The 57671-nt window shown below is 36.0% G+C and carries 50 protein-coding genes, 1 tRNA gene and 1 pseudogene (2 of these 52 cut by a window edge); 28 read left to right on the forward strand and 24 right to left on the reverse strand.

Going from position 1 to position 57671, the window contains the following annotated elements:
* The 3 genes and pseudogenes from recJ to lipA all read right to left on the reverse strand — a co-directional run.
* Nucleotides 1-705, reverse strand: the 5' portion of a protein-coding gene (recJ, locus tag QUH73_RS04630) for a single-stranded-DNA-specific exonuclease RecJ (protein ID WP_289529293.1). The gene continues 1005 nt to the left of window position 1, outside the view; 705 of the gene's 1710 nt are visible here — the first part of the coding sequence; the start codon lies at nt 703-705; its stop codon lies beyond the left edge, outside the window.
* A 23-nt stretch (nt 706-728) separates the two neighbouring features.
* Nucleotides 729-1433, reverse strand: coding sequence for a lipoyl(octanoyl) transferase LipB (lipB, locus tag QUH73_RS04635; protein ID WP_289529294.1), 705 nt, complete (start codon nt 1431-1433; stop codon nt 729-731).
* Nucleotides 1426-2313: pseudogene (lipA, locus tag QUH73_RS04640) on the reverse strand (lipoyl synthase); the annotation flags it as partial. The gene lipB and the pseudogene lipA, both read right to left, overlap by 8 nt.
* 509 nt (nt 2314-2822) lie before the next feature.
* Between lipA and lysS the strand changes: the two are divergent.
* The 3 genes from lysS to QUH73_RS04655 all read left to right on the forward strand — a co-directional run bounded on the left by lysS (nt 2823) and on the right by QUH73_RS04655 (nt 7223).
* A complete protein-coding gene (gene lysS, locus QUH73_RS04645; protein WP_289529295.1) occupies nt 2823-4544 on the forward strand; it encodes a lysine--tRNA ligase in 1722 nt (573 codons plus the stop codon).
* A 126-nt stretch (nt 4545-4670) separates the two neighbouring features.
* Nucleotides 4671-5666 (forward strand): NAD(P)H-dependent glycerol-3-phosphate dehydrogenase, encoded by a 996-nt coding sequence (locus QUH73_RS04650; RefSeq protein ID WP_289529296.1) that lies wholly within the window; start codon nt 4671-4673, stop codon nt 5664-5666.
* 216 nt (nt 5667-5882) lie between these two features.
* Nucleotides 5883-7223 carry a glucose-6-phosphate isomerase gene (locus QUH73_RS04655; RefSeq protein WP_289529297.1) on the forward strand — a complete coding sequence of 447 codons (1341 nt, stop codon included), beginning with the start codon at nt 5883-5885 and terminating at the stop codon, nt 7221-7223.
* Nucleotides 7224-7261: 38 nt separating this feature from the next.
* On the opposite strand, the gene QUH73_RS04660 is transcribed toward QUH73_RS04655, so the two are convergent.
* On the reverse strand, nt 7262-7567 hold the full coding sequence (locus tag QUH73_RS04660) for a hypothetical protein (protein WP_289529298.1): 306 nt from the start codon (nt 7565-7567) through the stop codon (nt 7262-7264).
* Nucleotides 7568-7668: 101 nt separating this feature from the next.
* On the opposite strand from QUH73_RS04660, the gene QUH73_RS04665 reads away from it, so the two are divergent.
* On the forward strand, nt 7669-8571 hold the full coding sequence (locus QUH73_RS04665; RefSeq protein WP_289529299.1) for a DMT family transporter: 903 nt from the start codon (nt 7669-7671) through the stop codon (nt 8569-8571).
* On the opposite strand, the gene QUH73_RS04670 is transcribed toward QUH73_RS04665, so the two are convergent.
* Both QUH73_RS04670 and QUH73_RS04675 read right to left on the reverse strand, forming a co-directional pair.
* The gene (locus QUH73_RS04670; protein WP_289529300.1) at nt 8568-11057 is read right to left on the reverse strand and encodes a PAS domain S-box protein; all 2490 of its coding nucleotides are present in this window, start codon (nt 11055-11057) and stop codon (nt 8568-8570) included. The two genes, QUH73_RS04665 and QUH73_RS04670, sit on opposite strands and share 4 nt — an antisense overlap.
* Nucleotides 11058-11239: 182 nt before the next feature.
* Entirely contained in the window at nt 11240-12592 is a 1353-nt protein-coding gene (locus tag QUH73_RS04675) for a cyclic 2,3-diphosphoglycerate synthase (protein ID WP_289529301.1), read from the reverse strand.
* Between the two features lie 300 nt (nt 12593-12892).
* Between QUH73_RS04675 and QUH73_RS04680 the strand changes: the two genes are divergently transcribed.
* Nucleotides 12893-13531, forward strand: a complete 639-nt coding sequence (locus QUH73_RS04680) for an acyl carrier protein phosphodiesterase (protein WP_289529302.1) — start codon at nt 12893-12895, stop codon at nt 13529-13531.
* Here the strand turns inward: QUH73_RS04680 and rodA are convergent.
* The 8 genes from rodA to rsmA form a co-directional block, all read right to left on the reverse strand.
* Nucleotides 13470-14894, reverse strand: a complete 1425-nt coding sequence (gene rodA, locus QUH73_RS04685) for a rod shape-determining protein RodA (RefSeq protein WP_289529303.1) — start codon at nt 14892-14894, stop codon at nt 13470-13472. The two genes, QUH73_RS04680 and rodA, sit on opposite strands and share 62 nt — an antisense overlap.
* Nucleotides 14895-14909: 15 nt before the next feature.
* The gene (mrdA, locus tag QUH73_RS04690) at nt 14910-16766 is read right to left on the reverse strand and encodes a penicillin-binding protein 2 (protein ID WP_289529304.1); all 1857 of its coding nucleotides are present in this window, start codon (nt 16764-16766) and stop codon (nt 14910-14912) included.
* 18 nt (nt 16767-16784) lie between these two features.
* Complete coding sequence (gene mreD, locus QUH73_RS04695) at nt 16785-17288, reverse strand: rod shape-determining protein MreD (RefSeq protein ID WP_289529305.1); 504 nt, start codon at nt 17286-17288, stop codon at nt 16785-16787.
* Nucleotides 17285-18112: a rod shape-determining protein MreC gene (gene mreC, locus QUH73_RS04700; RefSeq protein WP_289529306.1), complete on the reverse strand. Its 828-nt coding sequence runs from the start codon at nt 18110-18112 to the stop codon at nt 17285-17287. Before mreC ends, mreD begins: the two co-directional genes overlap by 4 nt.
* A 46-nt stretch (nt 18113-18158) precedes the next feature.
* Nucleotides 18159-19181, reverse strand: a complete 1023-nt coding sequence (locus QUH73_RS04705; RefSeq protein WP_124992577.1) for a rod shape-determining protein — start codon at nt 19179-19181, stop codon at nt 18159-18161.
* A gap of 29 nt (nt 19182-19210) precedes the next feature.
* Entirely contained in the window at nt 19211-20743 is a 1533-nt protein-coding gene (gene purH, locus QUH73_RS04710) for a bifunctional phosphoribosylaminoimidazolecarboxamide formyltransferase/IMP cyclohydrolase (RefSeq protein ID WP_289529307.1), read from the reverse strand.
* A 267-nt stretch (nt 20744-21010) separates the two neighbouring features.
* The gene (mgtE, locus tag QUH73_RS04715) at nt 21011-22372 is read right to left on the reverse strand and encodes a magnesium transporter (protein ID WP_289529308.1); all 1362 of its coding nucleotides are present in this window, start codon (nt 22370-22372) and stop codon (nt 21011-21013) included.
* Between the two features lie 23 nt (nt 22373-22395).
* A complete protein-coding gene (gene rsmA, locus QUH73_RS04720) occupies nt 22396-23187 on the reverse strand; it encodes a 16S rRNA (adenine(1518)-N(6)/adenine(1519)-N(6))-dimethyltransferase RsmA (RefSeq protein ID WP_289529309.1) in 792 nt (263 codons plus the stop codon).
* A gap of 192 nt (nt 23188-23379) precedes the next feature.
* On the opposite strand from rsmA, the gene QUH73_RS04725 reads away from it, so the two are divergent.
* Both QUH73_RS04725 and QUH73_RS04730 read left to right on the forward strand, forming a co-directional pair.
* Nucleotides 23380-24423 (forward strand): lysylphosphatidylglycerol synthase transmembrane domain-containing protein, encoded by a 1044-nt coding sequence (locus QUH73_RS04725; RefSeq protein ID WP_289529310.1) that lies wholly within the window; start codon nt 23380-23382, stop codon nt 24421-24423.
* Nucleotide 24424: 1 nt separating this feature from the next.
* Nucleotides 24425-25606, forward strand: a complete 1182-nt coding sequence (locus QUH73_RS04730; protein ID WP_289529311.1) for a hypothetical protein — start codon at nt 24425-24427, stop codon at nt 25604-25606.
* A gap of 48 nt (nt 25607-25654) precedes the next feature.
* Here QUH73_RS04730 and recQ read toward each other — a convergent pair whose 3' ends face one another.
* Nucleotides 25655-27832, reverse strand: coding sequence for a DNA helicase RecQ (gene recQ, locus QUH73_RS04735; RefSeq protein ID WP_289529312.1), 2178 nt, complete (start codon nt 27830-27832; stop codon nt 25655-25657).
* Nucleotides 27833-28098: 266 nt separating this feature from the next.
* Here recQ and QUH73_RS04740 point away from each other — a divergent pair, with 266 nt between their 5' ends.
* From QUH73_RS04740 to clpX, 8 genes are all read left to right on the forward strand, one after another.
* Nucleotides 28099-29067 carry a KpsF/GutQ family sugar-phosphate isomerase gene (locus tag QUH73_RS04740; protein ID WP_289529313.1) on the forward strand — a complete coding sequence of 323 codons (969 nt, stop codon included), beginning with the start codon at nt 28099-28101 and terminating at the stop codon, nt 29065-29067.
* 27 nt (nt 29068-29094) lie between these two features.
* Nucleotides 29095-29919, forward strand: a complete 825-nt coding sequence (tatC, locus tag QUH73_RS04745) for a twin-arginine translocase subunit TatC (RefSeq protein ID WP_289529314.1) — start codon at nt 29095-29097, stop codon at nt 29917-29919.
* A gap of 81 nt (nt 29920-30000) precedes the next feature.
* Nucleotides 30001-32517, forward strand: coding sequence for a DUF5686 and carboxypeptidase-like regulatory domain-containing protein (locus QUH73_RS04750; RefSeq protein ID WP_289529315.1), 2517 nt, complete (start codon nt 30001-30003; stop codon nt 32515-32517).
* A 107-nt stretch (nt 32518-32624) separates the two neighbouring features.
* Nucleotides 32625-33359: an LPS export ABC transporter ATP-binding protein gene (gene lptB / locus QUH73_RS04755; RefSeq protein WP_289529316.1), complete on the forward strand. Its 735-nt coding sequence runs from the start codon at nt 32625-32627 to the stop codon at nt 33357-33359.
* A gap of 141 nt (nt 33360-33500) precedes the next feature.
* Nucleotides 33501-33582, forward strand: a tRNA-Leu gene (locus QUH73_RS04760).
* A gap of 107 nt (nt 33583-33689) precedes the next feature.
* The gene (tig, locus tag QUH73_RS04765; RefSeq protein WP_289529317.1) at nt 33690-35039 is read left to right on the forward strand and encodes a trigger factor; all 1350 of its coding nucleotides are present in this window, start codon (nt 33690-33692) and stop codon (nt 35037-35039) included.
* A 149-nt stretch (nt 35040-35188) separates the two neighbouring features.
* Nucleotides 35189-35863, forward strand: coding sequence for an ATP-dependent Clp endopeptidase proteolytic subunit ClpP (gene clpP / locus QUH73_RS04770; protein WP_289529318.1), 675 nt, complete (start codon nt 35189-35191; stop codon nt 35861-35863).
* Nucleotides 35864-35951: 88 nt separating this feature from the next.
* A complete protein-coding gene (gene clpX / locus QUH73_RS04775; protein WP_289529319.1) occupies nt 35952-37166 on the forward strand; it encodes an ATP-dependent Clp protease ATP-binding subunit ClpX in 1215 nt (404 codons plus the stop codon).
* 41 nt (nt 37167-37207) lie between these two features.
* Here the strand turns inward: clpX and QUH73_RS04780 are convergent, their stop codons facing one another.
* The 4 genes from QUH73_RS04780 to QUH73_RS04795 are packed head-to-tail and all read right to left on the reverse strand — an operon-like array spanning nt 37208 to nt 40350.
* A complete protein-coding gene (locus tag QUH73_RS04780) occupies nt 37208-38056 on the reverse strand; it encodes a hypothetical protein (RefSeq protein ID WP_289529320.1) in 849 nt (282 codons plus the stop codon).
* 8 nt (nt 38057-38064) lie between these two features.
* Nucleotides 38065-38550, reverse strand: a complete 486-nt coding sequence (locus tag QUH73_RS04785; RefSeq protein WP_289529321.1) for a dihydrofolate reductase — start codon at nt 38548-38550, stop codon at nt 38065-38067.
* A gap of 11 nt (nt 38551-38561) precedes the next feature.
* Nucleotides 38562-39356, reverse strand: a complete 795-nt coding sequence (locus QUH73_RS04790) for a thymidylate synthase (protein ID WP_289529322.1) — start codon at nt 39354-39356, stop codon at nt 38562-38564.
* 16 nt (nt 39357-39372) lie between these two features.
* On the reverse strand, nt 39373-40350 hold the full coding sequence (locus tag QUH73_RS04795) for a nucleoside recognition domain-containing protein (protein WP_289529323.1): 978 nt from the start codon (nt 40348-40350) through the stop codon (nt 39373-39375).
* Between the two features lie 328 nt (nt 40351-40678).
* Here QUH73_RS04795 and QUH73_RS04800 point away from each other — a divergent pair, with 328 nt between their 5' ends.
* On the forward strand, nt 40679-41932 hold the full coding sequence (locus QUH73_RS04800; RefSeq protein WP_289529324.1) for a nucleoside permease: 1254 nt from the start codon (nt 40679-40681) through the stop codon (nt 41930-41932).
* 76 nt (nt 41933-42008) lie between these two features.
* Here the strand turns inward: QUH73_RS04800 and QUH73_RS04805 are convergent, their stop codons facing one another.
* On the reverse strand, nt 42009-42614 hold the full coding sequence (locus tag QUH73_RS04805; RefSeq protein ID WP_289529325.1) for a bifunctional nuclease family protein: 606 nt from the start codon (nt 42612-42614) through the stop codon (nt 42009-42011).
* A 483-nt stretch (nt 42615-43097) separates the two neighbouring features.
* Between QUH73_RS04805 and rplU the strand changes: the two genes are divergently transcribed.
* From rplU to ruvC, 7 genes are all read left to right on the forward strand, one after another.
* Entirely contained in the window at nt 43098-43409 is a 312-nt protein-coding gene (gene rplU / locus QUH73_RS04810; RefSeq protein WP_101310776.1) for a 50S ribosomal protein L21, read from the forward strand.
* A 19-nt stretch (nt 43410-43428) separates the two neighbouring features.
* A complete protein-coding gene (gene rpmA / locus QUH73_RS04815; protein ID WP_289529326.1) occupies nt 43429-43689 on the forward strand; it encodes a 50S ribosomal protein L27 in 261 nt (86 codons plus the stop codon).
* Nucleotides 43690-43802: 113 nt separating this feature from the next.
* On the forward strand, nt 43803-45077 hold the full coding sequence (gene serS, locus QUH73_RS04820; protein WP_289529327.1) for a serine--tRNA ligase: 1275 nt from the start codon (nt 43803-43805) through the stop codon (nt 45075-45077).
* An 89-nt stretch (nt 45078-45166) separates the two neighbouring features.
* Nucleotides 45167-46984 carry a tetratricopeptide repeat protein gene (locus QUH73_RS04825; protein WP_289529328.1) on the forward strand — a complete coding sequence of 606 codons (1818 nt, stop codon included), beginning with the start codon at nt 45167-45169 and terminating at the stop codon, nt 46982-46984.
* Between the two features lie 38 nt (nt 46985-47022).
* A complete protein-coding gene (locus QUH73_RS04830; RefSeq protein WP_289529329.1) occupies nt 47023-47325 on the forward strand; it encodes a DUF4286 family protein in 303 nt (100 codons plus the stop codon).
* A gap of 11 nt (nt 47326-47336) precedes the next feature.
* Nucleotides 47337-48230: a DMT family transporter gene (locus QUH73_RS04835; RefSeq protein ID WP_289529330.1), complete on the forward strand. Its 894-nt coding sequence runs from the start codon at nt 47337-47339 to the stop codon at nt 48228-48230.
* Nucleotides 48223-48774, forward strand: coding sequence for a crossover junction endodeoxyribonuclease RuvC (ruvC, locus tag QUH73_RS04840; RefSeq protein ID WP_289529331.1), 552 nt, complete (start codon nt 48223-48225; stop codon nt 48772-48774). Before QUH73_RS04835 ends, ruvC begins: the two co-directional genes overlap by 8 nt.
* Nucleotides 48775-48842: 68 nt before the next feature.
* On the opposite strand, the gene QUH73_RS04845 is transcribed toward ruvC, so the two are convergent.
* From QUH73_RS04845 to QUH73_RS04855, 3 genes are all read right to left on the reverse strand, one after another.
* On the reverse strand, nt 48843-49238 hold the full coding sequence (locus QUH73_RS04845; protein ID WP_289529332.1) for an HIT family protein: 396 nt from the start codon (nt 49236-49238) through the stop codon (nt 48843-48845).
* A gap of 33 nt (nt 49239-49271) precedes the next feature.
* On the reverse strand, nt 49272-49745 hold the full coding sequence (gene greA, locus QUH73_RS04850; RefSeq protein ID WP_289529333.1) for a transcription elongation factor GreA: 474 nt from the start codon (nt 49743-49745) through the stop codon (nt 49272-49274).
* Nucleotides 49746-49923: 178 nt separating this feature from the next.
* A complete protein-coding gene (locus QUH73_RS04855) occupies nt 49924-50364 on the reverse strand; it encodes a hypothetical protein (protein WP_289529334.1) in 441 nt (146 codons plus the stop codon).
* A 90-nt stretch (nt 50365-50454) separates the two neighbouring features.
* On the opposite strand from QUH73_RS04855, the gene QUH73_RS04860 reads away from it, so the two are divergent.
* Entirely contained in the window at nt 50455-50916 is a 462-nt protein-coding gene (locus QUH73_RS04860; protein ID WP_289529335.1) for a hypothetical protein, read from the forward strand.
* Nucleotides 50917-51106: 190 nt separating this feature from the next.
* Nucleotides 51107-53593 (forward strand): sodium-translocating pyrophosphatase, encoded by a 2487-nt coding sequence (locus QUH73_RS04865; protein WP_289529336.1) that lies wholly within the window; start codon nt 51107-51109, stop codon nt 53591-53593.
* Between the two features lie 110 nt (nt 53594-53703).
* On the opposite strand, the gene QUH73_RS04870 is transcribed toward QUH73_RS04865, so the two are convergent.
* Nucleotides 53704-54633, reverse strand: a complete 930-nt coding sequence (locus QUH73_RS04870) for a bifunctional riboflavin kinase/FAD synthetase (RefSeq protein ID WP_289529337.1) — start codon at nt 54631-54633, stop codon at nt 53704-53706.
* Between the two features lie 532 nt (nt 54634-55165).
* Between QUH73_RS04870 and QUH73_RS04875 the strand changes: the two genes are divergently transcribed.
* From QUH73_RS04875 to rmuC, 3 genes are all read left to right on the forward strand, one after another.
* On the forward strand, nt 55166-56320 hold the full coding sequence (locus tag QUH73_RS04875; RefSeq protein ID WP_289529338.1) for a TlpA disulfide reductase family protein: 1155 nt from the start codon (nt 55166-55168) through the stop codon (nt 56318-56320).
* Nucleotides 56321-56412: 92 nt separating this feature from the next.
* A complete protein-coding gene (locus tag QUH73_RS04880; protein ID WP_289529339.1) occupies nt 56413-57183 on the forward strand; it encodes a UDP-2,3-diacylglucosamine diphosphatase in 771 nt (256 codons plus the stop codon).
* 186 nt (nt 57184-57369) lie between these two features.
* On the forward strand, nt 57370-57671 hold the 5' end (the start) of the coding sequence (gene rmuC, locus QUH73_RS04885; protein ID WP_289529340.1) for a DNA recombination protein RmuC. 1072 nt of this gene lie beyond the right edge of the window; 302 of the gene's 1374 nt are visible here — the first part of the coding sequence; it begins with the start codon at nt 57370-57372; the stop codon falls past the right edge of the window.

Genomic DNA, 57671 nt, shown 5'->3' on the forward strand with positions numbered 1-57671 from the left:
GACAATATCCGAAGCTATACTAACAGCCAATAAATCAAGTAATGGGATTAACTCCTCAAATGGCCATTCCTTTTTCTGAGCCAACCCCTGCATTAGCTTAAAGCCAACTCCACAACCTGATAATGCATCACAAGGATAATCGCAATCCAATCTTTTAGGATCGAGAACTGCAACCGCCTCAGGCAAAATATCGCCTGGTGTATGATGATCACAAACTATAAAATCGATGCCTTTTTCTTTCGCGTATGCAATTTTACCAACAGCCTTAATACCACAGTCCAATGAAATTATCAATCTGAAGTTGTTCTCCGCAGCGTAATCAATCCCTGCTGTCGACACGCCGTAACCTTCAGAGTAACGATCAGGAATATAATAATCTATAAAATCGAAGTGTTTTTTAAGATAAGTGTAAACAAGAGAAACAGATGTGGTTCCATCAACGTCATAATCACCATAGATCATAACTCTTTCTTGTTTCTGAATTGCTGTCTCGATTCTTTCAACAGCTTTATCCATGTCTTTCATTAGGAAAGGATCGTGCAGATCATCAAGGCTGGGACGAAAAAATTTCTTTGCCATTTCGAATGTAGTAATCCCACGTTGAACCAGCAGGTCAGCAACTAAACGATCAACACCAAGTGATTCCATAAGTGTTATAACCGTTCCTTCATCTCCCGGCTCATTGATTACCCATCTCTTTTCCATATTCTAGAATTTGGCTAGCTAAATTAGTCAATTTCAAGCGTCATATCAAACAGTTTAGTGATATGGCTCTTCAAATTATGTTTTACTTCTTCAATATCAAGCTCTTTGCCCAATTCTTTTTTTAATGATGTTACTCCTTTATCAACAAATCCACATGGATTGATGTACTCAAAATATTTAAGATCGGTATTTACATTAAAAGCAAAACCATGCATGCTTACCCATCTGCTGATTCGCACACCAATAGCACAAATCTTTCGAACAGTAGGTTTTTCAACATCCAACCAAACTCCTGTTGCTCCTTCTAATCGCGTTCCAACAATTCCATAATCGGCAATACAGTTAATAACAGCTTGCTCCAGAGTTTCAATGTATTTTTTAATTCCCATATCGTAGGTTTCCAAATTTAAAATTGGATAACCAACAATCTGACCTGGTCCATGATAGGTAATATCACCTCCGCGATTAATTTTATGAAAAGTTGCCTCTTTTGCCTGCAGTTGCAGCAAATCAAGAAGCATATTTTGTTCTTTCCCGCTTTTCCCCAGTGTATACACGTGTGGATGTTCACAGAATAACAAATAATTGTTTGATAATTTTTTCTGATCGGCCGGAAGATCAGCATTAGCCTGCTTGGATGTCAGGACTTCATTAAACAGGTTCTCCTGATAGTCCCATGCTTCTTTATAATCAATCGATCCCAGATCGCGAAATACAGTCTTAATCATCTTTTAAACTCCGTTTTAAGTTTAACGCATTCACATGACGTTCTGCATGATACGAAGAACGCACCAAAGGCGTACTTTCTACAAATGCAAAACCTTTTTCCAAACCAACAGTTTCATATTTTTTGAACACCTCAGGAGTAATGTATTCCTGAACTTCCAAATGGTTTTTTGTTGGCTGTAAATACTGACCAATAGTCATGACTCTAACTCCCACCTCAAGCAAGTCATCCATTACCTGATAAATCTCTTCTTCTTTCTCGCCTAAACCAAGCATTATTCCCGATTTAGCAACGATCCCCGAATCTGCAATTTGCTTTAACACCTTTAAGCTAAGGTCGTATTTTGCTTTGCTTCGAACTTCACGGGTTAATCTTCGAACCGTTTCCAGATTATGGGAGATCACCTCCGGATTCATATCAATCACTCTTTGAATGTCCTCCTCTTTCCCATTAAAATCGGGGATTAAAACCTCAAGTGTGGTTTCCGGAGTAGTTTCTTTAATACACTTAATAGTTTCAGCCCAAATTCCAGAACCTCCGTCTTCCAAATCATCCCGGTCAACAGAAGTTATTACGGCATGTTTTAAGCTCATCAACTTAATAGAACGAGCCAACCTCTTAGGTTCTTTCCAATCTGCCTCAAGTGGCTTTCCTGTTGGAACGTTACAAAATTTGCAGGCACGCGTACAGATATTTCCTAAAATCATAAAGGTAGCAGTTCCATTCCCCCAACATTCACCAACATTCGGACATTTCCCGCTCGAACAAATAGTATGCAATCCATTCTCCTTTACTATTCCATTCACGTATGCATAATCGTCACCCTTTGGCAACTGTATTTTCAACCAATCTGGTTTTCTTCTTGTCTTCATTTTACTACTGCTTAATTTTTCCTGATGATTAAAAACTCTTTAGGCTTTTTCATCAACAATTTATAACCGATCAAAAAGCCACAAATAATCAATTGATTTTCAGCAACAAACACAACGTCAAAATTTTATTTTTAAATAAAAACAAATCCACGCAAAGGTATTCGAAACATTTTAACTTTTCATAAAATACCTCATGTTTTTGCCTCATTCGTGAACATTTCACTATGTTTATTCAATCTAAATACTATTAATTTCATGCAATATTACCAATTATATTTGGCTTTGCAATGGGATCTGAAACAACACATTTTTCGATTAAGAAAAAGAACAATTTTCTGGCAAAGAAAATAAGTTCCCTTTTTGAACCTTTAGTAAACTCCCTAAGTTAGCAGACACAATCAATTATCATACTTTTATCAGCGCAATTCACATTAAATCCAATAAGTAAAGCTATTGAAATTAATTATTTGGACAGATTATATTATCTTTGCACCCGAATAAACTTTATTGAGATTAAGATGAATGCGTTAGAACTTAGTGAACAAGAAATCATTAGAAGGAATTCCCTTAAAGAAATGCAGTCTATGGGTATCAACCCATTTCCTGCGGCACAATATCATGTAAACAGCTTTTCTTCAGATATTCTGAAAGATTTCGATCCTGAAAAGAACAACCTTCAAGAGGTTTGTATCGCGGGTAGAATCATGAACAGAAGAATTATGGGTAAAGCTTCCTTTCTTGAACTTCAGGATTCGAAGGGAAGAATACAGATTTACATTACCAGAGATGATATTTGCCCGGGCGAAGATAAAACTCTATACAATACTGTATTCAAAAAACTGACTGATATTGGTGATTTTATTGGAATTAAAGGATACGTATTTGTTACTCGTGCAGGCGAAACTTCGGTTCATGCAACTGAAATGACAATCCTTTCAAAATCTATTCGTCCGCTTCCTGTTGTTAAGGAAAAAGACGGAAAAATATACGATGCTTTCAGCGATCCTGAGATGCGTTACCGTCAGCGATATGTTGATTTAGTAGTAAACCCGGCTGTTAAAGATGTTTTTTTGAAAAGAACAAAGATCATCAACTCGATGCGTGAGCTTTTCAACAGCAAAGATTACTTAGAGGTAGAAACTCCAATCTTACAAGCTATTCCCGGCGGTGCATCTGCCCGTCCGTTCGAAACACATCACAATGCATTGGATATTCCTTTGTATATGCGTATCGCCAACGAACTATATTTGAAAAGATTGATCGTTGGTGGATTCGATGGAGTTTATGAGTTTGCGAAAGATTTCCGTAACGAGGGAATGGATCGTACTCACAACCCTGAATTTACAGTCATGGAAATCTATGTTGCCTATAAGGATTACAACTGGATGATGGACTTTACCGAAGAAATGATTGAAAAAATTGCAATGGATCTTCATGGCAAAACCAAATTAATGGTTGGTGACAAGGAGATTGATTTCAAGCGTCCTTTCAAGCGTATCTCTATGCTTGATTCTATTCTTGAGTTTACAGGAATCGACATCAATGGAATGGATGACGTTCAACTTCGGGAAGTTTGTAAAAAACTGAATATCGAAGCGGATGAAACCATGGGGAAAGGAAAATTAATCGATGAAATTTTTGGTGAGAAATGTGAAGGGAATTACATTCAGCCAACTTTCATTACCGATTATCCTGTTGAGATGTCTCCTCTTTGTAAAAAACACAGAGACAATCCGGAATTAACCGAGCGTTTCGAGTTAATGGTGAATGGAAAAGAGCTTTGTAATGCATATTCGGAGCTAAATGATCCTATTGATCAGTTAGAGCGTTTCCAGGATCAGAACAAACTGAGCGAAAAAGGGGATGATGAAGCTATGTTTATTGATATGGACTTTGTTCGTGCTCTTGAATATGGTATGCCACCTACATCAGGTATGGGAATTGGTATTGATCGGTTAACCATGTTGATGACCAACTCTCAGTCGATTCAGGACGTATTGTTCTTCCCTCAAATGAGACCTGAGAAGAAAGCTGCAGTTGACAGTGATGATAAATTTATTGCTTTGGGAATTGCTCCTGAATGGATGCCAATAATTCGTAAAGCAGGATTCCAAACTGTCAGCGCTTTAAAAGATGAGAAGTCAACAAAACTTCACCAAGATATTTGTGGCTGGAATAAAAAACTAAAAATGGGATTAAAAAACCCAAGTCAAGAAGAAGTAGCAGAGTGGTTGTCTTAATCCTTTCTTAAAAATATTTTCATATCGGAGGTCGGGAATTTCTCCCTTCCTCCGATATTTAGTAAATTAGAGATCTGATCGTTACAAAAATAATTCTCTAATTGTACCTGACTTATCAATAAATTCATGAACAAATCATCAAAAATTGCCATAATTGGTGGTGGTAGCTGGGCTACAGCTATTGCAAAAATCTTTATGGAAAATGTAGCAGAAATTAACTGGTACATGCGTAATCCGGATACCATTGACCAGTTCAAGGAATTAGGTCATAACCCACGCTACATTACCAGCGCAGAATTTGATATCGACAAAATCAATTTTTCGCATAATATTGATGAAATCGTAACAAATTCAGACATCATTATATTTGCAATACCATCCGCATTCTTAAAAAATGCGCTTAAAAATCTTACAGTAAGCCTTAAAGATAAATTTGTTGTATCTGCAATTAAAGGTATTGTTCCCGATGAAAACATGATTATTGGTGAATTCTTTAATGAAAAATACAATGTGCCAATTGATAACATCGGAGTAATTTCCGGTCCTTGCCATGCGGAAGAAGTTGCATTGGAAAGATTGTCATATTTAACTATTGCCTCTCAAAATACCAAGAACGCAAGAGTTTTGGCTTTGAAAATGGAATGTGCTTATATTAAAACAACCATTTCTGATGATATTTATGGAACTGAATATTCTGCCGTTCTAAAAAATGTTATTGCCATTGCTTCCGGTATTTGCCACGGACTTCGTTATGGTGATAATTTTCAAGCTGTGTTGATCTCGAACGCTATTCAAGAAATTAAACGTTTTGTAGATACGGTTCATCCCATTACAAGAGATATTAAAAGCTCAGCTTATTTAGGCGATTTATTGGTTACCTGTTATTCTCAATTTAGTAGAAACAGAACTTTTGGAACCATGATTGGGAAAGGATATTCTGTGAAATTTGCTCAGTTAGAAATGCACATGATTGCCGAAGGATATTATGCGGTTAGTTGTATCAAGGAAATTAATGATAAATACAAGGTTCACATGCCAATTACCATGGCTGTTTATAATATTCTGTACGAAAAAATATCTCCAGCTATGGAAATTAAATTATTAACAGAAGATTTACGTTAAAGTTATTTTTCAATTGTAAATTTACCTTTTGAAATTTTATCTTTTTCAAAACGTAAAAGGAACTTCTTTGCATGAATGCAGATCCGCAAAGCATTCATCAATCATTTTAGTTTGAATAAATATTATTAATTATACACATTAAACCCATTTCTGTCTTTCGCTCTGAGGGGGTATCGGTTCTGACAGATCTGGATTTTACATCTTAATTTGAAAATAATGGAACACATCAAGTTGAGCTTTGAAAAATCTTTAAACTTCGTAAGTAAGGAAGAGATTTTCAAATTTAAAGAAGAGAGTCAAAAACATTTAACTGCTCTTCGAGAAGGAACCGGTAAGGGAAATGATTTTGTTGGTTGGGTAGATTTACCTTCTCAGATTACTGAAGAAGAGCTAAATGATATCGAAGCAACTGCTTTGTCTTTGAAAGATAAAGTAGAAGTACTTGTGGTTATTGGTATAGGAGGATCATACCTGGGTGCAAAAGCTGTTAACGATGCTTTGGCTCATAGTTTCGATCAACTGAATATCGGTAATGAAAATCCACTTGTATTGTATGCCGGACAAAACATTAGCGAAGATTATCTGTTTGAATTAATGGATATTTTAAAAGATCTTGAATTTGGTATTTGTGTAATCTCTAAATCGGGAACAACTACCGAACCTGCTATTGCCTTCCGTTTGTTAAAAGAACTTTTGGAAGAAAATGTTGGCAAAGAAGAAGCCCGCGAAAGAATAATCGCTATTACCGATGCATCGAAAGGCGCTCTTAGAACTCTTGCTGTTCAGGAAGGATACAAAACTTTTGTAATTCCTGATGATGTAGGCGGTCGGTTCTCTGTGTTAACTCCGGTTGGCTTGCTTCCTATCGCAGTAGCGGGTCACGATATCAAGGAATTGGTAAAAGGGGCTAAATCGATGCAGGAATATTCAATGGCAACTGCATTCGAAGAAAATCCAGCATTACTATACGCTGCCAGCAGAAATGCTCTTTACGCAAAAGGCAAGGGAATTGAAATTTTGGCCAATTACAATCCTAAACTGCACAATGTAGCCGAATGGTGGAAGCAGCTTTACGGAGAAAGTGAAGGAAAAGAAAACAAAGGTATTTTTCCGGCCAGTGTTGATTTCACAAGTGATTTACACTCAATGGGACAATACATTCAGGAAGGACAGCGTAACATTTTCGAAACTGTTATTTCAATTGCTAAACCCAACCATACTGTAGTTATTCCTGAAGATAAAGACAATCTTGACGGTTTGAACTTTTTGGCTGGAAGACGTATTGATGCGGTGAATAAAATGGCCGAATTGGGAACTCAGTTGGCTCACGTTGATGGTGGTGTTCCAAATCTAAGAATTGAAATGCCTCAGTTGAATGAATTCTACTTGGGAGAATTAATATACTTCTTTGAAATTGCCTGTGGTGTTAGTGGTTATATTTTGGATGTAAACCCATTTGACCAACCAGGTGTTGAAGCATACAAAAGCAACATGTTTGCTTTGCTTGAAAAACCAGGTTTCGAAGAGGAAACTAAAAAAATCAAAGAGAAATTGTAGTCTCAATTTCAATACAATACTATAAATAAAAGATCAACTCAAAGTTGATCTTTTTTTATTTCCTCGGTTTGCAGTTCTTCTGCTAAACTCTTTTTTGCATCCCTTCTAATCCGTATTTTTTTCCCGGCAAACTGTCCCAAAAAGAAAGCACTCACCATAATTGGATAGGTGTATAACTGAAAACCCAAACCGAATAAATGCCGAAACAGGATTACAAATGGAATGGGTACATGAATACAGACAAACCACATTACTGAGAACTTTTTAAATCCTTGCCTGATAAATCCAAAAGGCACATTCAAAATAAAAGTCGAGAGAGCTGCAAAAAGTAAATTTAGTTCCATGCAAACGAATATATTAATAATATCTAATAAAACGGGGCGTAATCTCCTTAATAAAAACAAACTAATATTTACATTTACTGCAATTAAAAATACCTTAAACGATGCAGTACTCATCTAAACTAAAAGGAAGCTTGTTGGCGCTATTGGCAACCATCAGCTTTTCGAACATATACATTTTCAGTAAACTGGCGATGAAAGATGTCAGTCTTGCCTCTTTTGGGTTGTTGTGGTTTGCCTTTGCTCTGCTATACAATTACCTGTACTATTATTTTTTTACTGACAGAAAAAAACTAAGCTCATTATCTAATAAATCAAAATTCATTTTAATTCTAATCGGATGTTCAGAGGTAATATCAATGTCTGCTTTCTTTCTCTCAATAAAACTGACTGAAAATCCGGCAATCGTTTCATTCCTAGCAAATACCAGTCCCATATTTGTAATTTTCATTGGATATGTTTTTCTGAAAATAAGATACAATTTACCGGCTGTAATCGGAATTGCAGTTACTCTTAGCGGCGTTGTTTTAATCAATTATAACAACACCGTTTCCGATTTGGGAAGTTTTATAACGCCGGCAAGTATTGCCACGCTTGTTTTTGCATTATTCTATGGAATAAGCCTGGTGCTTGCACGATCTGAAATTAAAACAATTCCTTCTACGATGATTACGGTTTGCCGATCATTGTTTTTATTTCTGGGATTTGCATTGTACAGCCTCTTTATTTTTGAAGTGCCTCACTACACGGCAGACTCACTGCTTTGCATCAGTGTTGGATCCATTTTTGGGCCGTTTTTGGGTGTAACCCTTACGTTTGCCTCCTTAAAATTTGTCGATGCATCAATCACTACCTTAATTTGCACATCAAGAAGTTTCTTTATTGTTTTAGGAGCCTTTATTTTTATGGATCTTTTGCCGAGCAACAATCAGTTATTAGGTGGAATTTTTATTATTTTTGGAATTGTGCTAATCACCATTGGCGATATCCAAAAGAAATCGAACTAATTCAGAACCCTTCTTACCTCTGTTAAAAAATCATTTTTAGTAATTGGCATTGTAATATAGCCATGACATCCTGCATCAATATATCGCTCTTCTTCCCCTTTTATAGCATAAGCTGTCTGAGCAATCACTTTTGTATCCTGATTCCTGTTTTTTATTAAAGACAAACAATCTATCGTTGATTTACTATGAATGTTCATATCAAGAATAAGCAAATCAGGCGTTAATTCATTCAACATGTTTATCATGATATTCTCATTTGAAGCATGAGAAATAATAACATCTTCTCCATCAAATAATTTTTGCAAATAAAGAAATGAGTTATAATCTTCCTCTGCAATTAATACATATTTTCGACCAATAGACTCCGTCCGCTTTACAACTTGTGCATCATCAGCACCAATCATTTCGTTTTTAGAATAAGGTAGTGTAAAATAAAAAGTACTGCCTTTTCCAACTACCGATTCGAACCTGATTTCACCTCCCAAAAGCTCAACAAGTCCTTTTGAAATACTTAAACCTAATCCTGTTCCATCAGTAAACTGCTCTTCATCTCCTTGTCTGAAACGTTCAAAAATGATATCATGTCTGTTTTTAGGTATTCCGCAACCTTCATCTTTCACATATACTTCAATTACTGTCTGCGACAAATATTCCTTAAAACTATATCCAACTTCAACCTTACCCACTTCTGAAAATTTGATTGCATTATTAAGCAAATTATCAAGAATCTGATGAAACCGATTAGAATCTGTAAAAACAGAAAGTCTTTCATACTCTTCCGGCAAATTCAAAACCAACTCGATATTAGGTTTACTTTCTAATAACACTCCCCTTTTTACAACCTCTATACTGCTTACAAATAATTCGTGCAAATTGGTTTCTACTCTATGAACCGCCACCTGATCCAATTCCAATTTAGAGATATCGACAATATCATCAATAAGCTGCAACAGTCTATTCCCTGAATTTTGAATAATATTTATGTACTGAGATTTTTCAGCATCATCCAATTCTGAATCAACAAGTAATTCTGAAAATCCCATAATTGCATTCATTGGAGTACGTATCTCATGACTCATATTGGCGAGAAAAATCGATTTCAACTTATCACTTTCCTCAGCCTTTTCTTTTGCCTTTAACAGCTCTCTTTCAGCCAGCTTTATATCCGTAATATCTCTTGAAACACCTAGTACTCCGAGTAACTTTCCCTCAACATCGTGCATTGGAGTTTTAATCGTCTCAGTTAAAAGTCTGTTTCCAGTGGTAGCGGAAACAGCCCAATTGGTAAAGCGAACGCTTTTTGCGCTATTTAAAACCTCCAAATCTTTTTCCCAATAAAAATCAGCAATCTCACGTGGATAAAAATCATAATCTGATTTGCCAATAAGCGCATTTCCTTGTAAGCCATTAAATTTTTCGAAGTTCCGATTACACGACAGATATATTCCCTTTGGATCTTTTAACCAAATCATTTCAGGCACAGTTTCTATCAGTATTTTTAAATGAGCTCTTTCATTTTCAACCAACGCCATGGCATTCTTACGCAAAGAAATATCACGAACCATAACCCAAAATCCTTTGGGCTTATCTTTTTCTTCCTTCAACAAATAGATACGCAGTTCAACAGGAATCAAACTTCCATCTTTTCGTGTACACTCCTTTTCATATACTCTGGAACTTCCGGATACGAGAACCTCTTCTTCCATTATTTTCTGCTCAAATTCAAGCCATTTTAAAGGGGTTAAATCATGACAATTCATGTGCAGCAATTCATCAGAGGAGTAACCAAGCATTTCTTTGAATGCTGTGTTAAATTCGATCACATTGGCATCCATATCCAAAACAACAAATGCATCGTTCATGCTTTCATACAAACGCGAATATTTTTCCTCTGTTCTACTTAATGCGATTTTATTAGCTCTGTTTTGCAATTGTCGGTTCATGAATAATCCCAGCAACATATTGCCCAGTGGATAAATCGTTAACAGGGGCCAGGAAATTTGCAGCAAAGTCGGCATGGTTTTTTCCGAAGGCAAAAATACAGAGCAACTAATCATCGCCAAATGAACGGCAACTCCTAAAAGTAAATATTTTAACCAATAAGATTTCACACCGATTTTTTTCCATAAAATACCTATCACACCGGAACTGATTATAACGGCAATTCCCATAAACATTCCTTCTCCGCCCAAAATAAAACGATAGGTACCTGTAATTAGAATTGCAATAATAGTAGGAATTGCACCAAAAAATAACCCAGAAATGGAAAGGATAACTGAACGCGTATCAAAAACAACTCCAGTTGCCATTTCCCAGGAAGAAAGCATAAGAACAACACCAATAGCACCTACAATTCCACCTGCCAATAATTGATCCCATATGGATTTAAGACCAGTTCTTCTCACCCACAAATAATCATACAACATACTAAATGACAGCAATATTGCAGTGTTCTGTATTAAACTTAGAAACATGGAATTATTCATAAATAAAGTAGTAGTAATTTCCTATTGTGGTTATAGTCAATATTAAGAGTGTTTTATCTCTTACTTTACAAAAAATGTATACTTCATTTTCTAAATAAAGTTTTGTTTTCATTCATCTTTTAGAATAAAAAAGAGCAGATTAAATCTACTCTTTTACAATAAAAATAAGATTACTTCTCTATTTAAGCCATTTCCTTATTCAAATGATGTTTTTCAGTAAACTTATTTATTACATGAGATAATTTTGGATACCCAATCTCTTCCAAATCATAATAAACGCGGGTTGTAGGTTTTTTAATATTGATAATTCTATTTAAATCTATTGGAGTGCCAATAATAACAGAATCGCAATCGCTGCTGTTAATTGTAGTTTCCAAATCCTTAAGCTGTTGATCTGAATAACCCATTGCAGGTAAAATATTACCAATATTTGGATAAATTTCGTAGGTTTCTTTCAATTTTCCTACAAGATAAGGTCGGGCATCAATTTCTTCTATGGCGCCAAATTTGCGTGCCGCAATTGTACCTGCGCCAATCTTCATTTCACCATGAGTTAAAGTTGGCCCATCTTCAACTATTAAAACACGCTTGCCACGAATCAACTCAGGATGATCAACAGTGATTGGTGAAGCTCCATCAATTACGATAGCCTTTGGATTTGCCAATGCAATATTTTCGCGGACTGTTTGAATTCCTTCCGGAGTTGCTGAATCCATTTTATTAATAACAACAACATCAGCCAACCGGAGATTAACTTCTCCCGGATAGTAATTCATTTCGGCTCCCGCACGATGAGGATCTGCAACTGTAATTGTTAAATCTGGTTTGTAAAAGGAGAAATCATTATTGCCGCCATCCCATAAAATAACATCGCATCCATCGGGATCTTCCTCTGCAGCACGAACAATTGCCTCATAATCAACTCCGGCGTAAATTATATTACCACGGGTAACATGTGGTTCATATTCCTCCATTTCCTCTATGGTACATTTATGCTTTTTTAAATCTTCTACTGTTGCAAAACGTTGTACTTTTTGAGCAACCAAATCACCGTAAGGCATAGGGTGACGTATTGCAATCACCTTTAATCCTTTATCCATTAATTCTTCAATAACCTTTCTCGATGTTTGGGATTTACCACAACCAGTTCTTGTCGCAACAACAGCAATCACAGGCTTATGGCTTTTTATCATTGTATCACCAGGCCCCAACAATTTAAAGTTAGATCCGGCAGCGTTAACAATCGCACTCACGTTCATTACTTTTTTATACGGAACATCCGAATAAGAAAAAACACAATCATCTACACAATGTTCTTTAATCAATTTAACCAAATCCTCTTCTGCATAAATCGGAATCCCCGCAGGATATAATACCCCAGCCAATTCAGCAGGATATTTTCTTCCATCAATATCAGGAATTTGAGCGGCAGTAAATGCAACAACATTGTACTCTGAGTTGTCTCTAAAGTAAGTGTTGAAATTGTGAAAATCACGACCTGCAGCACCAATAATAATGACATTCTTTTTAGCCATAACTTCTGTTTCTTAAGTTAAAATTAGTATTAGGTATGAATACTTAAAATTAAAACTTTAAAGGAATTTTTCTAATTTTAACGACTTTAAGTTATAGATTTTGAGTCTGTTGCTTAACACGAGCCGAAAAATTGACTTTGTCATGAAACTGTCATAACTTATTTAGTTTTTCCGTTGTTATAAAACTTTTAAACTTCCCTATTGCCAATACCCAAACACTTCCCCGTAAAAAAAGAAAATACAAAATTGAATTGAAATTATTATTTATTGCTTATTTTCGGGAAACAACACTGGTGAAACATGAATTTTTTAGCACACCAATACCTTTCAGGTGATTCGGAAAAAGTGAAGATTGGAAATTTTATTGGTGATTACATTAAAGGCAATAAATACAAGGATTATCATCCTGAAATCCAAAAAGGCATTCTCCTGCATCGAAATATTGATTACTTCACTGATCATCATCCAATTGTTTTGCAAAGCTCAAACAGACTTAAAAATGGATATAAAAGATACTCAGGAGTTGTTGTCGATATGATCTACGACCATTTTTTAGCTAAAAAATGGAATCAATATCATACTCAGCCCATTTCAAGCTTTGTCAACAAATCACATGAAATATTAGTGAAGAACTATTTGATTCTTCCTCAAAAAGTAAAACTGTTTCTTCCCTTCTTAATTCAAAGCAGAAGATTAGAAAGCTATTCAACAATTGATGGTTTACAAACTGCGTTAAAAATCATGTCCCGCAGAACCAGTTTGCCTGATCAGACCGATTATGCAATAAAAACGCTCCTCGATCAATATAAGGAAATTGAAAATGAATTTGACTGCTTCATGAGTGATCTCATAAGCTATGTGAGCAATGAACATCAAATTATCGCAACAATTCCAAACGATTGGCATCTAAACGAAGGAATACGAACAACAGAATGGTAAAGGCCCACAAGGAAGATCCACCATAGCTGAAAAATGGCAAAGGAATTCCTATAACCGGAGCAAGGCCAATTGTCATACCAACATTTATTGCCACATGGAAAAACAAGATACAAGCTACTCCGTATCCATATATCCGACTAAAAGGAGATCGTTGCCTTTCGGCCAAAAACGACAAACGAATTATTAAAAGTAGTAGAAGGGATAAAACTATAGTAGAACCAATAAATCCCCATTCTTCACCTACGGTACAAAAAATAAAATCGGTACTTTGTTCAGGAACAAATTTGAATTTCGTTTGTGTTCCATTCAAAAATCCTTTTCCTGTAAATCCGCCGGATCCAATTGCAATTTTTGATTGAGCCACATTGTATCCGGCACCGGAAGGATCTGACTCAATTCCTAACAAGTCGTTTATACGTTCTTGTTGATGAGATTCCAAAACATTTTCAAACAAATAACTCACCGAAAATGTGAAAAACAAACTACCAACAGCAATCAGCAAAACCCAAATAACATTCTTAAGTCGTTCTCTATAAATATAATATAAGAAGGGTATGATATTTAAACTTATTGATATTATTAATATCACGTAGGTGGAAACATTCAATTGCAAAGCCTTAATTACTCCCCAAACCAAACCAAAACAGATAAATACCGCAGACAGACCAATTATTATTTGCTTGAACCGAAGCCCCATAAATTTCAGGCATATAAAAGAAAATCCTAAAATAATAAGAAGCACATTTAGCTTGGGCAAAAGAAGTGTTATTATAAATAATACCGCGGATAAAAAGCCAACAAATAAAACAACACCTGAAAGTCCTTCCCTGTATAACACCAATATGAAAACGACATATACCAAAGCCGATCCGGCATCTCGCTGCAGAAGTATTAAAACAGCCGGGGTAAATAAAATTACTCCTGCTATAACCAAGGACTTAAATTTGTGTATCTTAAAATTAAACTGACTTATGTATCGTGAAATGGCCAGACAAGTTGCAAATTTAGCAAACTCTGCAGGCTGTAAACGAATTCCTCCAATCTCAAACCATGATCGGGCACCGTTGACCTCCCTGCCAAATATCAGTACTGCAACGAGGAGAAAAATCATAAACAGATAGGTGGGATAAGCGAACGCAGAGAAAAATTTACCTTCTATTATCAGAATAACGATTGCGAGAAAAAAAGCCGCTCCGATCCACATCAATTGTTTTCCGTATCTCTGACTGATATCAAAAATACTTTGATGTTCCTCGTTGTAAACTGCGGCGTAAATATTTATCCATCCAAGAAAAACAAGCAGAACATATAAAAAAATTGTCCACCAATCCAGATTCTTTATTGAACTTACCTTTCTAGTCATTCCAACTTTATTATTTTATTCAATAACTCCAGTACTGGAAGCTGCTGCCTGATTAATTAAATCAGCCTCAAGCATCCTCTTTTCTATCCATTTTTTATTTTCAGCAATCTCTCCATTTAGATATTTCTCGATCATCAACCCAGAAATTGGTGCTGCATATCTACTTCCCCACACTCCATTTTCAACATAAACAACGATAGCAATCTTCGGATTTTCTCTTGGTGCAAATGCAACAAAAACAGAATGATCTGCTTCGTCGGAATTCTGAACTGTTCCCGTTTTTCCACACACACGAATATCTTTAATTGCTGCCAATGCTCCAGTACTCCCCTCACCTCCAGTAATTACCATTTCCATACCATCAATTACAGGTATGAAATTAGAAGAGTCTATACTGGTATAATGTTTTTCCAAATACTTTTTTTCCAAAACCCCATCCTCTCCAACAGCCTTTACGATATGAGGAATAAAATAATAACCTCTATTGGCAATTGCAGCTACCATATTTGCCATCTGCATTGGTGTTATCTGCAATTCGCCCTGTCCTATGGCAAGGGAAATTGCATTTAAAGCCCTCCAATTCTTACGATACTTAGTCTGATAATATTCGTTTGTAGGAATAGAACCTGTTTTTTCATTCGGTAAATCAATGCCAAGTTCACTTCCAAAACCAAAAGAAGTGACATCCTTTCTCCATGCAGTGTACCCATCCTGAACAGAACCAAACTTAGGACTTTCCAAAATATAACGAAATACATTTGCAAAATAAGCATTACAGGATTGCTGAATAGCATGACGCAGATCCAAAGGAGAAGCATGAGAATGACATCCCATCGTAAAATTGCCAACATGATAACCGCTGTGGCATTCAAATCTTGTCGCAGGGCTAATTACATTTTCCTGAAGAGCCACCAATGCATTTACCAATTTAAAAATTGACCCTGGAGGATACAGCGCTTGCATTGTTCGATCGAACAAAGGCTTTAATGAGTCATTTTGAACCATCATCTGATAATTCTTATTCATTGCCCGCCCAACAAACATTTCAGGATCATATCCCGGACTGGATACTTTTGCTAATATTTCACCAGTGTGAGGTTCAATCGCAACGATTCCTCCTTTTTTATTTTGCATCAACAACTCTCCATATTGCTGCAAATCGATATCTAGACTCGAGTGCAAATTTTTACCCGAGATAGCTTTTTCATCGAATTTCCCATTCCGAAATGATCCTTTTATTCTATTAAAAACATCAACCCAATAAATCTTTACTCCCTTTTCTCCTCGAAGCTCCTTTTCATATGTCCGTTCTATACCACTTTTCCCGATATAGTCTCCTTGTCTAAAATACGGATCACTCTTAATCTCCTGATTGGTTACCTCTCTAAGATATCCTAATGCATGGGCAGCACTTTTTAATGGATATTTCCGCAATGTTCTCGTCTGAACAAAGAAACCGGGAAATTTATATAACTTCTCCTGCAAGACAGCATATCTTTCAGACGACAACTGTTTTAAAAAAATAGATGCCTTTCGATAAGAATAATGCTTTGCCTTAGCAATTCCTTCAATTAATTCTAATTTTTCAATTCCCAATAATTGGCAAAAATCAGTGGTGTCAAAAACTTCCAATTGCCTGGGAATCAACATTAGATCGTAAGCTGCCTGGTTATACACCAACAATTTTCCATTCCTATCATAAATCAATCCCCTTGCCGGATATTGCGTTACCTGCCTTTGAGAATTATTCTCAGCAGATAATTTATAGGTGTCATCAATTATTTGAAGGTTAAATAAACGGATAATGAAAATTAGAACAACCAGAATGAATATTCCGCCAATAATGTATTTTCGGTTTGAGAAATTATTCATTTTATATTAATAATTGATCTATTTTTTAAACAGTAAGAATTGAGATGTAATGAGTAAGCTTAAAGTAAAGAATGTACTAAGAATGATCCTGGTAATGGTTTCACTTAAATTGGAAAATGAAAATACTTCTATAAAAAACAAAAAGCTATGATGAGCGATGACTAATATCAGGCAATACTTAAAGAACCATCCAAATCCATAATGAAGAATACTTGGCGTTGTTCCTTGTTCATAACCATCTCTTACAGACAAATAATTTAATATATATGGACGTAAGTACGCCATAAAAACACTAGCGGATGCATGCATTCCCAGAGTATTGGAAAAAATATCTACACTCAATCCCAAAAAGAACGACAGAACCAACAAAAGCCAGTTTGGGGTCTCAAATGGAAGCAATAAAATGAATAAGATATACATATAAGGATTTAAAAAACCACTTATTTGAATATTATTTAAAATGGCAACCTGAATAAATACAAGAACCACAAATCTTATTATATTTTTTACGATCTGATTCATTCTACCACCTCCTTCTCAAGTTGCAGGCGTTCTGTTTTCATCAGATCACCAATAACTTTCACGTATGACAGACTTTTAAAATCATTGGAAAAGGCGATTATCAATTCATGAAAATTGCCTCCTGAGCTTGGCAAAATTTCCTGTACTGTACCCAGCAATATTCCCTCTGGAAAAATTGATGAATAACCACTGGTAACAATTGTATCTCCTGTCTGAATTAACACATGTATCGGAACTTCGTACAAACGTGCTGATTTATAATCTCTTCCATCCCAGGAAAGGGAACCAAAGTAATTGTTCTTCTTAATTTTAGCCGAAACACTTATTCGGCTGTTCAATAAAGAAATTACGGTTGAAAAATTATTTGAAACACTTTTTACAACCCCAACAACACCATGATCTGTAACTACAGCCATCTCCGGCTGAATGCCATTTAACTTGCCTTTATTCAAAGTAATATAATTCAGTTGTTTATTAACGGAATTATTAATGATTTTGGCGGTTCGATAAAGGTATTGTTGCTGATATAAGGAATCATTATAAAGAATAGAAGAATCGACTGACATCTTGTATGATTCCGCCAGGATATTCTTCAATCGGGTATTTTCTTTATTTAATTCTTCGTTTGTTTCAGCCAAAGCCAAATAATCGGTAGTGGATGAAACTTTCTCATAAATACTTCCTGTAAGGGCATTACTCGAATTCAGGTACTCTGTCTTTTGATAGTTATTGTAGCTGACTAACAATAACATGCAAAAAATTTCAATTACAACAAAAATGATCGTAAAATGAAATCTTACGATAAAATGTAATAAATTCTTCATTCAAAAAATCAAATCCCTGTTAAACCAAAATAAGTTTCACTCCTGATTATCTCATCAGGAATGAAAACTTATCTACATTCTTTAATGCAATTCCAGTACCACGTGCAACAGCCCTTAATGGATCTTCCGCAATGTGAAATGGAATATTTATTTTATCTGTTAACCGCTTATCTAATCCACGAAGCAACGCACCACCACCGGCAAGGTAAATTCCTCTATTTACGATATCGGCGTATAATTCCGGAGGTGTTTGCTCCAATGCACTTAAAATTGCGATTTCAATTTTCGAGATTGATTTCTCCAAACAATGAGCAATTTCCTGATAAGATACAGGTACTTCAATAGGAAGTGCTGTCATCTGATTTGGTCCTTGCACTCTGAAATCATTTGGTGGCTCCTCCAACTCAGATAATGCTGATCCAACTTGAATTTTTATTTCCTCAGCAGTTCTTTCACCAATTTTGATATTATGCTGATGACGCATATATTCCTGTATATCAGAAGTTAAATCATCACCCGCAATACGAATCGATTTATTAGTTACTATTCCACCCAAAGAAATCACTGCAATCTCAGTTGTTCCTCCACCTATATCTACTACCATATTTCCTTCAGGAGCTTCAACATCAATACCGATTCCAATAGCTGCCGCCATAGGCTCATAAATCATGTATACATCACGTCCTCCGGCATGCTCAGAAGAATCACGAACCGCTCTCATTTCAACTTCTGTACTTCCCGAAGGAATACAAATCACCATGCGTAATGATGGTGGAAACAGACGAGGTTTTTTGTTGATCATCTTGATCATCCCACGAATCATCTGCTCCGCAGCATTAAAGTCAGCAATTACGCCATCTCTAAGCGGACGAATCGTTCTTAGGTTCCCGTGGGTTTTGCCCTGCATCTGGCGAGCCTTTTCGCCAATCGCAACCATTTTTTCGGTGCGACGATCAATAGCTACGATTGATGGTTCATCAACTACAATCTTATCATTACAGATAATAATTGTATTTGCTGTCCCCAAGTCAATCGCGATCTCCTGAGTTAAAAATGAAAAAAATCCCATATGGTAGTATAAATCTCTGTTATCTTATTTTAATGCTTAAAATGTCTCATTCCTGTAAATACCATAGCAATTCCAAATTTGTTAGCTGCCTCAATAGAATCCTTATCTCTTATCGAACCTCCTGGTTGAATAATAGCAGTAATTCCTGCTGCATGAGCTGCTTCTACACAATCTGAGAATGGGAAAAATGCATCAGAAGCTAAAACACTTCCTGCAATTCTATCCCCTCCCTGACGAATGGCATTTTCCAAGGCCCAAATACGACTTACCTGTCCCGGACCAACACCACATGTAGTTTTATTTTTTGCTATGGCAATTCCATTTGATTTTGCATGTTTCACTGTTTTCCATGCAAACATCAAATCTTCCATTTCACTTTCTGATGGCTCTCTTTCGGTAACCACTTCTAATTTTTCACCAATTAATTCCTTATCCATTTCCTGAATTAAAAAACCTCCTAAAACAGTTTTTCCTTTAAATGAGGAATAATCTGTTTTCAAAATTTCAGGCAATTCCAATAATCTTAAATTCTTCTTCGCTGTTAATACCTCTAAAGCTTCTTTGCTAAAAGATGGTGCAACAATTACTTCCAGAAAAATTCCACTCATAATTTCGGCCGTTGCCTTATCAATTTCACGATTTGAAGCCACTATTCCTCCAAAAATTGAAACCGGATCAGCATCATAAGCTTTCTTAAAAGCTTCTGAAATTGTTTTGGCACTGCCAATTCCACATGGATTAGCATGCTTAGCGGCAACAATTGTAGGTTCTTCAAACTCTTTTAAGGTTTCCAAAGCTCCGTCTGTATCACCAATATTGTTGTAAGATAGTTCTTTACCATGGATTTTCTTAGCCGCAGTTAAAGTTCCTTCAGTTTCCTGAATTTGACTGTAAAAAGTTGCATTCTGATGAGGGTTCTCTCCATAACGAAGATCTTGCTTCTTTTCGTATGTAATCGTTAATGTTTTAGGAGATGTAATTTTCAGTCTTTTATTAAAATACCCGGAAATTAAGGCATCGTAATGAGCAGTATGTTCAAACACCTTTGCTGTTAGATATTCTTTTGTTTCAAGACTCGTATCATTACCTGATTTTAATTCTTCAATTACTTTTGAATAATCATCAGGATCGGTAATAACAGTAACAAATTTGTAATTCTTTGCAGCCGCTCTCAACATTGTCGGACCACCTATATCAATATTTTCAATAATTTCCTCGTGACCAGCCTCAGGATTTAAAATTGTTTCTTTAAACGGATACAAATTACAAACAACGATATCAATAGGCTCAATTCCTAACTCATTCATTTGAGCTATGTGCGCTTCGTTATCCCGAATTGCTAAAATTCCACCTTCAACATTTGGATGCAGCGTTTTTACGCGTCCATCAAAACATTCAGGAAATTTAGTAAGATCTGAAATGTCCATTACAGGAATTCCTTCGGCCTTAAATTTAGCGGAAGTTCCGCCTGTAGAGATGATTTCCCATCCTAAACCTGTTAATTCTCTAGCAAATTCAACAACATTTGTTTTATCAAACACACTGATCAGCGCTCTCTTCATAATTCTCTTATTTGGGTAATTTTATAAAATGGCGTAAATTTCATTTTCTCTCGAAAAACAAAAGCAACTCAAACAAGACTGTAAATACTTTAATAATAGGCACTTATCCAGCCTCCTAAAAGCTCATGCAAAGTTAAGAAAAACCTAAAAAAAACACCGTCTAAAAAAAGTTTTTTATTGAACTTTTTCATTGAATCATAATATTGAGAAACTATTTTTTTATACTTGAAATTTCCATTCTAATAAAATTACTCCCCAAAAAATGAACTAAACAAAGCTTAAAAAATAGGCTCCAATTGATAAGTAAATAAAAAGACCCACGATATCATTCAAGGTAGTTACAAAGGGACCTGTTGCCAAAGCAGGATCAATTTTCATTTTATGCAGAGTTAATGGAATTAGGGTGCCAAATATTGATGCAAAAATAATAACTGAGAATAACGCAACCGATACACTTATTGTTAAGCTAAAGGAGTGCCCAACCAGAAATAAGTTAACAAAGAAAACCAAGCCTGAACAAATTATACCATTTACAAATGCACCCATCAGCTCTCTTAACAATCGACTAATTGTACTTTCAAAACCCAATGAATTACTTGCCAAGGCCTGTACAATAATCGCCGCCGATTGAACACCCACATTTCCTCCCATTGCTGTAATCAGCGGAATAAAAAACGCCATAGCTGTATAATTCCCCAAATCACCTTCATGCCTTGATATTACAAAAGCACTTATAAGTCCCCCCATTAAACCAATTAACAGCCATGGAAGACGTGCTCTTGTTTGAATCCAAACCGAGTCACTTGACTCTACATCTTCAGTAAGACCAGATGCCATTTGGTAATCTTTCTCAGCCTCATCACGAATTACATCTACAACATCATCAATGGTGATGCGTCCCATTAATCGTCCAATGCTATCAATAACCGGTATTGCAACAAGGTCATACTTCTCCATGATTCGGGCTACTTCCTCATCCGGCTCATCAGTATGCACCGACATCACATCCGGCTGATATATATTACTGATTTTTGCCGATGTAGGACTCAAAATCATGATCTTCAAGGAAAGAGTTCCCTTTAAAATATTATCATCATCAACAACATATACATAGTAAATCTCATCGATATCCTCAGCCTGGCGACTTAATTCTCTCAAGCAGGTTAAAACAGTCCAATTCTCATTAACCATCACCAACTCTTTCGCCATCAATCCACCGGCTGTATCTTCATCGTAATGAAGTAAATCTACAATATCGCCAGCTCGTTCAACATCTCTTATATGGGAAAGAATCTCCTCTCGTTGTTCATCCGACATACCACCAATCACATCGGCAGCATCATCAGAATCCATTCTGTGAATAAACTGTTTTGCAATAATTTCAACAGGCAAAACCTTTAAAAAACGATCCCGATCATCCTCTTCCAATTCAGCCAAGACATCCGCCGCAGTATCAATATCAAGAAGTAAATACAGAAACTTAGCCTCCTCTGTATTAAGTTCATCATATATTTCAGCAATATCAGCAGGATGCAATCCATCCATCATACCAATTGCTCCGACCTCATCCTTCTCTTCGATAATTCTTTTTAACTGATCGATGTATTCGCGAGTCAATTCAAATTGCATATCAATGTATTTTATGTGTGATTTTATTCTCTTAATTCCGTATTTATTAATTCTTCAATTTTATTGGTCAAATAAACAAACTGATCTACAGACAATTGCTCTGGCCTCTGCGCCATAAGTTCATCATCAAGCTTGTAATCACCCAATACTGATTTTAAAGAATTCCGTAAGGTTTTCCGGCGTTGATTAAATCCGGATTTAACGACTCGGAAAAATAGTTTTTCATCACAAGCCAATCTAACGGTAGTATTCCTTTCCATACGTATTACTGCAGATTTAACTTTTGGAGGTGGGGAGAATACCGTTTCGCTAACAGTAAACAAATATTCTATATTATAAAAAGCCTGCATAAGCACACTTAAAATACCATACGTTTTATTTCCAGGAACAGCAGCCATTCTTTCAGCAACCTCTTTCTGAATCATTCCTACAACTTCAGGAATTTGATCTCTATAATCCAAAACTTTAAAGAATATTTGAGAGGATATATTGTAAGGAAAGTTCCCAATTACGGCAAAAGGCTCCGAAAATAATCTCGACAAATCATATTTCAGAAAATCCTCTCCAATTATTCGTCCTGATAATTCCGGAAAATTTTCATTCAAATAAGATACAGATTCTCTATCTATCTCAACAACATGCGTTTCAAACCCATTTTCCTTAAGTAAATATTGTGTTAACACTCCCATCCCCGGACCAATCTCAAGCACTTTCGAAACACAATCAGCCTTCATACTTGCCACAATTTTTTTGGCAATATTCAAATCTTTTAAGAAATGCTGCCCTAAACTCTTTTTTGCCCTAACGTACCCCATATCCATCCATTTAATCCCTTTTATTTCAGCATCTCAAATTAACAAAAATTAAAAACAGCAGCTTTTCAAAGGAGATTTCAAACATTTACTTATTTTTGTAGCTGATTTATCGCCCGGCAAATTTAGGACTTAATAATAGAAACACAGCTTATACTTGCTTAAAATTTAATCTCAGTTAGTTTTTTCTATAAAATGCTAACTCTAAAATTATCAATTTTGAAGAAAAATCTCATACATATCATAAAATTTCTAATCTTCTTTTCTATTAGTTCTTTCTTATTTTGGTACGTCTATCGAGGTCTAAATACTTCTGAGCTAATTTTCACATTAAAAAATGAAGTCAATTATTACTGGATTCTTCTTTCTCTGTTTTTTGGTCTGCTAAGTCACATCAGCAGAACAATCCGCTGGAACATGCTCATTGAATCCTTAGGAAAAAAACCCAGAACGATCAATACTTTTCTTGCAGTTATGGTTGGTTACTTTGCAAATCTTGCACTTCCGAGAATGGGCGAAATTTCAAGATGTGGCTTAATTAGCAAGTATGAGAATATTTCATTTTCCAAATTAATTGGCACAGTTGTTCTTGAAAGAGTGCTGGATATAATCATGCTGATCATTTTTTTACTAATCGCATTATCAACACAATTTTCGGTTATCTCTCATTTCTTCTCAAATAATCCTGAAGTCAGCAACAAGCTCTCGAATGTATTTGCATCTGCAAACACCATATATGTAATCGCTGCAGTATCAATTCTAATCTGGATTTTAAGAAAAAAATTTAAAAATACAGCCCTTTTTAAGAAGATTGATCAAACTCTTTCAAATTTTATGGCAGGCTTTCGTGCCATTAAGAAACTGGATAATAAATGGTCATTTGTCTTTCACACTGTCTTTATTTGGATCATGTATTATTTAATGACGTATATCTGTTTCTTCAGTTTCGGATTTACATCAAATCTTCCCGCTATTGCCGGACTAACCGTTTTTGTAATGGGAAGCTTTGGAATGGTTGCTCCTGTTCAGGGCGGAATCGGTGCCTGGCATTTTATGGTGATCGGAACTCTTCTGGTTTACCTTCCTGAAGTTGCCAACATCGAAACTATGTCGAAAAGCTTTGCTCTTGTAGTTCACGGTGCACAAACAGCTATGATTATCATACTCGGTTCAGCTTCAGTAATTGCTCTCCCAATAGCAAACCGAAAGCAAGTGAAATTAATAAAGCCTAAAATTTGAGATGAGAATCGATTTTACCATTATTGAAGTTAACGATCTTCATTCAGAAAGAGAATTTATTGAACTTCCGGTACGACTTTATCAGAAAATGAAAAACTGGATTCGACCTTTGGATTCTGACATTGAGAAAGTTTTTGATCCGAAACAAAACAAAATGTTTGCTCATGGGGAGTGTATCCGATGGATTCTTCAAGATCAAAATAAGCAAACCATAGGCAGGGTTGCTGCATTTATAGACCACAAAGCAAAAGATTTAAACGAGCAACCAACTGGAGGCCTGGGGTTTTTCGAATGTATTAACAACAAAGAGGCCGCCTTCATTCTATTTGACACTTGCAAAAATTGGCTGAAAGACAAGCAAATTGAAGCCATGGATGGACCAATTAATTTTGGGGAAAGGCATCAATGGTGGGGACTTCATGTTGACGGAGATCACAAACCTGTTTATTGTATGCCTTACCATTTTAAATACTATCAGGGTTTTTTCGACTCTTACGGATTCCAAATCTACTTTAAACAATATACTTACCGAACGAAGTTTTCGATCGAAAGCTTAAGTGAAATTATAAAGTGGAAAGCGCAAAGGCTTTTAAATAACAGCGAATATAAAGTAATCCATTTGGACAGGAAAAACTCAGACAAACTGATAAAGGATTTTGTATATGTCTATAATGAAGCCTGGGTGAAAGAAATACCAGGTATCGAAGGCATTTCCGAACAACAAACGCAAGACCTGTTCGAGACATTAAAACCAATCATGCATGAAAAACTGATGTGGTTTGCCTATCACAATGAAGAACCCATTGGCTTTTTTATAATGGTTCCAGACTTAAATGAACTTCTGCAACATATAAATGGTAAAATGAACCTTTATGCAAAGCTTCGTTTTATCTATTACAAGCACCTGCAAAAAAACAAAAATGCACTAGGTCTAATATTCGGAGTGGTTCCTGAGTTTCAAAAGCGTGGTATTGAAGCCGCAATGATTTATGAATTCTCCAGATCAGGTTTTGATTCAAGCTTTCCATTTTTAAATTTGGAAATGAATTGGATCGGTGATTTCAATCCAAGAATGAGTCATTTGATGGAGCACATTGGTGCAAAAATCTACAAAACTCATCATACTTACCGAAAATTGTTCGATGAAACAAAAGAATTTAAACGTTCCTTAATTATAAAATAAAAAGGCTGCTCAAATTCGAGCACCCTTTGCTGTATTTTTTCTGATAATTTACAATCCATTTTCAGAATGATACAATATCCGCATTAAGCGAATATCATCTTCCGAAAAATCTTCTTCTCCTAACTCTTCAAGAGCAGCTTCAATACTGTCAGTCTCGGCCTCATCAAAATACTCCAAGATTTCCTCCTGACGATCTTCATCAATCGTCTCATCCACATAATAATTCAGACTCAGTTTCGTTCCTGAATAAACAATAGCCTCCATCTCTCGAAGCAGATCAGAAAATGCCATTCCCTTGGCTTCTGCAATATCTTCCAAATCCATTTTCCGGTCTACACTCTGAATAATATAAACCTTAAATTTAGATTTATCAACTACAGAGCGAACAACCATATCTTGCGGTCTTTCTATATTATTCTCCTCAACATGCTTGCCTATCAAACCGACAAACTCCTTTCCAAATCGCTTTGCCTTACCAGCTCCCACCCCTTGTATATGAGACAACTCCTCAATATTTATTGGATAATTAATGGCCATTTCTTCTAGAGAAGGATCCTGAAAAACCACATATGGAGGCACCTCTTTTTTCTTAGCAACCTGCCTTCTTAAATCTTTCAACATTGATAACAGCTCAGTATCAACAGTTGCCGTACTGGCCACTTTTGTTGCTTCCAAATCCACACCTTCAAAATCATGATCATCAGTAAGCATAAAAGGCACCGGATTTTTCAAGAATTTACGTCCTTCGGTTTTAAGTTTAATCACCCCATACTGCTCAATATCCTTTTCAATTAAAGAATGAACCAACGCTCTTCGAAAAACCATGTTCCAAAAATGCTGATCCCGATCCTTACCGCAACCAAACATCTCCAATTCATCATGCTTATATGATTTAATCGAAGAATTCATTTCACCGGTAAGTATATTAACCAAATGATCGATTTTAAAACGCTCCTTAACCAGCTTAACCAGTTTCAATGCTTTAATAACAAATTCTTCTCCCTGAAATTCTTTCTTAGGATGCAAACAGTTATCACAACTGCCACAATTTGCATCAATATAATTCTCCCCAAAATAATGAAGTAAAATTGTTCGGCGACAAATAGCCGATTCTGCAAACGAAACTGTTTCCAACAAAAGCTGCCTGCCTATCTCCTGCTCTGCCACAGGCTTTCCCTGCATGAATTTCTCAAGCTTTTGAATATCCTTATAGCTATAAAAAGTCAGGCATCGTCCTTCTCCACCATCCCGACCGGCTCTTCCTGTTTCCTGATAATAGCCTTCTAAACTCTTTGGTATATCGTAATGAATTACAAATCGCACGTCCGGCTTGTCAATGCCCATTCCAAAAGCAATTGTTGCAACCACAACATCCACATCCTCCATTAAAAATTTATCCTGATTTCCGGAACGAGTTGAAGAATCCATTCCTGCATGATAGGGAACAGCTTTAATTCCATTAACCAGAAGCGTTTCGGCTAATTCCTCAACCTTCTTTCGACTCAAACAATATATAATTCCTGATTTCCCCGCATTTGCCCGGATAAACTTAATGATCTCTTTAGTCGCATTTACCTTTGGAAGAACTTCATAATATAAATTAGGCCGGTTAAACGATGATTTAAAAACCAAAGCATCCAACATCCCCAAATTCTTTTGAATATCATGCTGCACTTTAGGTGTTGCTGTTGCAGTAAGTGCAATTATCGGAGCTGAACCAATTTCATTAACTATTGAACGAATCTTCCTGTATTCAGGCCTGAAATCATGCCCCCACTCTGAAATACAATGCGCCTCATCAACAGCGTAAAAAGAAATTTTCACCTGTTTAAGAAACTCAATATTACTTTCTTTTGTTAACGATTCCGGCGCTACATATAAAAGCTTAGTTCTGCCTTCCAGAACATCTTCCTTTACTTTTAAGGTGGCTGATTTGGAGAGAGACGAATTCAAAAAATGAGCTACGCCATCATCTTCACCAAAATTTCTCATTGCATCAACCTGATTTTTCATCAGAGCGATCAATGGGGATATAACAATTGCTGTACCCTCCAACATTAGTGAGGGCAATTGATAACACAATGACTTTCCCCCACCTGTGGGCATCAACACAAATGTGTCGTTACCACTTAAGATATTTTGAATTACCGGTTCTTGATTTCCCTTAAAATTCTCGAATCCAAAATACTTCTTTAAATTAGTTGATAATTCAAAGTTCTTTCCCATGTTTCCTATTGATATGCTTTTTTCCCAAAAATATATGCGGTCGGCTAAATTAACATTTTACTTAGCAACCTAAAATTTTTAAATGGTAATTTTTTACATCACCATTCATTCCCGTATTACAAATTTCGATACTTTTGTATTTTAAATTTAGATAAACACTTGTACAATTCAAAACAAAAACTGCAATTAACAGATTTTAACTGATTCTTAAAGTTTCATTTATCTGAGTTTAATTAGCTTTGTACACAAAATAAAAACAAGAAGATTTGAAGCCTACATACGATATTAAGCAAATTGCAATAAAAACAATTGCAGAAGAAGAAAAAACCATTGGTCAGCTAAAAGAGTACATTGATGGAGATTTTGTTAATACTGTTGAATTGATTTTAAAAAGTAAAGGCCGGGTTGTAATTACTGGAATTGGCAAAAGTGCCAACATTGCCAACAAAATTGTGGCAACCCTTAATTCAACAGGTACCCCAGCTTTATTTATGCATGCAGCCGACGCTATTCATGGGGATCTGGGAATGATCCTTCCTGATGACATTATTATTTGCATTTCGAAAAGTGGGAGCACACCCGAAATCAAAGTTTTAGTGCCACTCATCAAAAACATGGGAAATGCATTAATTGGAATGGTTTCCGGACTGGATTCTTTTCTTGCAAAAGAATCGGACTATGTTCTAAAAGCCGTTGTCGAAAAAGAAGCCGATCCAAACAATTTAGCCCCAACAAATTCGACTACCGCCCAACTTGTAATTGGAGATGCTTTAGCAGTTTCCTTATTGGAATGCAGACAATTCACCAGTCAGGATTTTGCCAAATATCACCCGGGAGGAGCTCTGGGGAAAAAATTATATTTGCGGGTTAGTGATCTTTACAAAAACGATCTTGCCCCAAAAGTATCAGAAGAAGAAAGCATTCGTCCTATTATCCTTGAAATTTCTTCAAAAAGAATGGGGGCTACTGCCGTTGTTGATAAAGACGATAAACTAATTGGAATAATCACTGATGGTGACCTTCGTAGAATGCTTGAACAAAACGAAGATGTAAGCAAATTAACTGCTCGTGATATCATGTCTGCAAAACCTAAGGCGATCGATCCCGATTCACTTGCCATTAATGCTTTTCAATTAATGGAAGACAACAACATTACTCAGCTGGCAGTTGTTGAAAATGAAAAATATGTAGGAATGGTTCATCTGCATGATATCTTAAAAGAAGGAATTGTATAACTTGGCGCAATTAGTAAATCAATACAAATGTCGGATAAAGAAGCAACAAAAGAAGAAAACCAAATGAGTTTTCTTGAACATCTCGAAGAACTAAGATGGCACTTAATGAGATCAGTTATTGCCGTTATGGTTTTTGCAATAGTTGCTTTTATCTTTTATGATTTCGTATTTAATGTTTTGATTCTTGCACCTAAAAATCCGGAATTCTTTACAAACAGAATGTTTTTCAAACTATCTGAATATACAGGAGTTGCTTCTCTGAAAATTAACATTCATCCATTTCAGGTTATAAATATTAACATGGCCGGACAATTTGCAACACATATAAGTGTTTCCTTAGTGATCGGAATAATTGCCAGTTTCCCATATATATTTTACGAATTCTGGAGCTTTTTAAAACCAGCTTTGTACGATAATGAGAAGAAACATGCGAGAGGATCTATTTTTTACACCTCATTTTTATTTGCACTTGGAGTTCTTTTCGGCTACTATCTTATAACCCCACTATCAGTTCATTTTCTTGGATCTTACAGTGTAAGTGATCAGGTTCTGAATCAAATAAACCTAACATCCTACATCTCATCTATTACTTCAATTGTTTTGGCAAGTGGAGTCATATTTGAACTGCCTGTTCTTATTTTCTTTTTAAGCAAAATAGGTTTGGTATCCCCGGAATTTTTGAAAAAATACAGAAAACACTCCGTGGTTTTAATTTTAATTCTTTCTGCAATCATCACTCCTCCGGATATCTTTAGTCAGATACTGGTTTGTTTACCACTGATGTTGCTTTACGAAATTGGTATTAAAATATCGAAGCGGGTTCAAAAAAACCAACAAGCTAATTTGGGTTAAACAATTACACAGTTTATTTGTATTTTCACGTAACCAAAGTCTGGATTACTATTTAATCCGGGCTCTCACTATTGTATCTTTATGAATCAGATTATAAAAAAAGGATTTTCACTCCTAACTATTCTTGTTTTTTCAAGCTTAACTTACACCTGTTTTGCTCAAGCCACCAAAATAAGAGGTCGAATAATTGATTCGGAAACGAAAGAACCTCTTCCCTTTGTAAATATTGCTTACAAAGGAACCACCATTGGTACTACTTCAGATTTCGATGGACAGTATTTTCTGGAGACCAGAACACCATCAGACTCTCTACAGGTCTCATTCATAGGATATAAGGAAAAATCATTTTTAATTCAAAAAGCCAGTTTCCAAACCCTTAACATCGAATTAGAATCTGAAACTTTTGATTTAGATGAAATTGTTGTTACTCCCGGAGAGAATCCCGCACATGTCCTTCTTCGTAAAATTATCGCAAAAAAAGAGGCCAATAATCCTTCCCGGTTTGATTCGTATCAATACGAATCATACACAAAAATGGAAATGGATTTGAACAACATCAAAGATAGTTTTAAGAATAAAAAAATCATGCGTCAATTCCAGTTTGTCTTTGATTACATCGACACCTCTGTAATAACAGGAAAGCCATATCTACCGGTTTTCATTACCGAATCTCTTTCGGATTATCATTATCAGAAAAAACCGAAAGTAGAAAGGGAAATCATAAAAGCCTCTCAGATGTCTGGTATAAATGACAATGCCAGCCTGGCGCAATTCACAGGGCAGCTTCATCAAAATGTGAATATTTACGACAACTTTATTGATCTTTTCAATATGGGTTTCGTAAGTCCTATTGCAGATGGCGGACTTCGTTACTACAAGTATTACCTAACCGATAGTGCATACAGAGATGGCAACTGGTGCTATCACATGTCGTTTAAGCCAAAAAGAAAACAGGAACCAACTTTTGTCGGCGACTTTTGGGTAGCCGACACTACATTTGCCATACAAAACATGCAAATGCGTATTGCAAAAGACGTAAACCTAAACTGGGTTAAAGATTTGGTTAGCAACAATGAATTTCAGAAGCTAAACGACAGCACCTGGTTTTTAAAAAAGCAAAATCTTTTTGTTGATTTCATGATAACAGACAAAGATTCGACCAAACAAATGGGCTTTTTTGGAAGAAAATCAATTTCCTACAAAAACGTTAAAATAAACGAACCTATAAAAGACGAAATTATTAAGCTGGACAATAATGTTATCGTTGAAGAAACAGCCTTAAAACAACCTAAAGAGTATTGGGACAATGCCCGGCCGTATCAATTATCGAAAAGAGAATCAGGCATTTACGCCATGGTTGATTCAATTCAAAATGTTCCCTTGTACAGAAATATAATTGATGTAATCCAAACATTTGTTACAGGATATTATGTGAAAGGAAAATTTGAATACGGCCCATATTACAAACTTTACAGCTTTAACGAAATTGAGGGCAACAGATTTATGTTTGGAGGCAGGACTTCGAACGAATTCAGCACCAAGATAATGTTTAACGGTCATTTGGCTTACGGTGATAAGGACAATAAATTAAAATATGGATTGGGATTTCTTTACATGATTAACAAACTTCCAAGAGAAACTTTCGGAGTACAATACAAACATGACATTCAGCAATTAGGAAAAAGTCCAAATGCATTTACCGAAGGGAATATTCTATCCTCTCTTTTGAAACGAAACCCAAACAATAAACTTACAATGGTAAATCAACTGGAAACTCATTACGAGAAAGAATGGTTTCAGGGATTTTCGAACACTCTAAAATTTCGTTATCGTGACATTACTCCAACCCAATATGTTCCATTTAATGCTCCTGATGTAAGCGGAGGAATACCTGTTGCAGGAATAACATCTTCGGAAATTGAGCTAAAAACAAGGTTTACCAGAAATGAGAGAGTAATAATGGGTGAATTCGAAAGAGTTCATCTGGGTGGACCATTCCCTATATTCAATCTTTATTTTACGATGGGTATGAAAGATGTTTTGGGTGCCGATTACAATTATCAAAAAATTGACTTAAGCATTGAACACACCATAGAATTACCTCCCTTAGGAAATCTATACTATTTAGTTACTGCAGGGAAACTATTCGGAAAAGTTCCGTACCCCCTCCTTCATCTGCATGAAGGAAACGAGACTTACGCTTTTGATCCGTATGCATTTAACATGATGAACTATTACGAATTCACAAGTGATCAATACATTAGTCTATTTGTTGAACATCACTTTAACGGACTCATTTTGAACAGAATCCCATTATTCAGAAAATTAAAATGGAGAACTGTGGTATCGGGCAAAGGACTAATTGGCAGTTTAAGCGACAAGAACAATGGTTCATTAACCAATACTGAAGCTGAAATGATTTTCCCTAATGGTCTTTCGGATGTAAGCAAACCTTACTTTGAAGCAAGTGTGGGAATTGAAAACATATTTAAATTCATCCGGATTGATGCTATGTGGCGGTTAAATCATTTGGAAGACAATCCATATCAGGATTTTGAAAATTTTGGTATCCGGGCGATGTTCCAGTTTACTTTTTAATAATCAGAAGAAATTACTGACTGGTTTTGAACTTACATACAAAGTTTAATTCTCACAGATCTTTTCTATATTTGCACCATTCCGATCCTTAAATATATTGAACAACGATGATTTTAAGAGCTGAAAATTTAATAAAAAGATACAAAACCAGAACTGTTGTTAAAGGTGTTTCTGTTGAAGTTAAACAAGGTGAAATTGTTGGCTTACTTGGACCTAATGGTGCTGGAAAAACCACTTCATTTTACATGATTGTTGGGTTGATTCAGCCAAACGGAGGAAGAATCTTTTTAGACGACCGAGAAATTACAAATGAGCCTGTTTATAAAAGAGCGCAATTAGGTGTTGGATACCTTGCTCAGGAAGCCTCCGTGTTTCGAAAGCTAAGTGTGGAAGACAACATCAGAGCTGTGCTTGAAATGTCTGATTTCTCAAAAGAATACCAGAAAGAACGATTGGAAGAGATGCTGAACGAGTTTAGCTTGCAGAAAATCAGAAAAAGTCTTGGTATTCAACTATCGGGTGGCGAAAGAAGAAGAACCGAAATTGCAAGAGCTCTGTCAATCAAACCAAAATTTATCCTTTTAGATGAACCCTTTGCAGGTGTCGACCCAATCGCTGTTGAAGATATCCAAGACATTGTTCGCCATTTAAAAGATAAAAACATCGGAATTCTAATTACCGATCACAACGTACAGGAAACTCTTTCCATTACTGAAAGAGCCTATCTTTTATTCGAAGGTAATATCCTTAAATCGGGAACTGCAGAAGAACTTGCAGCAGATGAAGATGTAAGGAGAGTTTATTTAGGGAAGAATTTTGAGCTTCGAAGGCCTTCAAAATAGCTCATTTTCAGGAGGATTGAATTGATTTAGTATCCGAACAAAATTCAGCCTTATTATATTACTCAAAAAAACTTCATTTTTTTTTCGAACAGGTATTGCAAATTATAAAAAACAGCTCTATATTTGCACCGCAATTAACCCGCGGATGTGGCGTAATTGGTAGCCGCGCTAGACTTAGGATCTAGTGCCGAGAGGCGTGGGGGTTCGAGTCCCTTCATCCGCACAATAAAAAGAATAACCTTAAACCGCCCGTACTTCCGATACTGATGTGTATCGATCGTGAGGCGGTTTTTTTTCAATTAAAGAGGTTTTATCTATAATAGCTAAAAAATGAACATTACAAAAACCAATATTGATGATTTAAATGCTGTAATCAAATTACAGATTGTTCAAGAAGATTACGAGACACGAGTAAACAATGTGTTGAAAGACTATCGTAAAAAAGCAAATATCAATGGTTTCCGTGCAGGTAAAGTACCTATGGGTGTGATAAAAAAAATGTACGGAACTCCTGTTTTAGCTGATGAAATTAACAAAATTCTTAGCGAGGAGCTAATGAAGTATATTCGCGAAAATGATTTAAACATCATGGGCGAACCTCTCCCAAATGAAACTGAGCAAAAGGAAATCAGCTGGGAAAAAGATACAGAATTCGAATTCTCTTTCGATATTGCTTTAACTCCTGAATATACCCTTAATCTAAGCAAAAAAGATAAAATCGACTTCTTCAAAATTATTGTTGACGAGAAAATGATTCAGAGCGGTGTTGATATGCACTCCCGTCGTTTCGGATCAAACGATGCTGTTGAAGTTGTTGAAGAAAAAGAACTTTTGAAAGGCAACTACGCTCAAGTTGATGCAGACGGAAAACTAATTGAAGAAGGAATTGTTAGCGAAAATGTTGCCATGTCTTTAGAATACATGAAAGACGAAGACGCTAAAAAGAAATTCATTGGAGCTAAAAAAGATGATGTTGTAGTTTTCAATCCTGCGAAAGCTTTTGAAAACAAATCAGACGTGGCTTCTATGTTAGGAATTTCGAAAGAAGAAGCTGAAACATTAGATTCTGATTTCCAATTTACAATTACCGAAATCACCAAATTTGTTAATGCTGAATTGAATCAGGAATTATTCGATAAAGTATTTGGCGAAGGCACTGTATCTTCAGAGGAAGAATTCAAGAATAAAATCAAAGAAGATATCGAAAAGCAATTGGTTAACGACAGTGACTACAAATTCCTGATCGATGCCAAAGCCAAATTGGTAAAAAAAGCAAAAATTGAACTTCCTGAGGTATTCCTGAAGCGTTGGATTGTTTCTACAAATAAGGATATGACAGCAGAACAAGTTGATACTGATTTTGCAAATTATGCTGACGAATTCAAATGGCAATTAATTAAAAACAGATTGATTCAGGAGAATGATCTGAAAGTTAGCCAGGAAGAAGTTATGGAATTTGCTAAAAAACAAGCATTAATGCAATTCCAGCAATACGGAATGATGGATGTACCTGAAGAGTACCTAAACAACTACGCTCAACAAATGATGCAAAATCAAGACGAGCAAAGAAAAATTTATGAGCGTAAAGCTGATGATAAAGTTGTTGAATACATCAAAGGAACCGTTAAACTGGACGAAAAAGAGATTTCTACTGAGGATTTCAACAAGCTGTTTGAATAAGTCAGTACACCTTAATAAGACATTAAACCACGCTTTAAAAAAGCGTGGTTTTCTTTTTGGCTTTTAAAATACAGATTTTGTTAAGCCATTCTTTTCAAATGGGGAAAATTTAACTAATTTAGGTCTACGAAATATAAAATCACTTCGCTATGGTACCAAAAGATGAATTCAATAAATTTGCTACAAAGCACATGGGCATAAGCAGCCTAAACTTAGATAGATACACATCAATTCACAACAGCTACATCTCTCCTACTATTATTGAGGAAAGACAGCTAAATGTTGCCTCAATGGATGTGTTCTCTCGTCTTATGATGGATCGGATTATCTTCCTTGGTATTCCAATTGATGATTACGTAGCCAATATTATTATGGCACAATTGCTGTTTTTAGAATCTACAGACCCTTCAAAGGATATCCAGATCTATTTCAACACTCCCGGAGGTTCAGTGCATGCAGGTTTAGGAATTTACGATACCATGCAATATATCAAATGTGATGTTGCTACCATTTGTACCGGAATGGCTGCTTCGATGGGCGCTGTGTTATTAACTGCAGGAACAAAAGGAAAACGTTCAGCACTTAGGCACTCGCGTGTAATGATTCACCAACCAATGGGTGGTGCTCAAGGGCAAGCTTCAGATATCGAAATTACTGCACGCGAAATTTTGAAACTGAAAAAAGAACTTTATACTATTATTGCTGATCATTCTGGAAATACTTACGAAAAAGTTGAGAAAAACTCTGATCGTGATTATTGGATGACAGCCGCGGAAGCAAAGGAGTACGGAATGATTGACGAAGTGCTTATCCGTGAGCAATAAGCTAACTAAATAGAAATCAGAATAACAAAATGCAGAGTTAAGCGTAAAATTCTTAACTTTGCATTTTTAGTATAACAAATTAAGAAACATGGATAAATGCTCGTTTTGTGGGAGAGAAAAGAAAGATACAAATCTTCTAATTGCCGGAATCAGCGGTCATATTTGCGATAGCTGTATCGAACAGGCCTATGCTATTGTACAGGAAGAATTGAAGAATCGTACTGATATCAACCTAAAAGAGATTCAATTATTAAAACCAACAGAAATAAAGACATTTCTTGACCAGTATGTAATTGGACAGGATGATGCAAAAAAATATCTTGCGGTTGCGGTATACAATCATTACAAGAGACTACTTCAGGAAAGAGATGACGAAGATATCGAGATTGAAAAATCGAATATTATTCTTGTTGGAGAAACCGGAACAGGTAAAACCCTATTGGCCAGAACAATTGCCAAGATGCTTCATGTGCCATTTACTATAGTGGATGCAACGGTACTTACTGAAGCTGGTTATGTGGGTGAAGATATTGAATCGATCTTAACAAGGCTTCTTCAGGCATCAGATTATGATGTTGCTGCAGCTGAAAAAGGAATTGTATTTATTGATGAAATAGATAAAATTGCCAGAAAAAGCGATAATCCTTCCATTACCAGAGATGTGTCAGGTGAAGGTGTTCAGCAAGGATTACTCAAATTACTGGAAGGATCAGTTGTTAATGTTCCACCACAAGGAGGAAGAAAACACCCTGATCAGAAAATGATACCGGTAAATACCAAGAACGTTCTATTTATTTGTGGTGGTGCTTTTGATGGTATTCAAAGAAAAATTGCTCAACGATTAAACACTCAAATTGTTGGATTCAATGCCAACAAAGAAAAAGAACAGATTGATCAGGATAATTTATTGCAGTATATTGCTCCACAGGATTTGAAATCATTCGGTTTAATTCCTGAGATTATTGGTCGTTTACCTGTTCTTACTTACTTAGAACCTTTGGACAGAAGAGCATTGAGAAGCATTCTGACAGAACCAAAAAATGCGATAATGAAACAATACACCAAGCTATTTAAAATCGACGATATCGAATTGGTATTTGAAGATGATGCATTGGAATACATTGTTGATAAAGCATTGGAATTTAAATTGGGAGCCCGTGGATTAAGATCCATTTGCGAAGCCATCATGATTGATGCCATGTTTGAATTACCAACGAGTGGTGAAAAGAATATTAATATTGACAGAAAGTACGCAAGTGAGAAACTTGAAAAAATAAACCTCAAGCGTTTAAAAGTCGCATAGAAAAGAGGCTGTTTCTTAGTTATGAGACAGCCTCTTTTTCTTTATAGTGTTATTGTAATATTTGCTCCGAATGCACTTACAGCCACCTTAGCATCACAATCGGAATCAGGATCTCCTCCTCCAAAATTTACTGTCCCATCACCAACATCGCTTAATGAGAAATCAGCCTTCCCGCCTATAATGTTCTTACACGAATAAGCGTAGATTAAGTCACTACTACTTTCCAGGTCAAACAATACTCCATCAGGAGTTTTCCCCGAAAGATTCGTTGTAAATTTAAAAACATCATCAATATAAGCAGTCGAGCCTTCTTCACTCTTAAGAAAAGTGTAAACATTGTTTATACTTGCTACAGTAACTGTATAAACTGTTTCCCCGGTTCCGCTAATTAAAAATTCAGCATTCTCCATTGTCATGGAAAAATCATTTCCAGCAGTTTCTCCGGTTATCTGAAACTCAATTGTTCCTGTTACGGAATATCCGTAAGATTTGAAATCCTTTAAGCGAATATCAAATGATTTCAAATCTTCATCTTTAGGATCTACAATTACTTTTCCTTTAAACGCTGCACCATTCGAAGAACATATTGATGTTCCATAATCCAATACAATTGAATCAAGCACAGAAGTCTCTGAATTTCGATGAACTGAAGCCTTTAAGCATTTAGCTACATTTGTTGTGATTAAATCACCTGTGAATTTCAATTTATGCATCGCAATACCATTCACATCCATGGCTAGATCATTAAATACATTTTCTATTTGCAAACTAAGCTCGGCAGGAACAGAGAACACATCAAGAATAATATCTTCAGGATCGGACCCTGTTGAACATGAATTCACCAATAAAACGCAAAAGGATAATACCAAACCTGAAATAAAACGCCTCATATGCATTGTTATTTTCTTATGTAATCAATAAATGAATAAGGAACCTCGTTTTTTTCATCCGGAAAACAATCCTCTCTACTGACTGATTTCCATTCTTTTAAATCCAAAGCTGGAAAGAAAGTATCTCCTTCAAAATCCTTATGAACTTTTGTGTAATATATCTTATTAGCCTTAGCCAGAGCTTCTTTATAAATAGTTCCTCCGCCAATAATAAAAACTTCCTCCTGATCCGAATATTTTTCCAAAGCTTGCTCTAAGGAATTAACAACAATGCAACCTTCTGCCACATAATCTGCTTGACGGGTTATAATCACAGAAGTTCTATTTGGCAATGGCTTACCAATTGATTCGAAAGTTTTTCTCCCCATAATAATGGTATTCCCGGTTGTTAAAGCTTTAAACCTTTTTAAATCGGCAGACAACTTCCATATTAACTGATTATCTTTTCCGATTACCTGATTTCGGGAAACGGCAACAATAATTGATACGTTCATAATGTTTAGTTTTAAATGGAAATTACTCCTTTAATATGAGGATGTGGATCGTAGTTTTCCAAACTAAAATCCTCAAATTTAAAATCGAATATACTTTTAACCTCAGGATTTATTTTAAGTACCGGAAGTTCTTTCGGTTCTCTCGACAATTGCAGTTTTACCTGATCCATATGATTCATGTAAATATGCGCATCGCCCAAGGTATGTATAAACTCACCTGGTTCCAAATCACACACCTGAGCCATCATCATTGTTAAAATAGCATAGGAAGCGATATTAAACGGAACACCCAAAAATATATCAGCACTGCGCTGGTATAATTGACAGGAAAGTTTGCCATTGGCTACATAAAACTGAAACAGTGCATGACAGGGAGGCAAAGCCATATTTTCAATATCTGCCGGATTCCATGCACTTACAATTAACCTTCTTGAATCAGGATTGTTTTTAATATCATGCACCACTTGCGTGATCTGATCTATTGATTCTCCATTGCTTTTTGGCCACGATCTCCACTGGTATCCGTAAACATGTCCCAAGTCGCCGTTTTCATCAGCCCACTCGTTCCAAATTCTAACTCCATTGTCCTGAAGATATTTTACATTGGTATCCCCATCTAAAAACCAAAGCAATTCGTGAATTATTGATTTTAGGTGAAGCTTCTTAGTAGTTAAAAGAGGAAATCCTTTGGATAAATCGAAGCGCATTTGATGACCAAAAACGCTTACGGTTCCCGTTCCGGTTCTGTCTTCTTTCTTATTCCCTTCTTCGAGAACTCTTTCTAATAAGTGAAGATATTGTTGCATAACTAATTGTCAAAATTTAATTTTTAAAGATAAAACTATTTAACGACTTCCTTATAAATAGTTCGAAACGATATAACCACACCACAATAATTCCTAAAAATAAACGAGGAATAATCAACCAGCCCAAAGGCACACCAATAGCGGCAAATAATAGCGGGTCTTCTAATTGTGAATGGGATACTGCAATGTGGTGATTTAATAGATCAGCTTCCGACTTTGTCATTTGTCCCTTTTCAACTTGTTCTATCATAATTGCAGAACCATATGCCAAACCCAAAGTATTGGCCACAATCCAAGAAAATGAAGTAGAATCAGGCAGTCCCATTATTGACTGTAAGGGAGCCAACATTCGCGACAGCCATTTTATAACTCCAAAAACTTCCAGAATTCGCTGCAAGATCATCAACAATGTGATCAGAATTATCACTTTTAAACTTAAAACCAACGAAGTCCAGAGCCAGGCTTTAAACATAGAATTAAACGTTTCCTGCTGCACAAAAAGGCTGGAATGAGCCTGAAATGAATCTGCCGGCAAGATCCAATTCAGAAATAACCCAAGCACAAAACTACCTGCTAATCTTAGTAATATCATTCGAAGCATCGACGATCCTGTTTTTTTCAGAACAGCAGTTTCAATTATAAAACCGTGTGCCACCAAACACATTGCAGCTAAAATTGTAACCACCCGCCCCTCCAGCTCCAAACTGGTAATTACAGCAATCGCCGTATAAATATTCGTAAAAATACTGGTTAGTAAAACAAATGCCGATTCTCCCGGCAAGCCCATATACTCAAATGCAGGCTTCAAATAATCCGAAACCAAAGCTAATATTCCGGTATAGTTTAGTAACAACACACCAAATGAAACCGGAATCATAATACTCAAAAGCCATTTAGATGTGGAATAGGCTTTTGGAATAGATTCCCTGACAGCTGCAACAACTTTAGCTTTCGATGTCTGATTTTTAGTTTGAAACGAACTTTCCTGAATCATTTACATTCAACTTGAGTGAAGTACAAAAATACTTTTTTCATTCAATTTATAGGTCTTCCCTTGCATATACATTTGCCGAATTCGTTCGCTAAAAAATAAGACTGCTCTATCTAGAATGTTTTCATATCACTTGTAATTGTCATAAAAAGACAATGCCGGTGTTTTAAGAATCTATTTTTTTAGTTAGTTTTGACACCTCTGGCTTTCAAAAGAGTAAAGATTTCAATCTTTATTAACGAATCCTTGAATGAATTTCAAATTGAGACTACGAAAACAACCAATAACCATTAAGACATATTAAATTACTAACCTTTTTTAAAACTACGTTATGGGTATAAAAAATCGTCTGATAGTAATGAACTTCCTTCAATTTTTTGTTTGGGGAGCATGGTTAATAACTATTGGTGGTTATTGGTTTCAAAACAAAGGCTGGTCGGGAACAGAATTTGGCGCTATTTTCTCAACAATGGGCATAGCATCCTTGTTTATGCCTGCTATTGCAGGAATTATTGCCGACCGTTGGGTTAATGCCGAAAAACTTCTTGGAATCTTCCACATTTGCGGGGCAATAATACTTACTCTTTTACCCCAAGCAAACACGCCATCATCTATGTTTTGGCTGATGCTGATTAATATGTTTTTTTACATGCCAACTATTTCCTTGTCAATTACAGTTGCCTATTCGGCATTAAACAAATCGAATATGGATGTAGTTAAGGAATATCCACCCATAAGAGTTTTTGGAACTGTTGGTTTTATTATTGCCATGTGGACGGTTAGTTTGCTTAAAATTGAAACTTCAGCATTACAATTCTACGTAGCGGCCCTTGCCTCTCTGTGTCTTGGCTTCTATGCATTTTCTTTACCGAAATGTAACATCAGCAAAGAACCTCGGGATAAATCCATTGTCAATTCGTTAGGACTAAACGCTTTTCGGTTATTCAAAAATCCTAAAATGGCAATGTTCTTTATTTTCTCAATGCTGTTGGGTGCTTCTCTTCAACTAACCAATGCCTATGGCGATACATTCTTGCACGATTTTGCAAAAATAGATGCATACAAAGAACTAATTGCTGTAAAATATCCAGCTATCATCATGTCGATTTCTCAGATATCTGAAACCCTTTTCATTCTTGCCATTCCTTTCTTTCTAAAGAGATTTGGAATAAAAAAAGTCATGCTAATAAGTATGATCGCATGGGTTCTTCGATTCGGACTATTTGCTTTTGGTGATCCATCAGGTGGATTATGGATGATAATTCTTTCTTGTATTGTATATGGAATGGCTTTTGATTTCTTCAATATTTCAGGTTCACTATTCGTTGAAACCTCGAGTGATTCAAGCATGCGTGCAAGTGCTCAGGGATTATTTATGATGATGACCAATGGATTTGGTGCCATTTTGGGAAGTTGGTCAAGTGGTATTATTATCGATACATTCTTTAAAGGCGAGGGAGATCTTTTTAATTGGGAAGGGATTTGGAGTACATTTGCAATCTATTCCCTAATTGTTGCCATTTTATTTGCGATCCTGTTTAAACACAAGCACGACCCAAAACAACTTGCCGGATTTAACCACTAAAAAAGTTTACATACAACAAAAATGGCAAGTTTTTACTTGCCATTTTTTATGATTAAATAATACTTTGTGTTTTCTTTTAAACTGATTCTCCCCGACGATCAATTTCATCACGAATCTGTGAAGCCCTTTCGTAGTCTTCATCACGAACGGCATCATCTAACATCCCTCTAAGCTGTGACAAAGAATATTCGGTAAATTGGCTTTTCATCTCCGGCTTAGGAACCTCTGGGTCTGTTTGTCCCGCAATCATCGGTCCTTCGGTTTCGCCCTCAATACTTAATACGATTCCTGCTTTCTCAATTATTTCTTCTGTTGTGAATATTGGGCATCTAAAACGCAGAGCGATGGCAACAGCATCTGATGTGCGGGAATCTATCCGAATACGACTCAACCCTTTTTCGCAAATTAACTCAGAGTAAAAAATCCCTTCTTCCAACCGATAAATGTTTACCTCAACAACATTCACTGCAAAAGCTTCGGCAAAACTCTTAAAAAGATCATGAGTTAATGGTCTCGGAGGCTCTAATTCCTCCAATTGAATAGCAATAGACTGAGCCTCTACACCTCCTATAATTATAGGAATCCTTCGGTCTCCATCTTCTTCAGACAGCACAAGTGCATAGGCTCCTGTTTGAGTCTGACTGTACGACAATCCTAAAACGTTAAGTTTTATCTTCCCCATAAAAACTCCTCTTTTTTCATCAATCAATTAACAAATATAAGAATTGTTTTTAATTGACTATTAACAATAAACTGAGCTTATTTCTCAATTTACCAATACTTGCTGATTTACTTCTGTTTACAGAATCAATTTGTCTGCCAACTATTAAATAAGCAACTTCTAATTTATTTTCATCAATCGTAAATATATCATATATTGATTTTTCCCAAATCTTATCTATGAAGATACATATTATAGCCAAAAAAATCCAAAACTAGCCATGGAAACTTACCGACTTGATTTTTTTTTGTGAAATCAATCAAATAACATCCAAATCGAAAAAAAAAGAATCAAAATCATTCATTTACAGGAGTAAAACTTTGTTTATCAATTATTCTTTTTTATTTTTGCAATCCGAAATAAAATTCTTTGGGGGTTCACCAAGAGGTAGATTTAATGTTTAAAATAACCCACCCTCAGGAACAAACCGTAAAATTAGAAATAATGTACGTAATTGTAGAAATCGCTGGTCAGCAATTCAAAGTTGAAAAAGACCAAAAGATTTTTGTTCACAGACTATCTGCTGAAGAAGGTGGACAAGTAGAGTTCCCTAAAGTACTTTTAGTGGATAACGATGGTGAGATAGTAGTTGGTGCTCCAACTGTTGAAGGAGCTAAAGTAACTGCTAAAGTTTTATCTCACATGAGAGGTGACAAGGTAAAAGTATTCAAAAAGAAAAGAAGAAAAGGATACAGAAAACTGAACGGACACCGTCAGGACCTTTCACAAATTCAAATTGAAGAAATTGTTGCTTAATCCTTAAAAATATAACAAAATGGCACATAAAAAAGGAGCCGGTAGTTCCAGAAATGGTAGAGAATCGGAAAGTAAGCGATTAGGAGTTAAGATTTTTGGTGGGCAATTTGCTAAAGCTGGAAGCATTCTTATTCGTCAAAGAGGAACAAAACACAACCCTGGTGAAAATGTAGGTATTGGTAGAGATCATACTCTTTTTGCTCTTGTTCCTGGAACAGTAGTTTTTAGAAAGAAAAGAGATGACAAATCTTACGTTTCTATTGAACCTTTAGCTGAATAGATTATTTAGCTTTAAAATATTTAAATCTCCTGCTTTATTTCGTATAAAGACAGGAGATTTTTTTATTTTTATAGTCTGAAAGTTATAGATATAATCATTTACAAAAGATACTGATGTTAAGCCTCAAATACCTACAGGAAAACAAAGACGAAGCCATTAAAGCTTTGAAGATCAAAAATTTCGACGCAACAGAAATCATCGGGAAAATTATCGTTCTTGACGAAAAAAGAAAAGAAAGCCAAGTAAAATTAGATGCCACACTGGCAGAAATGAACGGTTTATCTAAAGAAATTGGAATGCTTTTTAAAAGTGGAAAAGCTGATGAGGCGAATGCTGCAAAAGAAAAAACCGGAGAATTGAAGGATTCTATTGCTGAGTTAACTGCGATTCAGAACAGTACAATTCAGGAATTAAATGATTTGCTGCTTCAAATTCCGAATACACCGCATTCATCGGTTCCTGCCGGTAAAGGTGAAAACGAAAATGTTATTGAAAAAACGTGTGGAATTATTCCAAAACTGCACGCCGAAGCAATTCCTCACTGGGAATTAGCTAAGAAATACAATATTATTGATTTCGAATTGGGAAATAAAATCACCGGAGCTGGTTTCCCTTTATACAGAGGCAAAGGTGCAATTCTTCAAAGAGCATTAATCAATTTCTTTTTGGATGAAAACCGCAAAGCCGGTTACGAAGAAGTAATTCCTCCATTGGTTGTGAACGAAGCTTCAGGATACGGAACCGGCCAATTGCCAGATAAAGAAGGCCAGATGTATCATGTAACCGAGGATAACTTGTATTTAATACCTACTGCTGAAGTACCGGTAACAAACATTTACCGCGATGTTATTTTGAAAGAAGAAGATTTCCCGGTAAAGAATACTGCTTATTCTGCTTGCTTTAGAAGAGAAGCCGGATCGTACGGAAAAGATGTACGTGGCTTAAATCGTCTGCATCAGTTCGACAAAGTAGAAATTGTACAATTACAGCATCCTGACAAATCATACGAAGCTCTTGAAGGAATGGTAGCCCACGTTGAGGGTCTTATCCTGAAATTGGAACTTCCTTACCGCCTGCTTCGCTTATGTGGTGGTGACACAAGTTTTACTGCCGCTCTTACTTTCGATTTTGAAGTATTTTCTGCAGCGCAAGAAAAATGGCTGGAAGTAAGTTCTGTTTCTAATTTTGAAGCCTATCAATCGAATCGTTTGAAATTACGCTACAAAGGTAAGGATATGAAAAAACCTGAACTGGCACATACTTTAAACGGAAGTGCACTGGCATTGCCCAGAATTGTAGCTGCCTTGCTTGAAAATAATCAAACACCTGAAGGAATCAGAATTCCAGAAGCATTGGTTCCTTACACTGGATTTGAGCTAATCGACTAAAAGATATTTACTTAATTTTACGGCCCGGTTCGAAACAACCGGGCTTTTTTTATATTTTTGAGTAGAGTATCATTCTTAAACCATCTGCTTTGAAAAAATTCATAGTAAGCATTCTCATTCTTATTTCATTTTTAGGATCAGAATCCGCCTATTCGCAAAACAATATCCAAACAGAAAGTCAGTTGGCTTTTAATTACTTTCGTGATAGAGAATACAGACCGGCATCGTCCCTATTCTTTAATCTGCATAAAATTACACGATCAAGAACCTATTTCAATTACTACATTGATTGCTTAATTCAACTTGAGGATTATCAGGAAGCAGAGAAAGCTATAAAAAAAGAAATTAAAAAAAATCCCGACGACCGCAGTTTTTTAATAGACTTGGGATTCGTTTACAAAATGGCAGGAGAAAGTGATCAAAGTCTGGCTCAATACAATAAAGTTTTAGAAAAATTGATCCCTGTCAGCAGTGAAATCACAAATATTGCTAACGCTTTCGTTCGAAAACGCGAATATGAATTCGCCATTAAGACTTACGAGACTGGCAGAAAACTAATCAATCAGGAGCATCTCTTTCACATTGAACTGGCAACTATTTTCCTGTCTCAGAGAGATTTTGAAAAGATGGTTGCGGAATACCTGCTGGCACTTTCAGTTGATCCAACGCAGATAAAAACGGTAGAAAACCATCTACAATCCGCACTCCTTCAGGATATCAATTCAAGTTTGGATCCTATTCTCAAAAATCAATTATTGCAAAAAATACAAACTGAGATTGAAAACCTAAGCTTTAAGGAATTGCTGCAATGGTATTTTATGCAGAAAAAACAGTTTCAAGCTGCTTTCACACAAGCAAGGTCGATAGATTTAATCGGAAAAGAGGATGGATTCCGCCTGCTCTCCTTAGCAAGCGCAGCCAGAACAAATGATGATTTCGAAACAGCTCTTAAATGTTATCAACATGTTGTTGATAAAGGATCTGCATCGCCCAATTATTTAAATGCCCGCATTGGTGATTTGGAAACCCGTTATCTTCTGCTTCAAAAACAAAATTCGACTTCGAAACCTGATTGGATTGAACTTTCGGTGCAGTATAAAAAATTCTTTTCGGAAGAGAATAATGCATTACAAAACAGCTCTGTTCTAATTCAATACACACACATTAATTCATTCTATTTGAATCAATCAGCAGAATCAATTGAACTATTGGAAAAAGCATTGGCAAGTTCAGGACTTAGTCAACAAAACAGATCGGAATTAAAACTTGAACTGGCAGATATAAAGCTATTTACCAACGAAAAATGGGATGCAATTCTACTGTATTCACAAATCGAAAAATCAAACAAAAACAACACGATAGGCTTCGAAGCAAAATACAAAAAAGCCAAAGTGTCTTACTTTATGGGCGAATTGAAATGGGCCAAAGCCCAGCTGGATGCGCTAAAAGGAAGTACTTCGAAACTAATAGCCAACGATGCAATTTTCCTATCGCAATTGATTAGTGACAATACTACTTTAGATACAAGCTACACAGCCATGAAAACCTATGCTGAAGCAGAATTCCTGATCTATCAGCGAAAAGATTCTTTAGCTCTTCTTAAGCTGAATGAATTGCTTGAAAATCATCCGGGACATTCACTAACTGATGAAGTTTATTTTCTGAAATATGAAATCTTCAACAAAACAAATAAAACTGAGCAAGCACTTTTGGCCTTATCAAAAATTATAGAAGAACATCCATACGAAACTCTTGCTGCAAAGGCATTGTTTACTCAGGGAGAACTGCTCGAAAGGTTAAACAATACGGAAAAAGCCATGGCGAATTACAAAAGTCTTGTGACTGAATATTCTGATAGCATCTACTCTGTTGAAGCCCGAAAAAAATTAAGTGAGCTAAGGAAGTGAAATTTAAATACCTTTGCCAAAACTAAAGACTGCAAGTAATGATTATATACAATACCAGCTATTTGATCGAAAATTCTATGGAGAAAGAGTTTTGTGAATGGATGAAAACAAAATTTATCCCATTACTCAAAGAAACCGGAACCTTTTCTGCCTGTTATTTTTGCAAAGTAATGGTTGCAACAAAAGATGAAGGCTTAACCTATTCTCTTCAACTTCTATTCAAAAACAAAGAACTATTCACTAAATATCACGGTAGTTTCGAGCCAAGAGTGAAAGCCGTTTTCGAAGCAAAATACAGAAGCCTGGTAATGAGTTTTTCATCCTTGCTGGAAGAAGCATAATTTCCAAGACTTTGGATACGCAAAAGAAAGCATACATTTACGCCCTGTCAGCAATCTTTTGCTGGTCAACAGTGGCGACAGCATTTAAAATTGCATTACGAGGAATGGATTTTCTTCATCTTCTGCTAATCTCTTCAGGAGTAGCCATGCTTTTTTTGGGCTGTTTACTTTTATTTACATCTCAATTACAAAAAACTTTTTCAGGAAGCACAAAGGATTATATTCGATCGGCAGGATTGGGCTTTTTAAATCCATTTCTATACTATTTGGTGCTTTTAAAAGCGTACTCGATACTGCCTGCTCAATTTGCTTTGAGTCTGAACTATATCTGGCCTATTACCTTGGTACTGCTTTCGATCCCTTTACTAAAACATAAAATTGGATGGAAGAGTATCTCATGCATATTGGTAAGTTTTTCGGGTGTTGTGATTATCGCGAACAAAGGTTCATTCACATCTATTCAAACTCCAAATACCTTTGGAGTACTATTAGCTCTTTCCAGCTCTGTATTTTGGGCTCTATTCTGGTTATTTAATGTTCGCGATTTAAGAGAAGAAAAGAGTAAACTTTTTTTGAACATGGCTTTTGGATTTCTTTATATACTGATATCTATCACCCTGTTTTCTGAATTTCGCATGCCTGATTACAAAAGTATTTTAGCTGCTGTATATATTGGAGTTGTAGAATGTGGAATTGCCGCTGTATTCTGGTTAAAAGCATTAAAAATGACAAGTTCAACAGATAAAATAAGCAATCTGGTTTTTTTGAGTCCGTTTGTTTCCTTGCTGTTTGTGCATCTTATTATCGGAGAATCTATCTATCTTAGTACTCTTGCAGGTCTGGTACTTATCATTTTGGGTATCGTACTGCAGAAATTTATTCGAAAAACCAATTCAATTGAGTAACGACAGAATAATTATGGGAATCGATCCTGGCACCAATCTAATGGGCTACGGACTAATAAGAGTTGTAGACAAAAAACCACAAATCTTGGTTTCAGGTGTCTTGAATCTCAAAAAAATTACTGATCCTTACATTAAGCTTCAGAAAATTTTCCAACGTACACTGCAGGTAATTGATGAATACAAACCCGATGAATTAGCTATTGAATCACAGTTTTTTGGAAAAAACATTCAATCAATGCTTAAATTAGGACGAGCTCAAGGTGTTGCAATTTCAGCAGCATTGCATCGCAACATTCCTATTTTTGAGTATGCTCCAAAAAAAATTAAACTTGCGATTACCGGCACAGGACTGGCCTCGAAAGAACAATTAGCCACCGTTCTTCAACGTTTTTTTGACTTGAAGGAATTCCCACAAAATTTGGATGAAACGGATGCCATTGCAATCGCAATGTGTCATTTTTTTCAGTCTAATACCATTGCATCTGCAGGTAAACCAAAATCTTGGGCTGATTTTGTAAAAAATAATCCGGACAGGGTCAAATAATTTTTAATTATATCGCAAAAAAAAAGCCACTTAAAAAGTGGCTAATATCTCTATTGGAAGAATTGATTCTATTTAAAATTCTCTCTGATTTTTGCAGCAATTTCGGCCAGCTTATCAGATGAAATTTCCAATTTTGGATTCGCAAAGTTTAAATCTCCAACATTGTTTATCGGCACCAGGTGAATGTGAGTATGCGGAACCTCTATACCAATAACAGCAATTCCAATTCTTTTGCATTCAATGGTCTTCTCAATGGCCTTCGCTACGCGTTTGGCAAAAAGATTTAATCCAGCTAAAACATCATCATCCAAATCAAAAATATAGTCAACCTCCTGCTTTGGAATCACCAAAGTGTGACCTAATGCCAAAGGGCTGATGTCCAAAAAAGCAAAATAGTTCTCATCTTCAGCTATTTTGTGGCAAGGAATTTCGCCATTTACTATTTTTGTGAAAATTGAAGCCATATCCGTGTGTTTCTGATTTTTTACCCGCTGTAACTATAAAGAAATATCAATAATTTCAAATGGAATTAAACCATTTGGAACCTGTATTTCAACAACATCTCCAATAACCTTTCCAATTAAACCTTTGGCAATCGGCGTATTGATTGATAGTTTCCCATTCTTAAAATCAGCCTCGGTTTCGGACACTAAAGTATAAGCCATTACGGCACCATTTTTTTGATTCTTAATGGTAACCTTCGTCATCATCTGAACCTTTGAGGTATCAATTTTAGTCTCATCAATTACCCGGCTATTTGCCAGAATACCTCTTAATTGTGAAATTTTGGCTTCCAATAAACCTTGAGCTTCTTTTGCAGCATCATACTCGGCATTTTCCGACAAGTCTCCCTTGTCGATTGCTTCACCAATTTGTTTGGAAATATTTGGACGTTCGATCGTCTCAAGATGTTCCACTTCTGCTCTTAGTTTTTTTAGTCCTTCGGCTGTTACATATGAATAACCAGACATAATTCCCTCCTATTTAAATTCTTATAATTCTAATCTATTTGATCGACAACGATCTAAAAAACAAAAAGAATTTCGATTATTCGAAACTCTTCTGGGTACAAATATACAAATTTAGTATAAATGAACCCTTCCCTGTATTAAATAACAGGAATCAATAAAAGTATACTTTTTTTTTGCTTTAGGTGTATCTTCTATCTAAAATCTCTTTGTGAATAATGGCCTTGCGCCAATCAATTTCTTCTTCCTGATCTTCTTCCAACTCATTCTGAACATCAGTATCACTGTAGATTGATTTTAAATCAGCAAAAACAGGTTCCTTTTTCTCTTCATGAACCTCTTCCTTCAATTTTTGCAGTCTTGTATATTCCTCCATCATTGTTTCCTTTGGTTCGGGAATTGTATCTTCTACAGGCTGAACGTAAGGTCTGGGTATTTCATTGCCCAGCAGGGTCTCAAAAAGTGTTTCGAATCCTCCCTGAGTTTCAGGCTCCGATCGTTGATGAATTTCTCCATCATCGGGAGGCAGAACAGCTGCCGGCTTCTTTTTTTTGAGAGCACCAACAATAACAAAGAGTGCCACTATAACATAGTACAATATATTCCCCCAACTATCGTCCATACTGTTAAAATTAATTTAAAAGCTTAATTTTGCGAATGCCCGCACTATACCGGCAACAATTACGTTAATTAAAGAGTAAAACTAACTGCAATGAGCCACAACAAATCAAATTTACCATTTTTTTTCCTTTTCTATCTTTTAAGCATCACTTTTTATTCGTGCAGTAAAGATACTAACGTGGATGAGATCATCCCATATACCTATGTGAAGGGAACCATATATCTTAATTTTTACAGTGAACTAAATTCTGTAGGTAATGCCCTTTACTTTGATGAAATTGGCGCATCTGTTGGATATAACGGGCATGGATTTATTGTAGTTAGAACCAGTACTTCTGGATTTGCCGTTTTTGACGCAAGCTGCACTAATGATAGAGATTCAGAAGAACATTTGAAAATTGAAGGTTCCTATGCAGAATGTCCTGTTTGCGGAAGTAAATTTAGTTTGTTAACCGGAGGATGGCCTTTTAATGATTCTGAGGCTAAATACAAATTAAAAGAATATCGAAACAGTTACTCTTCCAGTACAAACACATTAAATGTCCGCAATTAAATTAATTCCATAACAATAGTTCCCTTACCTAGTGAACTAATTTTAACAGGTTAAAAATAAGAAAATCAGGATACAATCAAAATCTTATAAAATTTACTTTTTAAAATTTTAATCAGTCCAAGTCTTGTTTCACTTTACAATAATGCATAATTTGATAGGGAATTCACCTAACTAATTTAATCTCTATCCTATGAAAAAAGCATTATTACTACTAGTGTTCGGGGTATTATTAACTCCTTTCGCAAGTTTTGCCAGTGAAGCAGACCTAGTTGTTCCCGATTTAAGACAGAGCGTTTTTAACGGGCTGGGTGGAATAAATGGTTGGAACTTGTTATTTTATGGCATTGTAGTTATCATCCTGGGTTTATTCTTCGGAATGATTCAATTTAATAAAATTAAAAATCTTCCTGTACATCATTCAATGGCCAAGGTTTCCAACATTATTTACGAAACCTGTAAAACATACCTTTTGCAGCAAGGTAAATTTCTAATTATTCTTTTTCTGATTATTGGTTTTGCAATTTCCTATTATTTTATTGGTTTAGCTCACGTATCCATTCCAAAAACTATGCTTATTCTTCTTTGGACTGTACTGGGAATATTAGGATCGTACGGAGTTGCCTGGTTTGGAATCCGAATAAATACTTACGCAAACAGTCGCACATCTTTTGCGGCGCTTAAGAAAAAGCCTTTCGATGTAATGTCCATTCCATTGCAGGCTGGTATGAGTGTTGGTCTTCTTTTAATTTGTATCGAGCTGATTATGATGATCGCTATTTTGCTGTTTATTCCTGGCGATAGTGCCGGTGCTTGTTTCGTGGGTTTTGCAATTGGCGAATCTTTAGCTGCTTCGGCTCTGCGAATTGCTGGTGGTATTTTCACCAAGATTGCTGATATTGGTGCCGATTTAATGAAAATTGTTTTCAAAATTGGTGAAGATGACCCACGTAATCCTGGAGTTATTGCCGATTGTACTGGTGATAATGCAGGTGACAGCGTTGGGCCAACCGCTGATGGGTTTGAGACTTATGGTGTTACAGGAGTTGCATTGATTACTTTCATCATTTTAATGTTTGGTGAAACTGGATTAATGCCTAACGTTGGTTTTGCATCCACTCTTATTGCCTGGATTTTCGCTATGCGTGTTCTAATGATCTTCACTTCGGTATTTGCTTATTTGGTGAATCAAGCCATTGCAAAAGTAAGATACAGTCAGGCTGATCATTTTAATTTTGAAGCACCATTAACTTCTTTGGTATGGATTACTTCGATTGTTTCAATTGTTGTAACTTATGTAGTCAGCGATATTCTTATATCAGATCTGCCTGAAGGATTGTGGTGGAAACTTTCAACAATAATATCCTGCGGAACACTTGCAGCTGCTGTTATTCCTGAATTGACCAAAGCATTTACCAGTTCAAGTTCCCGCCATGTACAGGAAATTGTTACTGCTTCCCGCGAAGGCGGTGCATCTTTAACAATTCTTTCGGGAATGGTAGCCGGTAATTTCTCTGCTTTTTGGAAAGGTATGGTAATGATGGCTCTTATGGCAGTCGCATTTTACACCGTTCAAGACATTGCCACATTTGGCGATTACCCTGGAATTTTTGCTTTTGGATTGGTTGCTTTTGGTTTCCTGGGAATGGGACCTGTTACCATTGCTGTTGATAGTTATGGTCCGGTAACCGATAATGCTCAATCGGTTTTTGAACTGTCTCAAATTGAGAAAATTCCAAACATCAAAGAAGAAATTCTTAATGATTACGGTTTTGAGCCTGATTTTATAAGCGGAAAACACAATTTGGAAGAGAATGACTCTGCTGGAAATACTTTTAAAGCTACAGCTAAACCTGTATTAATTGGTACTGCAGTTATTGGTGCAACTACAATGATTTTTGCAATTATCCTTTTGCTTAAGGGTACTATTCTCTCGAATGGGGAATCATTGTTGCAAATTCAATTGACCGATCCATCTGTAATTCTTGGTTTGATTACCGGTGGTGCTGTAATTTTCTGGTTCTCGGGCGCTTCGATGCAAGCTGTTACTACCGGAGCTTATCGTGCTGTTGAGTACATCAAAGAGAATATCGATTTGGACAAAACAGAAGCAGACATTGAAGATTCTAAAAATGTTGTGAAGATTTGTACTCAATATGCACAAACTGGAATGTGGAACATTTTTGCTGTGATTCTATGCTTAACGCTTGCATTTGCCTTCTTTAGTCCAAACTTCTTTGTAGCCTATCTGATTTCTATTGCCATTTTTGGTTTGTTTCAGGCCATGTATATGGCTAACGCAGGTGGCGCGTGGGACAATGCGAAAAAAGTGGTCGAAGTTGATTTAAAAGAGAAAAACACTCCATTACACGATGCTACAATTATTGGTGATACTGTTGGTGATCCTTACAAAGACACGTCATCGGTAGCTTTAAACCCAATCATTAAGTTCTCTACATTATTTGGACTATTGGCAGCCGAAATTGCCATTGAACTAATCGTTCAATCAGATAAAACCGGAAACATAAATTACGCCCCTTACATTGGAGCTGTTTTCTTAGTAATTGGTTTGTTCTTTGTTTACCGCTCATTTTATGGGATGAGAATTCCGGCAAGAAAAGTAAACACTTCCAACCCTCAGCCAGTATTTGAGGAAACACAAAATGGAAAGCAATCATAAGAATCAGATAAAAGTGGACGTAGCCGGCAAATCGAGCAATGAGCTATTTCATTGAAATACAAAACCCCGGAGAGTTTTCTTCGGGGTTATTTTTTAGCTGTGTTAATTATTTATCCCAACAAAGCTGCAACTTCAATTTTATCCAGTGCCAACTGAGCTTTCAACTCATCAAGTGAGGCAAAAAGCTGCTCGTTTCGAATGCGCTGATAAAAATGAATCGTAATATTTTTGTAGTAAATATCCTTATCAAAATCCAATATATGAACTTCGATAGACCGGTTATCTAACTGATTATTTACGGTTGGCCGAACACCAATATTCAGCATTCCCAAATACCGTTTATCATCCACGTCAACCTTTACGGCATAAACGCCGTCTTTTGGAACCAGTTTATAGCTTTCCTGAGGATCAATATTTGCCGTTGGAAATCCAATAGTATGTCCTAATTTCTTCCCGTTAACAACATCTCCCTTAATGAAAAACCGATAACCCAGATATTTATTTGCCATTTGAATATCGCCATCAGCAATGGCATTCCTTATTTTTGTAGAGCTAACATTTATAGCATCCATATTCAAAACATCCTGACGCTCTATTTTAAAATTTAACTGATCGGCAAAAATCTTTAAATCCTCATATTTCCCTTCCCGGTTGTGCCCAAAACGATGATCGTAACCAACCACCAGATATTTCATCCCCAATTGCTTCACCAAAATCTTTTCAACAAACTCAACGTAAGTTAATTTGGAAAATTCTTTTGTAAAAGGATAAACAACTAAATGATCGATACCCGTAGCTTCGAGCAACACCTTCTTTTCTTCCAGGGTATTGATTAAGCGCAAGCCATTGTCCTCTGTATTTAAAACCAGTCGTGGGTGAGGATAAAAAGTGAATATTACAGTTTCTCCATTTACTTTTTGAGCCAATTCCTGCAAGCGACGAATCACTTTTCGATGCCCAAGATGCACCCCATCGAAGGTGCCAATAGTAACAACTGGATTAATTGCGGAAAAATCTTTTAAATCCGTATATATTTTCATGTGCCGGCAAAATTATTCTATCAAAAACATTCTCTTTCATCTCCACCTCTCATCCAGCTTTTTACAGCTATACAATTGAGAATACATCTTAATTTCTTGATGCAAAAATATGAAAATTTAAGGAACAAACTCAGCCTTAAAGGAAGCGAATTAAATTTCATGCGAATGATTGAAACAAAACGATTCCTCTGTAAGACGCAAATAAGACATTTTTTTACACAGAACAAATTGAATCGGAGCAGGAAATAATAATGATTAAACAGGAAATTATTAGTAAATTTCCCGCTTAGTTTCCGAATACAATTATGAGATAATTAAATTTATTTCGTTTTTCTATAGTAATATTATGAGGATCACTTACTAAATAAGTGGCTGTAAATATTCATCCGGACGAGAATATAAGAACTGTTGAACGTAACCAAAGAAAGCTAATCATATGAAACGTCCATGCCAAGGTGTTTTGATATACAAGAGGATGATTATTCCAGCTTGGTAAGTTCCATATGGCAACTAAAAAACAAATTATAATCATATGAAAAAATTATTATTCGCCCTTCCAATCCTTTTATTCTGGGCTTGTAGTCAAAAAGACCTTGTTAAAGTTGAAGGTAAAATTGATAATGCCGAAGGTAAGGTATTGTACTTTGACAGACTGAATACTGCTGGTGTTGAAGTTTTGGACTCTACTACATTGGATGAAGAAGGTCGATTTAAATTTAAAGTGGAAAACACCAAACCCGAATTCTATTTACTGCGCCTTTCGAATGGAAAATTAATTACCCTTTTAGCTGAAGCCAAGGAGAGCATTCTTGTTTACAGCAAAAGTGAAAATATGGGAAAAAATTACATTGTTGAAGGCTCCAAAGGCTCGAAGTTAGTTAAGGAGCTGAACGACAAATTGAATGAAACCAAAGACCAACTTGCAGGAATCCGAAAAGATCTAGAAGAGAAAAAGAATGATCCGAACTACTCCAGCATTTCGCAAAACCTATTGGCTGATTACGTGAAAGCTCTTCAAAGCCAAAGAGAATTTTCAATTAATTTCATCATGAAAAATGCCACCTCTTTATCAAGTTATATGGCTTTGTATCAGAAATTAGATGACAAGACTTTTACCTTAAACGAGAACGATGACATCCAATATGTTAAAATCGTAGCGTCATCGATGAAAGCCTTGTATCCTGAACATGATTACACCAAAGCAATTTTAAGTAATCTTGCCGATCTTGAAAAACGTATGGTCAACCTTAAAATGTCTAAGCTGATTGAAGAAAAAGGAAGTAGTTTTCCTGATATTACTCTTCCAAATGCAAAAGGAAAGGAAATTACCCTTAGCTCTTTACAAGGTAAATTTATTGTTCTAAGTTTTTGGGCGTCTCAAGATGCCAATTCTCGCAAACAAAACGCAAGCTTGAAGAAGGTATACGATAAATTCAACAAAAAAGGACTGGAAATTTATCAGGTTTCTGTTGATCAGAATAAAAATTTATGGACTAAAGCCATTCAGGAAGATCAGTTAAACTGGACTAATGTCTGCGATTTAAAAAACGGAAGTGCTATGGCAACCAGACTATACAATATTCAGTCAGTACCATCCAACTACCTGTTGGATCAGAAAGGTGAAATTGTTGGAAAAAACCTTTTCGGATTGGCTTTGGAAGAGAAAGTTGCCGAATACGTGAAGTAAAGTTTACACAAAAACTCATCCCACAGCCCCTTCTCCTAAACGCGAAGGGGGAGAAAAAAATAACAATTACAAACCATTTGTCTTAGACAGAAATGATCGATAACAAAAAAATATACTTTGCATCGGATGTACATTTAGGAGCTCCTGCTTTACGAAACAACCGCGAACGCGAAAAGTTGTTTGTACGATGGCTCGATCAGGTTAAGGATGATGCAGAAACCATCTATCTGATGGGAGATATTTTTGATTTTTGGTTTGAGTACAAACGTGCTGTGCCAAGAGGTTTTACTCGTGTACTGGGTAAAATTGCTGAAATTACTGATTCTGGAATTCCTGTACATTTCTTTACCGGCAACCACGACATTTGGGTGTTCGACTACTTACCAACCGAAGTTGGTGTGATTGTACATCGGGATATCGTAAAAACTGAAATTAAGGGGAAAAAGTTTTTCCTTGGGCATGGTGATGGATTGGGCCCCTTCGACAAGAATTACAAACTACTGAAGAAAATGTTTACCAGTCGTTTTTTGCAATGGTCGTTTGCCCGTATCCATCCAAATTTATCGATTTGGTTAGCCCTTAAATGGTCGGGACACAGCAGACTTCGAGATGGAAAAGTAGAGGCTGACAGCTTTAGAGGCATGGATAAGGAATGGCTGATTCTGTTTGCCAAAGATGAACTGAAAAAGGAACATTTCGACTACTTTGTTTTTGGACACCGGCACTGGCCCTGTGATGTTGATTTGGATGGGAAAAGCAGATACATCAACACCGGCGATTGGGTGACTCATTTTACCTATGCTGTATTCGATGGAGAAAAAATGGAGGTTAAGGAATACGAAAAACCAAAGATGAACCGCTAAGGAAAACGAAGAATTACACTAAGAACACAAAGTTTATTTACATATTTCACTTTGAGAAACTATCTATTCTCTGTCCGATTGGTATTGGAAAAACAGAAGTGCTTTTTTTAGGTTCGTGATTAAATTCTTTGCGATACATCATGAAATACTTAGTGCATACTTTGTGATAAAACAAAAAAATACAAAATGGAAATAGTATACATAGCAATCGGAATTATCTGTGGATTGGTTATTGCCTGGTTTATCTACCGCAGAAAAGCAGGACAAGAGTCGGCTTTGCACCGTGAAGAGTTGCTGAAACAGGAAAATGCTTTTATCAACGAAAAGAGTGAGCTTTCGCACAAACTCTCGGTTTTGGAAGAGCGTGCCAATAATCTGCTAAAGGAGAAAACAGATGCAAACGAAGCGGTTAATCTGGAACGTCAGAAGAATGAGAATTTGACCCGCTCTGTTTCCATATCCGCCACCGAGCGAAAAAATTTAGAAGA

Origin of the sequence: Labilibaculum sp. K2S, assembly GCF_030372765.1 — a bacterium.
In the GTDB taxonomy this organism is placed as follows: Bacteria; Bacteroidota; Bacteroidia; order Bacteroidales; family Marinifilaceae; genus Labilibaculum.

Bases quoted from the DNA above. Each gene is read 5' to 3' on its own strand.
- lipB (WP_289529294.1), bottom strand. From the start codon at position 1,433: ATGATTAAGACTGTATTTCGCGATCTGGGATCGATTGATTATAAAGAA.
- lysS (WP_289529295.1), top strand. From the start codon at position 2,823: ATGAATGCGTTAGAACTTAGTGAACAAGAAATCATTAGAAGGAATTCC.
- QUH73_RS04650 (WP_289529296.1), top strand. From the start codon at position 4,671: ATGAACAAATCATCAAAAATTGCCATAATTGGTGGTGGTAGCTGGGCT.
- QUH73_RS04655 (WP_289529297.1), top strand. From the start codon at position 5,883: ATGGAACACATCAAGTTGAGCTTTGAAAAATCTTTAAACTTCGTAAGT.
- QUH73_RS04660 (WP_289529298.1), bottom strand. From the start codon at position 7,567: ATGGAACTAAATTTACTTTTTGCAGCTCTCTCGACTTTTATTTTGAAT.
- QUH73_RS04665 (WP_289529299.1), top strand. From the start codon at position 7,669: ATGCAGTACTCATCTAAACTAAAAGGAAGCTTGTTGGCGCTATTGGCA.
- QUH73_RS04670 (WP_289529300.1), bottom strand. From the start codon at position 11,057: ATGAATAATTCCATGTTTCTAAGTTTAATACAGAACACTGCAATATTG.
- QUH73_RS04675 (WP_289529301.1), bottom strand. From the start codon at position 12,592: ATGGCTAAAAAGAATGTCATTATTATTGGTGCTGCAGGTCGTGATTTT.
- QUH73_RS04680 (WP_289529302.1), top strand. From the start codon at position 12,893: ATGAATTTTTTAGCACACCAATACCTTTCAGGTGATTCGGAAAAAGTG.
- rodA (WP_289529303.1), bottom strand. From the start codon at position 14,894: ATGACTAGAAAGGTAAGTTCAATAAAGAATCTGGATTGGTGGACAATT.
- mrdA (WP_289529304.1), bottom strand. From the start codon at position 16,766: ATGAATAATTTCTCAAACCGAAAATACATTATTGGCGGAATATTCATT.
- mreD (WP_289529305.1), bottom strand. From the start codon at position 17,288: ATGAATCAGATCGTAAAAAATATAATAAGATTTGTGGTTCTTGTATTT.
- mreC (WP_289529306.1), bottom strand. From the start codon at position 18,112: ATGAAGAATTTATTACATTTTATCGTAAGATTTCATTTTACGATCATT.
- QUH73_RS04705 (WP_124992577.1), bottom strand. From the start codon at position 19,181: ATGGGATTTTTTTCATTTTTAACTCAGGAGATCGCGATTGACTTGGGG.
- purH (WP_289529307.1), bottom strand. From the start codon at position 20,743: ATGAAGAGAGCGCTGATCAGTGTGTTTGATAAAACAAATGTTGTTGAA.
- mgtE (WP_289529308.1), bottom strand. From the start codon at position 22,372: ATGCAATTTGAATTGACTCGCGAATACATCGATCAGTTAAAAAGAATT.
- rsmA (WP_289529309.1), bottom strand. From the start codon at position 23,187: ATGGGGTACGTTAGGGCAAAAAAGAGTTTAGGGCAGCATTTCTTAAAA.
- QUH73_RS04725 (WP_289529310.1), top strand. From the start codon at position 23,380: ATGCTAACTCTAAAATTATCAATTTTGAAGAAAAATCTCATACATATC.
- QUH73_RS04730 (WP_289529311.1), top strand. From the start codon at position 24,425: ATGAGAATCGATTTTACCATTATTGAAGTTAACGATCTTCATTCAGAA.
- recQ (WP_289529312.1), bottom strand. From the start codon at position 27,832: ATGGGAAAGAACTTTGAATTATCAACTAATTTAAAGAAGTATTTTGGA.
- tatC (WP_289529314.1), top strand. From the start codon at position 29,095: ATGTCGGATAAAGAAGCAACAAAAGAAGAAAACCAAATGAGTTTTCTT.
- QUH73_RS04750 (WP_289529315.1), top strand. From the start codon at position 30,001: ATGAATCAGATTATAAAAAAAGGATTTTCACTCCTAACTATTCTTGTT.
- lptB (WP_289529316.1), top strand. From the start codon at position 32,625: ATGATTTTAAGAGCTGAAAATTTAATAAAAAGATACAAAACCAGAACT.
- tig (WP_289529317.1), top strand. From the start codon at position 33,690: ATGAACATTACAAAAACCAATATTGATGATTTAAATGCTGTAATCAAA.
- clpP (WP_289529318.1), top strand. From the start codon at position 35,189: ATGGTACCAAAAGATGAATTCAATAAATTTGCTACAAAGCACATGGGC.
- clpX (WP_289529319.1), top strand. From the start codon at position 35,952: ATGGATAAATGCTCGTTTTGTGGGAGAGAAAAGAAAGATACAAATCTT.
- QUH73_RS04780 (WP_289529320.1), bottom strand. From the start codon at position 38,056: ATGAGGCGTTTTATTTCAGGTTTGGTATTATCCTTTTGCGTTTTATTG.
- QUH73_RS04785 (WP_289529321.1), bottom strand. From the start codon at position 38,550: ATGAACGTATCAATTATTGTTGCCGTTTCCCGAAATCAGGTAATCGGA.
- QUH73_RS04790 (WP_289529322.1), bottom strand. From the start codon at position 39,356: ATGCAACAATATCTTCACTTATTAGAAAGAGTTCTCGAAGAAGGGAAT.
- QUH73_RS04795 (WP_289529323.1), bottom strand. From the start codon at position 40,350: ATGATTCAGGAAAGTTCGTTTCAAACTAAAAATCAGACATCGAAAGCT.
- QUH73_RS04800 (WP_289529324.1), top strand. From the start codon at position 40,679: ATGGGTATAAAAAATCGTCTGATAGTAATGAACTTCCTTCAATTTTTT.
- QUH73_RS04805 (WP_289529325.1), bottom strand. From the start codon at position 42,614: ATGGGGAAGATAAAACTTAACGTTTTAGGATTGTCGTACAGTCAGACT.
- rplU (WP_101310776.1), top strand. From the start codon at position 43,098: ATGTACGTAATTGTAGAAATCGCTGGTCAGCAATTCAAAGTTGAAAAA.
- rpmA (WP_289529326.1), top strand. From the start codon at position 43,429: ATGGCACATAAAAAAGGAGCCGGTAGTTCCAGAAATGGTAGAGAATCG.
- serS (WP_289529327.1), top strand. From the start codon at position 43,803: ATGTTAAGCCTCAAATACCTACAGGAAAACAAAGACGAAGCCATTAAA.
- QUH73_RS04830 (WP_289529329.1), top strand. From the start codon at position 47,023: ATGATTATATACAATACCAGCTATTTGATCGAAAATTCTATGGAGAAA.
- QUH73_RS04845 (WP_289529332.1), bottom strand. From the start codon at position 49,238: ATGGCTTCAATTTTCACAAAAATAGTAAATGGCGAAATTCCTTGCCAC.
- greA (WP_289529333.1), bottom strand. From the start codon at position 49,745: ATGTCTGGTTATTCATATGTAACAGCCGAAGGACTAAAAAAACTAAGA.
- QUH73_RS04855 (WP_289529334.1), bottom strand. From the start codon at position 50,364: ATGGACGATAGTTGGGGGAATATATTGTACTATGTTATAGTGGCACTC.
- QUH73_RS04860 (WP_289529335.1), top strand. From the start codon at position 50,455: ATGAGCCACAACAAATCAAATTTACCATTTTTTTTCCTTTTCTATCTT.
- QUH73_RS04865 (WP_289529336.1), top strand. From the start codon at position 51,107: ATGAAAAAAGCATTATTACTACTAGTGTTCGGGGTATTATTAACTCCT.
- QUH73_RS04870 (WP_289529337.1), bottom strand. From the start codon at position 54,633: ATGAAAATATATACGGATTTAAAAGATTTTTCCGCAATTAATCCAGTT.
- QUH73_RS04875 (WP_289529338.1), top strand. From the start codon at position 55,166: ATGAAAAAATTATTATTCGCCCTTCCAATCCTTTTATTCTGGGCTTGT.
- QUH73_RS04880 (WP_289529339.1), top strand. From the start codon at position 56,413: ATGATCGATAACAAAAAAATATACTTTGCATCGGATGTACATTTAGGA.